The sequence below is a fragment of the Achromobacter veterisilvae genome, assembly GCF_900496975.1.
In the GTDB taxonomy this organism is placed as follows: Bacteria; Pseudomonadota; Gammaproteobacteria; order Burkholderiales; family Burkholderiaceae_B; genus Achromobacter; species Achromobacter veterisilvae.
The window spans coordinates 57,121-114,322 of sequence record NZ_UFQC01000014.1 but is presented as its reverse complement, the minus strand read 5'-3'; the positions used below and the strand labels follow the sequence as shown (position 1 = coordinate 114,322).

Annotated in this window: 47 protein-coding genes and 2 pseudogenes (2 of these 49 running past the window's edge); 23 read left to right on the top strand and 26 right to left on the bottom strand. The window is 62.8% G+C overall.

Features of this window, described 5'->3' with window-relative positions; translation table 11 throughout:
* Positions 1-1,110: the 3' portion of a ParB N-terminal domain-containing protein gene (locus AVE30378_RS32850; RefSeq protein ID WP_129241701.1), read on the top strand. Its footprint begins 291 nt before the window's first position; the window shows 1,110 of its 1,401 coding nt (coding positions 292-1,401); the start codon falls outside the window, past its left edge; the stop codon is at positions 1,108-1,110.
* Here AVE30378_RS32850 and AVE30378_RS15155 read toward each other — a convergent pair.
* The 8 genes from AVE30378_RS15155 to AVE30378_RS15120 form a co-directional block, all read right to left on the bottom strand.
* Positions 1,042-1,965: a DNA adenine methylase gene (locus AVE30378_RS15155; protein WP_129241700.1), complete on the bottom strand. Its 924-nt coding sequence runs from the start codon at positions 1,963-1,965 to the stop codon at positions 1,042-1,044. The two genes, AVE30378_RS32850 and AVE30378_RS15155, sit on opposite strands and share 69 nt — an antisense overlap.
* 195 nt (positions 1,966-2,160) lie before the next feature.
* On the bottom strand, positions 2,161-3,831 hold the full coding sequence (locus AVE30378_RS15150; protein ID WP_129241699.1) for an AAA family ATPase: 1,671 nt from the start codon (positions 3,829-3,831) through the stop codon (positions 2,161-2,163).
* 182 nt (positions 3,832-4,013) lie between these two features.
* Positions 4,014-5,393, bottom strand: a complete 1,380-nt coding sequence (locus tag AVE30378_RS15145) for a tyrosine-type recombinase/integrase (RefSeq protein WP_129241698.1) — start codon at positions 5,391-5,393, stop codon at positions 4,014-4,016.
* 357 nt (positions 5,394-5,750) lie between these two features.
* Complete coding sequence (locus tag AVE30378_RS15140) at positions 5,751-6,050, bottom strand: iron transporter (protein WP_129241697.1); 300 nt, start codon at positions 6,048-6,050, stop codon at positions 5,751-5,753.
* On the bottom strand, positions 6,047-7,669 hold the full coding sequence (locus AVE30378_RS15135; RefSeq protein ID WP_129241696.1) for a PepSY-associated TM helix domain-containing protein: 1,623 nt from the start codon (positions 7,667-7,669) through the stop codon (positions 6,047-6,049). Before AVE30378_RS15135 ends, AVE30378_RS15140 begins: the two co-directional genes overlap by 4 nt.
* A gap of 52 nt (positions 7,670-7,721) precedes the next feature.
* Complete coding sequence (locus tag AVE30378_RS15130) at positions 7,722-10,205, bottom strand: TonB-dependent siderophore receptor (RefSeq protein ID WP_129241695.1); 2,484 nt, start codon at positions 10,203-10,205, stop codon at positions 7,722-7,724.
* A gap of 121 nt (positions 10,206-10,326) precedes the next feature.
* The gene (locus AVE30378_RS15125; RefSeq protein WP_165360195.1) at positions 10,327-11,325 is read right to left on the bottom strand and encodes a FecR domain-containing protein; all 999 of its coding nucleotides are present in this window, start codon (positions 11,323-11,325) and stop codon (positions 10,327-10,329) included.
* The gene (locus AVE30378_RS15120; protein WP_244235061.1) at positions 11,304-11,816 is read right to left on the bottom strand and encodes a sigma-70 family RNA polymerase sigma factor; all 513 of its coding nucleotides are present in this window, start codon (positions 11,814-11,816) and stop codon (positions 11,304-11,306) included. The genes AVE30378_RS15125 and AVE30378_RS15120 overlap by 22 nt, the downstream gene beginning before the upstream one ends.
* Before the next feature lie 283 nt (positions 11,817-12,099).
* On the opposite strand from AVE30378_RS15120, the pseudogene AVE30378_RS15115 reads away from it, so the two are divergent.
* From AVE30378_RS15115 to AVE30378_RS15105, 3 genes and pseudogenes are all read left to right on the top strand, one after another.
* Positions 12,100-12,630: pseudogene (locus tag AVE30378_RS15115) on the top strand (RNA polymerase sigma factor); the annotation flags it as partial.
* Positions 12,627-13,781 (top strand): FecR family protein, encoded by a 1,155-nt coding sequence (locus AVE30378_RS15110; protein ID WP_129241692.1) that lies wholly within the window; start codon positions 12,627-12,629, stop codon positions 13,779-13,781. The pseudogene AVE30378_RS15115 and the gene AVE30378_RS15110, both read left to right, overlap by 4 nt.
* A 105-nt stretch (positions 13,782-13,886) precedes the next feature.
* Positions 13,887-16,274, top strand: a complete 2,388-nt coding sequence (locus AVE30378_RS15105; protein WP_244235060.1) for a TonB-dependent siderophore receptor — start codon at positions 13,887-13,889, stop codon at positions 16,272-16,274.
* A gap of 308 nt (positions 16,275-16,582) precedes the next feature.
* On the opposite strand, the gene AVE30378_RS15095 is transcribed toward AVE30378_RS15105, so the two are convergent.
* From AVE30378_RS15095 to AVE30378_RS15085, 3 genes are all read right to left on the bottom strand, one after another.
* Positions 16,583-17,554, bottom strand: coding sequence for a Bug family tripartite tricarboxylate transporter substrate binding protein (locus AVE30378_RS15095; RefSeq protein ID WP_165360194.1), 972 nt, complete (start codon positions 17,552-17,554; stop codon positions 16,583-16,585).
* A gap of 88 nt (positions 17,555-17,642) precedes the next feature.
* Positions 17,643-18,449, bottom strand: a complete 807-nt coding sequence (locus tag AVE30378_RS15090) for a DNA-binding transcriptional regulator (protein ID WP_129241689.1) — start codon at positions 18,447-18,449, stop codon at positions 17,643-17,645.
* A 19-nt stretch (positions 18,450-18,468) separates the two neighbouring features.
* Complete coding sequence (locus tag AVE30378_RS15085) at positions 18,469-19,644, bottom strand: pyridoxal phosphate-dependent aminotransferase (RefSeq protein WP_129241688.1); 1,176 nt, start codon at positions 19,642-19,644, stop codon at positions 18,469-18,471.
* Positions 19,645-19,893: 249 nt separating this feature from the next.
* Here AVE30378_RS15085 and AVE30378_RS15080 point away from each other — a divergent pair, with 249 nt between their 5' ends.
* From AVE30378_RS15080 to AVE30378_RS15070, 3 genes are all read left to right on the top strand, one after another.
* Entirely contained in the window at positions 19,894-21,984 is a 2,091-nt protein-coding gene (locus AVE30378_RS15080; RefSeq protein ID WP_129241687.1) for a hydantoinase/oxoprolinase family protein, read from the top strand.
* Complete coding sequence (locus AVE30378_RS15075; RefSeq protein WP_129241686.1) at positions 21,981-23,585, top strand: hydantoinase B/oxoprolinase family protein; 1,605 nt, start codon at positions 21,981-21,983, stop codon at positions 23,583-23,585. Before AVE30378_RS15080 ends, AVE30378_RS15075 begins: the two co-directional genes overlap by 4 nt.
* A 63-nt stretch (positions 23,586-23,648) precedes the next feature.
* A complete protein-coding gene (locus tag AVE30378_RS15070; protein WP_129241685.1) occupies positions 23,649-24,497 on the top strand; it encodes an IclR family transcriptional regulator domain-containing protein in 849 nt (282 codons plus the stop codon).
* Between the two features lie 6 nt (positions 24,498-24,503).
* On the opposite strand, the gene AVE30378_RS15065 is transcribed toward AVE30378_RS15070, so the two are convergent.
* Positions 24,504-25,355 carry a cupin domain-containing protein gene (locus AVE30378_RS15065; protein WP_129241684.1) on the bottom strand — a complete coding sequence of 284 codons (852 nt, stop codon included), beginning with the start codon at positions 25,353-25,355 and terminating at the stop codon, positions 24,504-24,506.
* Positions 25,356-25,384: 29 nt separating this feature from the next.
* Positions 25,385-26,125, bottom strand: coding sequence for an HpcH/HpaI aldolase family protein (locus AVE30378_RS15060; RefSeq protein ID WP_129241683.1), 741 nt, complete (start codon positions 26,123-26,125; stop codon positions 25,385-25,387).
* Positions 26,126-26,539: 414 nt separating this feature from the next.
* Between AVE30378_RS15060 and AVE30378_RS15055 the strand changes: the two genes are divergently transcribed.
* The 10 genes from AVE30378_RS15055 to AVE30378_RS15010 all read left to right on the top strand — a co-directional run bounded on the left by AVE30378_RS15055 (position 26,540) and on the right by AVE30378_RS15010 (position 36,806).
* Positions 26,540-27,310, top strand: coding sequence for an enoyl-CoA hydratase/isomerase family protein (locus AVE30378_RS15055; RefSeq protein ID WP_129241682.1), 771 nt, complete (start codon positions 26,540-26,542; stop codon positions 27,308-27,310).
* 36 nt (positions 27,311-27,346) lie between these two features.
* Positions 27,347-28,549: a CaiB/BaiF CoA transferase family protein gene (locus AVE30378_RS15050; RefSeq protein WP_129241681.1), complete on the top strand. Its 1,203-nt coding sequence runs from the start codon at positions 27,347-27,349 to the stop codon at positions 28,547-28,549.
* A 96-nt stretch (positions 28,550-28,645) separates the two neighbouring features.
* Positions 28,646-29,884: an ABC transporter substrate-binding protein gene (locus AVE30378_RS15045; RefSeq protein WP_129241680.1), complete on the top strand. Its 1,239-nt coding sequence runs from the start codon at positions 28,646-28,648 to the stop codon at positions 29,882-29,884.
* A 34-nt stretch (positions 29,885-29,918) separates the two neighbouring features.
* A complete protein-coding gene (locus tag AVE30378_RS15040; protein WP_129241679.1) occupies positions 29,919-30,794 on the top strand; it encodes a branched-chain amino acid ABC transporter permease in 876 nt (291 codons plus the stop codon).
* 4 nt (positions 30,795-30,798) lie between these two features.
* Positions 30,799-31,698, top strand: a complete 900-nt coding sequence (locus tag AVE30378_RS15035; RefSeq protein WP_129241678.1) for a branched-chain amino acid ABC transporter permease — start codon at positions 30,799-30,801, stop codon at positions 31,696-31,698.
* Entirely contained in the window at positions 31,695-32,459 is a 765-nt protein-coding gene (locus AVE30378_RS15030) for an ABC transporter ATP-binding protein (protein WP_129241677.1), read from the top strand. Before AVE30378_RS15035 ends, AVE30378_RS15030 begins: the two co-directional genes overlap by 4 nt.
* Positions 32,456-33,181 (top strand): ABC transporter ATP-binding protein, encoded by a 726-nt coding sequence (locus AVE30378_RS15025; RefSeq protein WP_129241676.1) that lies wholly within the window; start codon positions 32,456-32,458, stop codon positions 33,179-33,181. The genes AVE30378_RS15030 and AVE30378_RS15025 overlap by 4 nt, the downstream gene beginning before the upstream one ends.
* Positions 33,182-33,208: 27 nt before the next feature.
* Complete coding sequence (locus tag AVE30378_RS15020) at positions 33,209-34,555, top strand: amidase (RefSeq protein ID WP_129241675.1); 1,347 nt, start codon at positions 33,209-33,211, stop codon at positions 34,553-34,555.
* A gap of 76 nt (positions 34,556-34,631) precedes the next feature.
* Complete coding sequence (locus tag AVE30378_RS15015; RefSeq protein WP_129241674.1) at positions 34,632-36,026, top strand: NAD(P)/FAD-dependent oxidoreductase; 1,395 nt, start codon at positions 34,632-34,634, stop codon at positions 36,024-36,026.
* 117 nt (positions 36,027-36,143) lie between these two features.
* Positions 36,144-36,806 carry a GntR family transcriptional regulator gene (locus AVE30378_RS15010; protein WP_129241673.1) on the top strand — a complete coding sequence of 221 codons (663 nt, stop codon included), beginning with the start codon at positions 36,144-36,146 and terminating at the stop codon, positions 36,804-36,806.
* A gap of 123 nt (positions 36,807-36,929) precedes the next feature.
* Here AVE30378_RS15010 and AVE30378_RS15005 read toward each other — a convergent pair whose 3' ends face one another.
* From AVE30378_RS15005 to AVE30378_RS14990, 4 genes are all read right to left on the bottom strand, one after another.
* Positions 36,930-37,934 (bottom strand): Bug family tripartite tricarboxylate transporter substrate binding protein, encoded by a 1,005-nt coding sequence (locus AVE30378_RS15005; RefSeq protein WP_129241672.1) that lies wholly within the window; start codon positions 37,932-37,934, stop codon positions 36,930-36,932.
* Between the two features lie 36 nt (positions 37,935-37,970).
* Positions 37,971-39,728: a gamma-glutamyltransferase family protein gene (locus AVE30378_RS15000; protein WP_129241671.1), complete on the bottom strand. Its 1,758-nt coding sequence runs from the start codon at positions 39,726-39,728 to the stop codon at positions 37,971-37,973.
* A 90-nt stretch (positions 39,729-39,818) separates the two neighbouring features.
* Positions 39,819-40,169 carry a cupin domain-containing protein gene (locus AVE30378_RS14995; protein WP_244235057.1) on the bottom strand — a complete coding sequence of 117 codons (351 nt, stop codon included), beginning with the start codon at positions 40,167-40,169 and terminating at the stop codon, positions 39,819-39,821.
* 14 nt (positions 40,170-40,183) lie between these two features.
* A complete protein-coding gene (locus tag AVE30378_RS14990) occupies positions 40,184-41,632 on the bottom strand; it encodes an NAD(P)/FAD-dependent oxidoreductase (protein ID WP_244235056.1) in 1,449 nt (482 codons plus the stop codon).
* A gap of 274 nt (positions 41,633-41,906) precedes the next feature.
* Between AVE30378_RS14990 and AVE30378_RS14985 the strand changes: the two genes are divergently transcribed.
* Positions 41,907-42,746 (top strand): MerR family transcriptional regulator, encoded by an 840-nt coding sequence (locus tag AVE30378_RS14985; protein WP_129241670.1) that lies wholly within the window; start codon positions 41,907-41,909, stop codon positions 42,744-42,746.
* A 202-nt stretch (positions 42,747-42,948) separates the two neighbouring features.
* On the opposite strand, the pseudogene AVE30378_RS14980 reads toward AVE30378_RS14985, so the two are convergent.
* Both AVE30378_RS14980 and AVE30378_RS14975 read right to left on the bottom strand, forming a co-directional pair.
* A pseudogene (locus AVE30378_RS14980) lies at positions 42,949-45,401 on the bottom strand (TonB-dependent siderophore receptor).
* Between the two features lie 130 nt (positions 45,402-45,531).
* Positions 45,532-46,515, bottom strand: coding sequence for a FecR family protein (locus tag AVE30378_RS14975; protein ID WP_129241668.1), 984 nt, complete (start codon positions 46,513-46,515; stop codon positions 45,532-45,534).
* 44 nt (positions 46,516-46,559) lie between these two features.
* On the opposite strand from AVE30378_RS14975, the gene AVE30378_RS14970 reads away from it, so the two are divergent.
* The 3 genes from AVE30378_RS14970 to AVE30378_RS14960 all read left to right on the top strand — a co-directional run bounded on the left by AVE30378_RS14970 (position 46,560) and on the right by AVE30378_RS14960 (position 49,336).
* The gene (locus AVE30378_RS14970) at positions 46,560-47,138 is read left to right on the top strand and encodes a sigma-70 family RNA polymerase sigma factor (RefSeq protein WP_244235055.1); all 579 of its coding nucleotides are present in this window, start codon (positions 46,560-46,562) and stop codon (positions 47,136-47,138) included.
* Between the two features lie 324 nt (positions 47,139-47,462).
* Entirely contained in the window at positions 47,463-48,605 is a 1,143-nt protein-coding gene (locus tag AVE30378_RS14965; RefSeq protein ID WP_129241667.1) for a glycosyltransferase family 4 protein, read from the top strand.
* 11 nt (positions 48,606-48,616) lie between these two features.
* On the top strand, positions 48,617-49,336 hold the full coding sequence (locus AVE30378_RS14960; RefSeq protein ID WP_129241666.1) for a YrbL family protein: 720 nt from the start codon (positions 48,617-48,619) through the stop codon (positions 49,334-49,336).
* Between the two features lie 9 nt (positions 49,337-49,345).
* Here AVE30378_RS14960 and AVE30378_RS14955 read toward each other — a convergent pair whose 3' ends face one another.
* The 7 genes from AVE30378_RS14955 to AVE30378_RS14925 are packed head-to-tail and all read right to left on the bottom strand — an operon-like array spanning position 49,346 to position 54,818.
* Positions 49,346-50,506, bottom strand: a complete 1,161-nt coding sequence (locus AVE30378_RS14955) for an acyl-CoA dehydrogenase family protein (protein WP_129241665.1) — start codon at positions 50,504-50,506, stop codon at positions 49,346-49,348.
* Between the two features lie 16 nt (positions 50,507-50,522).
* A complete protein-coding gene (locus AVE30378_RS14950; protein WP_129241664.1) occupies positions 50,523-50,918 on the bottom strand; it encodes a MaoC family dehydratase in 396 nt (131 codons plus the stop codon).
* Positions 50,919-50,926: 8 nt separating this feature from the next.
* Positions 50,927-51,322: a hypothetical protein gene (locus AVE30378_RS14945; RefSeq protein WP_129241663.1), complete on the bottom strand. Its 396-nt coding sequence runs from the start codon at positions 51,320-51,322 to the stop codon at positions 50,927-50,929.
* Entirely contained in the window at positions 51,319-51,711 is a 393-nt protein-coding gene (locus AVE30378_RS14940) for a Zn-ribbon domain-containing OB-fold protein (protein WP_129241662.1), read from the bottom strand. Before AVE30378_RS14940 ends, AVE30378_RS14945 begins: the two co-directional genes overlap by 4 nt.
* Before the next feature lies 1 nt (position 51,712).
* Positions 51,713-52,867, bottom strand: a complete 1,155-nt coding sequence (locus AVE30378_RS14935) for a thiolase family protein (RefSeq protein ID WP_129241661.1) — start codon at positions 52,865-52,867, stop codon at positions 51,713-51,715.
* The gene (locus AVE30378_RS14930; RefSeq protein ID WP_129241660.1) at positions 52,864-53,673 is read right to left on the bottom strand and encodes an enoyl-CoA hydratase/isomerase family protein; all 810 of its coding nucleotides are present in this window, start codon (positions 53,671-53,673) and stop codon (positions 52,864-52,866) included. Before AVE30378_RS14930 ends, AVE30378_RS14935 begins: the two co-directional genes overlap by 4 nt.
* Complete coding sequence (locus AVE30378_RS14925; protein ID WP_129241659.1) at positions 53,670-54,818, bottom strand: acyl-CoA dehydrogenase family protein; 1,149 nt, start codon at positions 54,816-54,818, stop codon at positions 53,670-53,672. The genes AVE30378_RS14930 and AVE30378_RS14925 overlap by 4 nt, the downstream gene beginning before the upstream one ends.
* Positions 54,819-55,057: 239 nt before the next feature.
* Between AVE30378_RS14925 and AVE30378_RS14920 the strand changes: the two genes are divergently transcribed.
* Both AVE30378_RS14920 and AVE30378_RS14915 read left to right on the top strand, forming a co-directional pair.
* Positions 55,058-56,047 (top strand): tripartite tricarboxylate transporter substrate binding protein, encoded by a 990-nt coding sequence (locus AVE30378_RS14920; RefSeq protein WP_244235054.1) that lies wholly within the window; start codon positions 55,058-55,060, stop codon positions 56,045-56,047.
* Position 56,048: 1 nt separating this feature from the next.
* Positions 56,049-57,202 carry the 5' portion of an acetate--CoA ligase family protein gene (locus AVE30378_RS14915; RefSeq protein WP_244235053.1) on the top strand. Its footprint extends 988 nt past the window's final position, so the window shows 1,154 of its 2,142 coding nt (coding positions 1-1,154); the start codon lies at positions 56,049-56,051; its stop codon lies beyond the right edge, outside the window.

Below are 57,202 nucleotides of genomic sequence, written 5' to 3'. Positions count from 1 at the left end.
GATCTGGTCCCGAAGCTTACCAAGCTCGCGGCAACATACACAGAATTTCCGTCTCATGTTGATCTAACTGTCACTGATAATGAACAGGCGATGATTCGTGAGGTTTTATCACGTCATCAAGGCGAGATGGGGGGAGTTGGCCAGATGGATTGGTCCGCCTACTTGCGGACGTTGTATTTGCTGAATCACGGTCATGCAGCCGAATACAAGCGTGCGGGACAGTACGCTCTTTGGGCAGAAGGTCAAGGTGTATTTGTAGAAGACGAATTTCCGATTTCGACGTTGCAGCGATTTTTCTCTATCGACAATCTTCGGCTGCTCGGCTTCGATATCGATGCAAATGACGAATTGACGCTCAACATGCCATTAGCAACTGTGCGACAGATGGCAACACGGGTTGTTGGTGATTTTGGGCGCGGGAAAAGCGTCAATGACGTTTTCACGCCTGAGCAAGCGAGGCGATACATCGACGAGGTTCGAGCATCTGCTGGGATTTCCCTACCCACATCTTTAGTGCCATCAGGCTCGCCAGCAGCACTAGTCAGTGCGTCCTCATCCTCCCCGTCGTCAGCGATCTCTTCCTCACAGAGTGGGCCTAGCGGATTTCCTTCCCAATCACCTTCGCCAGCAACGACTGCTCAACCTCCGCGAGCAGTGTCTACACCAGTAACGTCCGCTGCTGATAGAAAGAAAATCTTTGGAAGCAAAGCTCCAGGCATTGGAATCCCCACTACGGGTTATCCAAAGGAGCAAACGCTTGTATCGGAACTTCGCGCAATTGACCTCAGCAAGTTCCCTCTTGCTGCAACGATGTTGACACGGGCTTTGATCGAGGTGAGTGACCTTCACTATAGGTCAACAAATACGCTCACTGATCAAGGAGGATTAGCTAAAAATATTAAAAAATCAGCGCAGCACATGCTAACCAATGGGAAGCTCAATGCATCTGAAGAAGATATAGTAAAGCGCCTGTGTAATTCAGGCGGCTCCATGATTGAAATCGAAACTTTGCAAAAGATGGTGCATCGTAGTACTCACAATCTAGACCGCCAGTTCGTGAATACTCTGTGGGACAACATTGGATGCTTTGTGAGAGCGTGTTGGGCGTAAGGTGCGCCCCCGAGTCAACTCAGGACGGGATTGTAAGCTGAGATTTTTGTAGATAAGTAGTTCGGTTGCCTGCGGTCTGGCAGTATGTGTCGAGTATCGAAGAGAGAACTCGACTTGGTCGAATGAATGATACAAGGCGCTGATCTCTTGCGCCTTGTCATAGGTAACTATTACCGGTACTTTGAGCTGAGCTACGCGTCGCGCGATCGCTGCATGATCGTCTGGGCTATAGAAGTTTCGATAAAGCTGTGCGCCCTTCTGAAAATAGGGAGGGTCGAGATAGACCAAGCTTTTCTCTGGCAATTTGGGCTCAATGACATCAAGCAGGTCTAGTGCGTCGAGCCCATATACATCGATTCGCTTAGATAGCTTCCCAATGGCTCGAATGCGTTCGACCAAGTCGTCCTTGTTATATCTTGCACCGAGTTTCCATACGCCGCTTTGGCTTTTTCCCCCAATCACTCCTCCCGCAAGAATTCCTGATCGGTTCGTTCGATTGAGAAAGAATGCAGCAAAGGCGACATCGAGCTGGCAATGTTCTGATGGTGCGGCAAGGATCTCGCGCTGTGCTCTCCATGCTGTCATTGAAACTCGTGTGGATTTAATCTTCGCAATCAATTCATCGGTTTGCTCAGTAACTGCTTTCCAAAATGAGAAAATCACAGGGTCTGCATCATTTATGATAATGCGATCCACATAGCCATGAATTAGGAGAAACAGAGCCGCCCCGCAACCTCCGGCGTATGGTTCGGCATACCAGCCACCGCTGATTTTGTTATGGCGTAATAATTCTGCGATCCATGGGCCAAGTCGGCCTTTCCCGCCAGGGTATCGAAGAGGTGTAAGAAATGACATCAATTAATCCTTTTTGTCATGTGCTCTACCCGTAAAGCTCAAGGCTGGTCAGCCAAAACTTGATCTGCGAATATGGGTGAGAAAGAAAATCCCCATCACCTGAATAACGGCGGACACTGTAGGGAAGTGGCTTCGCATTTTCGGCTCAGCGTTATTCCCAAGCTACCGTGGGAGGCCCAATCATCTTGGATGAAGTCAACTGGCTGCTACCAAAGGAAGGCCGAGTTCAGCATTGATTCTATTGATTCGTTTTAGAAATTCTTCTGCAAAGCAGTTGCGGGTATCCAGGGTCTTTGCGTAATAAGTAACATATTTCTTGAAGTCTGCGCGGTGTTTATCGGCCCATCTTTTGCAGGCTTTTATAGCTACTATTTTATCATTTTCTACATCTGAAATTGTAAGCGACTGAATATCAGCTTCCTTAAATTCATCAAGGAATTTGTCGCGTTCCTTATTGAATTTCTTAAAGAAGGGATCTGCATTGTCGAGGCTGATAATGAAGCTGACAATTCGTCTTTCTAGGGCTAGGGAATTTTTGTCAGGAAATCGCAAAAATAATAATTTATCTCTTATTTTATCTAGCTTTGTGTCAGGGACATCGGCATCGAACAAAACAAAAGATCCCTGCAGTAAAAGAGGGTACTGGATGCAAAGATCGGATAAAGCTGAGTAGCTAGTTCCTGGGCGCATTGAGTCTGGATCGAGTGAGCTGTGAAACTCGACCAGATTTAGAATGTGTTGAGAACCAATTATTCTTTTTGCAAAATGAATTGCAAAATCATCTTCGCAAAAGACTTTTACCTTGCGCGCCTCGGCTATTTTTTGGGGGTCTTCGAGTGTAAGTTCCTTAAATGCTAGTTCGTATGAAGGGTTGTGGATAATAGGTGCATTCTTGCCTTGTGCTTGCGATTTGCTAATAAAATTAATCGCAATTCTTCCGTTTTCTAGGTTTTCGGAATGGCGTAAGTATAAATGCTGTATGAGATGTAAAGAGTGTGTTGATATTACTACTTGCACTCGATATCGTTGAGACCATTTATACAGATAGTCGAATAGACGTAATTGGGCTACAGGGTGGAGGCTGCTCTCGAACTCATCGATGCAGAAAATTCCATTGCCTGCTTCGGATTTTGGATCGTAGGTTCGTTGAAATCCGAGCATGCGGTTGAATATTGCGCCCAGATTGTCTTCGCCTGATGAAATGGCTTGCCAGTCATATTCGGCACTGTCTCCGTCCGGCGCAAAGGTGGTTTTTATTCTCTTTTGATGAATTGGCGCGAAAGTCCCGTATGCGCTACTTGGAAAGATGCGCTCGTAGAAGTCTTTCAGGGCTTTCGTTTCGATATCGCTCAATTGCACCAACGCTGATTTGTCCGGGGCGGCATTGGTGTGTACTAGTGGGAAAAGGCGTTGAAGATTGAGAAACGATGTATTGAATGAAAAATTGCCATCGCCCTTTTCCGCTCCGGAAACCACTACGCGATGCCGGTTCGTGTTATCTGCTACCCAATAAATTGATACGGGCTCTCTAAGGAGCTCTTCGCCTACGCGTAGGATCAAATCGTACTCGTATCTACCATCATCGTGCTTTGGTGAAAGGCGGAAAACGTCTTTTAGCGCCGTCTTGAGAGGCTTGCCAAAAGCGTCCGTACCTTCTCCATCAAAGGGATGTGCAATCAGGCCCATGATGGATGTCTTCATGGTTCCATTTCGTCCCGAGAGGACGGTTACATGGTCGCCCAATTGAACTTTCTGCTCTTCCATAGAGCGAAATTTCTTGATGTCTAGTCCTACGATCGACCGAATTGGGATCAGCTTGTTGTCAGAAAACTCGAGTTCTTTCTTGCTCTTGGTGCCTTGTGTCATCGATCTCCCCTGAGTCCACTTCGCCTTTGGGCGTGAAGTGCCAAATTGTAAATGACCGGAGTATCTAGGACGACTCTTCAGGCGAAGGGGGAGAGAGGAGGTGCTTTGGGTGCCTAATTAGGAAATGCGCTCTATGCGTGTTCCGCATCAGTAGGCGCATACTGGCAAGAGGTTTCGTCCGGCTAGGCTAGAATTTCGTCCAATCTTCCTCCCAACTTTTTCCAAGCCGCGGCCTTTTCTTCCGCATAGTCGTGATGCAGGTAATGGCGTCGTACTTTCGAGCCTGCCATCACATGGTTCTGGCATCGATCAATGATGTCCAGCGAGATTCCCAACTGTTGCATCATGGTTGCCCCAGTGCGGCGCAAGTCGTGTGGTGTCCAATTGCCGGTTGTGCCGCCGGCCAGCACCAGGGAGTTGTTGTGCTTGCGGCGCTGGAGCTTTTTGCGGTCCATGAACATTTCCTGGCGGTCGCCAATCTGCTTGGACACGCTTGATACACACACGTGAGTCTCGTCCAGGTTGCGGGCAGGAAAGCACCAAATCGTATTGCCGGTCAACGCATGCAAGACCTCGAACTGTCGCAGCGTGAAAGGTGACAGTCGGACATGATGGTCCTGTTTCTTGCTGCGTCGCCCTTTAACGTTCTCCTTAGGAATGAACCACGTCCCGGCCTTCAGATCCACATGTTCCCACTTGGACATGAGCAATTCACCTATGCGGCATAGCGTCCCTAGGCTGATCCAGATTGCGAGCTGGCTCTCCTTCTTGAGTGGGCGTTCGTGTTGGTACTTGGTCCCCGCTGCGGCCGCCTCGTACGTGTCGGTCATGCGCACGAAGATGTCGCGCAACTCTCGTATCTCCGCCGGCGAGAGCACGCGAGTGCGCTCTTCCTCGTAGTCCGGCGGAATGATTGAGTCTTCGGAAATCAGATCGGCAGGGTTGCCCTCAATAAGCAAACTGCGCCACGGGCGGCGCTTTTCAGCCCAGGCCAGCATCTGTTTGATTCCCAGCAACATGTGAGCGGCCTTGCTCACGGTGCCGGCGCCGATGACCTTCCGTAGCAGTGCGCGCAAGGAGGATTCGCTGAGATCTTGTAGAGGCGTCCTCCCTACGGTTGGCAGAATGTCCCGATTGAACATTCTGGCCATCTCCTTGTTTCCGTCCTTGCGATTGATGCCGTCCACGATCCAGACGTCAAACAGGTCCTGCACAGTGAGACTCTTGACTCGCTGTTGCTCGGCCTCGGCAAGGGTCGCGTCGATGGCTTTCTGCTTTTCGATGCGGGCTGCTTTTTTTGCAGCAGTGGGGTTGATGCCCTGGCTCACGGTCACGCGGACGCGATCTCGTTCTGCTCGAATCTCGGCTAAGGATTTCTTGGGCCAGGAGCCAAGGCGATGATCGCGCTTGACTCCGTTCAGTTTGAATTCGTACCGGAACAGGACAGTAATGCCCAAGACACCGGAGCGGACGCGGCCAGTTAGTCCGCCGTCTTCGCGCAAGGTGCGGCCATCGTCGCCTGGGGCGAGGGCTTCGAGTTCTTTAACGGTGATCTTGCTCATGCCGCCACGATACCATTTTTTGCCCCACTTTTGCCCCACCAGATCACCCGGCTATTGGTGGCCTAGTTTGGCATGCTCTGGAACATAAATAGCCCTGTAAGCCGCATAGATACGTGGTTGTGGTTGATTTTTTATGCTCCAAGATGATCCAACAAAGTCCATAAATTATTAGTTTTGGGAGCAGAGGGTAGCGAGTTCGAATCCCGCCGCCCCGACCAAGAAAATCAAAGGGTTAGCTTACTTCTGGTGAGCTAACCCTTTTTCTTTGCCTGGCATATGGGACAACATAGGTGAAGGCGATCAAGGGTGGGTCGCGGAGAATTTGCTTAGTACGGGGATGAGGGAGTAGGACATCCTTTAACCTGCCCGCGCCAGCAGGGCCAGGCATAGCAACGATGCGCCCGCCACCGCCTGGGCCAGGCGGATCCAGACCCGCGCATTGCCGCGGATGTTGAACACCCACAGCACCACGCCCACATACACGGCGAAGCTCAGCATGGTGGCGGTCAGCACCGCCTGTGCGCGCGGCATCGGCAGGATCAGTGCCAGCAGCACCGTCAGGAGACTGGTGAAGGCATAGCCGCCGAACACGGCAGCCAGCAGGCGCGAGGCCACGGCCCAGCGCAGCGCGGCCGGGGAAATGTCTTTGTCGCTCAAGGCGCGCTCCTTTGTCTTCGAGATGGCGCGGCCGGTTGTGCGCGCAATTTGTGACTCACCCGGTGTGCGAGGATGGCGAACATGGCGGCCAGACTCGCCATGGTCAGGTCGAATCCGGCGCGGGCCCAGTCTCCGCGCGCCAGCGTGTTCCAGAGATGCTGTTCGGTGGTCAGCGCATTCAGGACGGGCACCAGCGCGTAGGCGGCTGCGCACGCCCACAGCAGCTCGACCCAGGCGCGCCCTGTCGGACGGGCCAGCCCATAGAACGCGCTGCCCAGCCAGACCGCGAACAGGGTGTGCATTTCCCAGCCGGCGCGCGCAGCCAGGTCCATCGGCAGCAGCCGGTTGGCCCAGAAGTAGGCGGCGAGCGCCAGCGGCAGCCCGGCCAGCGTCGCCACGTTCAAACCTTCCACGAGCCTCAGCCCGAACCGTTCGGCGGATTCGCGACCGCTGCCGAGGTGGTGGCGGCGCCGTTTGACGGTCCACATCACCAAGCCCGTGCCGATCATGGCGCAGCCCAGCAGGCCGGACGCGAAATAGAGCCAGCGCCCGACCGGCCCCGCGAACAGCCCCTCGTGCAGATTGATCAGCGCCTTCTGGGTCTGGCCCGGCGCGCCGCCATAGACGGGCTCGGGCGCCAGCGGCGCCCCGCCGTGCGCATCGAAGCGCAACTTGTCCACGCCCCAGAACAAAATGCCGCCGCCCTGCACGCGCGCCAGCGTGACCTCGGCGCCGCCGCCCGCCGGCCGCTCCACGGTGATCGCGCCGACCTGCCCGGCGCCCCAAGCCGCCTCCGCGCGTTGCACCATCGGACCCAGCGGCAAGGCCGATAGCGCGAGCGCCTCGCGAGGCGGCCTGGGCGGCCCCCACAGCTCGGCGTAGTAGGCGTCCTCGCCCGCGTCGCCGCCAAAGACCGCCTTGGCGCCCAACGGCATGTACTCATACATGAAGAACACCAGCCCGCTATAGGTGATCATCAGGAAGAAAGGCAACGCCATGACGCTCACGGCATTGTGCGCGTCGAGCCACGAGCGTTGCCCCTTGCCCGGGCGGAACGTGAAGAAATCGCGAAAGATCTTCTTGTGCGTGATGATGCCGGTCACGATGGCCAGCAGCATCAGCATCGAACAGGCACCCACCAGCCGGATGCCCCAGATCTTGGGCAGGTAGTACAGCTCGTAATGCAACCGGTAGAGCGCCGCCCCGCCACCGGTGGCGCGCGGCGCCGCGGCCGGCGGCAGCTCGGCGCCCGAGGCGGCGTCGAGCCGGGCCCGGCCGCCGGGCGCGCGCCGCATGCCCGGTCCGGGCGTGTCGTCCCAGCGCACCGACAAGCCTTCCCAGGCGCGCGACACCGGCGAGTATTGCGGCATCGAGATGGTCCAGCGCGTGGCCTGCGGCGCATGCGCGAGCAGATGCGCGGACGCGCGGTCGGCCACGGCGGCGGCCTCGCCCGTGGGCAGCGGCGCGGCATAAGGCAGCTCCGGCTGCATCCAGCGCGTGATCTCGTGCTGGAAATAACCGGCCGTGCCCGTGACGAACACGAAGAACAGCACCCAGCCCACCGTCAGCCCGCTCCAGGTGTGCAGCCACGCCGCCACCTGGCGGAATCCATTTTTCATGAACGTGCCTCCGGGGCGCCGCGGCGGCGCTCCAGGCGCGCCGCGGCCCGCATCAGAACTGGCCGCGCAGGGTCAGCATGGCGCTGCGGGGCTCGCCGTAGACGTTCTGTCCGGGCGAGGTGTAGTAGACGCGGTCGAACAGGTTGTCGACGTTCAGGCTGAGCGACCAGCGCGGGTCGATCTGGTAGCGCGCGAAGGCGTTCCAGATGGCGTAGCCGGTCTGCTGGCGCCAGATGTCGCCGCTGTAGTAGCCGGTCTTGCTCTGCGCGGTGACGCCGGCGCCGACGGTGAACTTGTTGAAGTCGCCCGGCAGACGGTAGCTCGCGCCCGCGCGGAAGATATGGCGCGGCGTGATCGAGCTGAATGCTTGGCCTTCGTTGCTGGTCGCCTGCCCGGTACTGTCGCGGTCTTTCAGATACACCTGGTTGTTGTAGGTGTAGCCCAGCCACGCTTGCAGGCCCGGCACGATCTCGCCATTGACCTCGGTCTCGATTCCCTTGCTCTCGACCTTGCCGCCATTGACGTAGCACGGGCCGCCCGACGCCGAACCCGGGCAGCCGGTGGCGTTGTCGGGATCGACCATGGCGCGATCGTTCTGGCGGATATAGAACACCGCCAGCGAGGTGTTCAGGCGGCCATCGAGCAGCTCGCCCTTGATGCCGAGCTCGTAGTTCGAACCGATGGCCGGTTGCAGCGGCGAACCCGAAACGGTCTTGTTGTTGCTCTGCGGCTCGAAGATGTCGGCATAGCTGGCATAGGCCGTCCACTCCCGCGTCACGTCCACCAGCACGCCGGCATAGGGCGTGAATTCACGGGTCTGCTTGAAGGCCGAGCCCGGCGCGAGCTTGTCTTTGTAGTCGTACCAGCTCAGGCGCCCGCCCAGCACCAGCTTCACCGGGTCTGCCACTTGCAGCCGCAACGTGCCGTACACGCCCTGGCTCACGGTGCGTTCGTCGGAGAGGTTGGGCTCCAGGTCTTTCTCGGCCACGCCGACCTGGTGCGGATTGCTCAAATCGAGCGGAATCCGGTTGGCGAAATCATAGACGTTCGCGCTCTTGCCCAGTTCTTCCAGGCGATTCGCGCCCAGCACCACGGTGTGCTTGCGGCCGAACATATCGAACTTGCCGGTGACGTTGGCATCGATGGCCTTGGTCTCCAACTGTTCACGGGGCGTTGCGCTCGCAATCAGATAGGCGCCGGTCAGCGTCTGCGGATCGGCGTTGCCGCGTACCCAGAGCGTGCTGTCGGAGCGCTGCGTCTTCTGGTAGGTGCCCGCCACCTTGAACGTCCAGCGATCGTTGAAGTCGTGGCGCGCCTCGGCAAAGTACTCCTGGGTCTCGGCCTTGTAGTAGGCCCACGAAGGGCCGAACGAGGTACTGCGCTTGAGCTTCAGATCGGAGCCATCGGTAGAACTCGGCAGGCCGCCATACCAGTAGGCGCCGTCCTTGCGGAAGTGCTGATAGCGTCCCCCCAGGGTCAGTTGCGTCTGCGGCGTGATGTCGTATTCGAGCACGCCATAGAAAAACGGCTGCCGCGTCTCGGTCTTGCTGGTGTAGTAGCCCCGGTCTTCGTAGCTCGCCACCGCGCGGGCGCGCAGGCTGCCGTCGGCATTGAGCGGGCCGGTGGCATCGAGCATGGTGCGGTAGTGGTCCCAGGAGCCGGCCTGGGCTTCCACGCCCACATAGGTTTCGGCCAGCGGGCGCTTGCGCACGAAGTTCACGGTGCCGCCCGGCGTGCCGTTGCCGAGCAGCAGGCCGGCCGCGCCGCGCAGCACCTCTACGCGATCGTACATGGCCATGTCGGGCTGGATGCCCATCGCCGAGGTGCCGCCCCAGAAACCCTTGGACACGCCATCGACCTGCATGTTGCGGATCTCGAAACCGCGCGCGACGAACAACTTGTTGCCCGCGCCCAGCGTCTCCAGGCTCAGACCGGTGGTCTGCGACAGCACGTCTTCGAGCGAATTCAGGTTGAAGTCGTCCATGCGCTGGCGCGTGACCACGGTCACCGATTGCGGAATGTCGCGCAACGATTCGGCCGACTTCATGATGCTGGCGCCCGGCGCCGCATACGAATGCGAGCCCTCTGTGCTGAGCCCGCGCGCGGTCACGGTCACCGCGGGCAGGGTCGACACGCCGCCGCCCTGCGCGTCGGGCAGGCGATGCACCACGTAGGCGCCGCCCGGCACCGCCTCCACATACAGGCCCGAGCCCGCGAGCACCCGGGCGAACCCTTCTTCCACCGTGTAGCGGCCGTCGACGTCGGCCGACGACCTGCCCCGCACGAGTTGCGGCGGTACCGTCACGCTGACGCCGGCGGCCGACGCGAAGTTGGCCAGCGCATCGTCCAGCGGACCGGCGGCGATGCGGTAGGCCTGGCGGCCATCGGCCTGCGCCGCAGTCGTCTGCGCGCTGGCCGTGGCGTGCAACGCGCCGCTCGAGCATGCAAGCGCGATCAGCGCGCCTTGAACGGCATGGGCTAGGCGGCCGCGGGGATGAAGGCCGGCGGTGCGGCGCGGGAGTCGACGATGAGCCATGATGCGTGATCTCTTTCCGGTGTCGTGTTGTGAGGGTTCCTGCTAGCCTTCACACGCCAGATCCCGGAAAGGGACACGTTTCGGCAAACAAAGTTGTAACAGCGGCCGCCGGCCGCGGCGCTCAGGCGTCCCGCCCCGCCACGCTCACCCAATAGCGGGTGCGGTAGCGCACCGTCACGGGCAAGGCGCGCGGCAGGCTGTCCAGCACCGCGCCGGTGTCGCTCAGTTGGAATGCGCCCGAAATGCGCAGCGACGCCACTTCGGCGCCGCAGCGGATCACGCCGGGCCGGTAACGCCCGAGCTCGGCGAGAAAAGCGTCCAGGCGCATGTCGCGCGCACGCAGCACGCCCTGGGCCCAGGCGTCCGCCTGACCCTCGAGCGGGCGGGGGCCATCGATGCGCCGCGACGAGAACGCCGCCTGCTGCCCGGCCAGCACCACCAAGGACAGCTCGGGCGCCTGCGCGGGCCGGACCTCCACGGCGCCCTGGATCACGCCCAGCCGGCTGCGATCCGTGTCGGTGTCGCGCACGTCGAAGCGCGTGCCCAGCGCACGCAGCCGGCCGTGCGCACAGGCCACCACGAAGGGCCGGTGACCGGGCATGCCCTCCGGCACCGCGTCGGGCGCGGTTTCGATCAGGATACGCCCGGCACGCAGGTACAGCAGCCGCTCGGCCGGACCATAGGCCACGTCGAACGCGCTGGCCGTATCGAGCCAGACCCGCGTACCGTCGTCCAGCCGCACCAGGCGCGTTTCGCCCGTGCCGCTGCGATGCTCCGCCAGCCACTCGCCCACTGGCGCCGTGCGCCAGGCCAGCCAGCCCGCCGAGGGCGCGATGAGCAAGGCCGCCACGGCCTTGAGCACCGCGCGCCGGTCGACCGAGTTGCCGCGCCCGAGCACCGGCACCGCCAGGGCCGGCGGCAGGTCACCAAACTGTTCCTGCAGGCGCTGCGCGCGCTGCCAGGCGATCTCGTGCGCGGCGTCGGCGCCGCGCCAGCGCTGCAGACGTGCCTGGTCCGCCGCCGACGCCTCGCCCGAGCGCATCAACAGGAACCAGCGCGCGGCCTGCAGGGCCACGGCCTCGCTCACGGCGGCGCCGCTCACGCCATCAGATAGATGCATCGCGCCAGCCCTTCGGCCACATAACGTTTGATGGTGCGCTCGCTCACGGCGAGCCTTGTCGCGATCTCGGCGTAGGCCAGCCCCTCGAGCTGCGCCATCAGGAAGGCGGCGCGGGTGCGCGCCGGCAGTCCGGCCAGCATCGCGTCGATCTGCTGCAGGGATTCGAGAATGATGTACCGCTGTTCTTCCGATGGCGCCTGCGGCTGCGGCATGAGCGCGAGCGCATCGAGGTAGGCCTGCTCGAGCGAGCGGCGCCGGAACAGGTTGCTCACCAGGCGCCTGGCGATCACCGTCAGGTAGGCGCGCGGCTCGTCGAGCTGCCAGGCCGCCTGCTTCTGTGCGATGTGGTCGGGCGCGGCAAGGATGCGCTCGAAGGTGTCCTGCGCCAGGTCGGCGGCATCCGCGCCATTGCCGAGCCGGCGGCGCAGAAAGGTCTGGAGCCAGGAATGATGCTCGCGATAGAGCGTGGCGATGGCGTGATCTTGCGGCACGGCGGACGGATTGCGGCGTCCGCGACAGGACGCATACAGGTCTAAGTGATAATGGATCTTATTATTACTTAAGAGGACGGCTCGCGCAAACCTGCGCCGTCGTCCCACGAACGGCCTCGCCGCGAGGGTTGCGGCCCTAACGACCTGCGCCTCACGGCGCGCCAGGCCTGGTCGCTTCATCCTGGTGTCTGAATCGGTGGAGAGAGGAGGGCGTCGGACCACCGCATTTTGCATTGCCCTTCTGTTTAAGTAATAATTCTTATTTGCATTTCATTGCCGGGCTTTCCATGCCCGGACTGCCTTGGTCGCCCGCTATTACCGAGAACTGCTGAACTTCTGCCTGCGCGCCCTGCGAGACCGCGATGCGGCCGCCGATGTCGTGCAGGAAAGCTATGCACGTTTTCTGGCAGTCGAGCAAAGCCAGGCCGTGGCCGAACCCCGCGCGTTGCTGTTCCAAACCGCGCGCAATGTGATGGTGGATCAGTATCGCCGTGCGCAGGTGCGCGGCAATGAAAGCCTGGACTTGCTCGACGAGGCGGATCTGCCCACGGCCCCGGCCGCCGACGCGCCGGAGTCCGCCGCGGCGTCGGCCCAGGCCGTAGCGGCCTATCTGGCCACCATAGAAGCCTTGCCGCCGCGTTGCCGCGAAGCGTTTATCCTTCATGTTTTCGACGATCTGCCCTATGCGCAGATTGCAGCGCGCATGGGCACCTCGGTAAGCATGATAGAAAAGCACATTGCCCGCGGCAGGCTGGCCTGTCGCGCCTGCGAACGTCAGTTGCAGGGGCAGGCTCTGGTCGGAGGACAGTCATGACGCTGCACAAGCCGGCCGACATGAACGCTGATCAGCCATCACAACAAGATGCTGACGAACGCGAACTCGAGGAGTTTTTGCGCAACGAGGATCCGGCCGCGTTCGAAGCGGCCCTGTGGCTCACGCGCCAGGAAGCCGGTCTGAGCGCCGACGATCAACATCGTTTTGAACAGTGGTTGGCGGCCGATAGCGCTCACGTACAGGCCTACGCCGATCTGGCGCCGGGCCTGGACGCCGTGCGCGCGCTGCCTGACACGGCCCAAGCGCGCTTGCGGGACGGTTTGCCGTCCAGAACCTCTCGCACTGAGCCCGTTTTGCCAGATCAACCTCTGGCAGCAATCGCAGGTGTGCCGCCTTCCATGCCGGGGCGGCGAGCCTGGATGTTGAATGTGGCGCGCTTTGTGCCGGCAGCGGCGGCGGCTGGCGTGGCCGCTGCGGTCGTCGGTGGTCATTGGCTGGCGTGGGATGCGCAGGCAGGGCGGCCGATCCATACGCGGCGCTACTCCACGGCGCGCGGCGAGCTGCGCGAGGTGCGGCTTGATGATGGCAGCACCTTGGCTTTGGATGCAGACACCTCGATCCGGGTGGCGCTGTATCAAGGGCGGCGCGAAGTCAGCGTGCGGCAGGGACAGGTCATGCTTACGGTCGAGCCGGATGCGGCCCGGCCTTTTCATGTGATGGCGGGCGCGCTGCGGGTAACGGTGGTTGGCACACGTTTCTCCGTTCGTCATACCGAAACCGGGCTGGATGCCGGCCGCACCGTGGTCGCGGTCGAGTCGGGGCGGGTACGGGTCGGGTCGCAGCGGCAAGGCCTTGCGGATGCGTCGGTCTTCCTGGGAGCTGGCGACAGCGTCAGCGCCGATGCACAGGGCCGGCTCGATGCCGTGGTCCAGGTGGGAGCCCAAAGCGTAGCCGTCTGGCGCCAGGGGAGGGTCAGTTTCAACGACACCCCGCTGTCGCAGGCATTGGCTGAATTCGAGCGCTACGGACCGACCGGCCTGACGCTGCGCGATCCCGCCGTGGGCGCCTTGCGCATGGGCGGCACCTTCGATCTGCACGCGGCGCAGACCTTTGCACAGGCTTTGCCCCATCTGTTGCCGGTGCGCTTGCGGAGAAGTCCGGACGGCATCGAAATCGTCGGCAATCGCTGATCCGCGGCGCCACGAATTTTTTTCAGAAACAGGGTGTGGGTTTGGGCTGCTGATGCGACTCCACTAGTAATGATTCTTGTTGCTACTGTTCGGAGATTGCATTTCATGCGGCATTCCTACCCCAAGCTGGCGCCCTTGACGCTGACCTTCGCGCTTGCCCTTGGCACACCGGCGCTGACTGCGGCCCAGGCTGGTGATGCCTATGCGAATCGCAGCATCAGCTTTTCGATCGCTGCGCAGCCGCTGGGCCAGGCCCTGAATGAGCTGGCGCGCCAGGCGGGTCTGCAACTGCTGTTTGCGCCGGCCTTGGTCGCCGGAAAAAACGCGCCGGCTGTTTCTGGCAGCCTGACGCCGCGCCAAGCCGCCGATCGGCTGCTCATAGGCAGCGGTCTGCATGCCGTTCCGGAAGGGGGCGCCATCGTGGTCAAACCTTCCTCCCCCGATGCGCAAACGCTGGCGCCGGTCACGGTGTCGGGCGTTTTGCAGACGGCCACCGGGCCGCTGGACGGCTATGTCGCCACCGTCAGCGCCACGGCCACCAAAACCGACACGCCGCTGATCGAAACGCCGCAGTCCATTTCCATTGTCGGCGCGCAGGAAATCGAAGTCATCAAAGCGCAGGATCTGAACGAAGCGCTGGGCTATGTGGCAGGTGTGGGGCGCAAGTCCGGACAGACTCGCTTGAGTGATGAGTTGCTGGTACGCGGCTTTGAGGTCAGCGCCTATACCGGCAGCATGTATCGCGATGGCAGCAAATACTCGGTCAACGTCTACAACGGCCAGCAAGAACCCTATGGCCTGGAGCGTGTGGAATTGCTCAAAGGCGCGTCCTCGGTGCTCTATGGCGCCAGCGGACCCGGTGGCATCGTCAACACGGTGACCAAACGCCCCACCACCGAAACACTGCGTGAATTGAACCTGGAATACGGGTCGTTTGATCGCAAGCAGATGTCCGGCGACTTTGGCGGTGCCCTGACCGACGATGGCGTCTGGTCGTATCGCGCCACTTTTCTCGCCCGCGACAGCAAGACGGCGACGGACTATATCGATGACGATCGCCGCTTTCTGGCCGGTGGACTGAGTTGGCGGCCCAGCGCACGGACGTCTTTGACGCTGCTGGCTGATTATCAAAAAGACGAAACCGCCGAAAACCTGGGCCTGCCCGCCAAAGGCACGGTCTATAGCACGCGGTACGGCCGGATTCCGCTCAGCCGCTACACCGGCACCCCGGGTTATGACAGCTATGAGGCCGAACGCTACACCGCGGGCTGGCTATTCGAGCATGCCTTCAACGATACGGTGACCCTGCGCAATAACGTGCGCTACTACGATTTTCGCAGCACCTTCCCGGAGACGCTGACCTATAACCTGGGGAGCGACGAGCGGACCTCCACGACGCGCTACGCCTTGGACCGCAGCGATGATTCGCAAGCCGTGGTGGCGGACACCTCTTTGCAGTTCAAGCTGGGTGAGGGCATGTTCAAACACACTGCCATCGTTGGTGTGGACTACACACGCATGAAGCATCAGACGGCGCGTGACCAGCGGCGCGCCCAGCCTCTCGATTATTTCGATCCCGACTATTCCTTCCCGGTTGGCGACGTCTATCGCACTCAGGGCAAGAGCACGGACCGTAATCGCCGGCTGGGTTTCTATGCCCAGGACCAACTGAAAATCGCCGACAGACTCGTGGTGTTGTTGGGCGGTCGCTACGATGAGGTGGTCTACAACAGCCACGACAACGTCGGCGTCAGCCAGCCGGTCGACGACGAGAAAAGTCGAGCGTTTACCGGACGGGGTGGTCTGGTCTATCTGTTTGACAACGGCCTGGCGCCGTTCCTGAGCTATAGCGAATCGTTTGAGCCGGAGAGCGGAACTGACCGCACGGGCGGCCGCTTCAAGCCGGTGACTGGCGAACAATATGAAGCCGGCCTGCGCTACCAGCCGCCGGGATCGGACTTCATGTTGTCGGCCGCGGTCTACCAGCTCAAACGCAAGAACGTCTCCGTCAGTGACCCGGTGGACCCCAGCTACAACATCCAGGTCGGCGAAGTGCGTTCGCGCGGCTTCGAACTGGAGGCGCGCGGCCGGATCGGGCGCAACACCAATGTGATTGCCGCCTATGCCTATACCGATGCCAGAACGACCAAGGCCAGCCCGCTGGCCCCTGAAGAAGAAGGCAAGCGCGTCGGGCAGGTGCCTTATCACCAGTTTTCGCTGTGGACGGATTACCGCTTTGGCGACTTCGGCCTGGCGGGGCTGAAGGTGGGCGCGGGACTGCGCTTCGTCGACACTACGCACTTCCTTTATGGCACAGGAAAGGTGCCGGCCTACACCCTGTATGACGCGATGGTGAGCTATAGCACCGGCCCCTGGCGCTTCGCACTCAATGCCAGCAATCTGACGGACAAGCGTTATGTCGCGGTGTGCCAGTCTGCCTGCTTCTATGGCGAACCGCGTCGCATCATCGGCTCGGTCTCCTATCGCTGGTAAGCGGCGGCATCAAGCATCGGGCCTGCCGGATGGGATTGAAGCTGGCGTCGTAGTCCGCGATGGCGCGCGGGCTGCGGCTCATGGCCTTGGCCTGCGCGGGGGGGTGCCTGACACGAATACAAACCCGTTCGAGCGCACTGCAGGAGACAGGGGCGCGAGAGGGGGGCGGGCACTGTAGGCGTAAGCACTTTCCGCAGACGGGAATCGTGATGCCATCGGCGCGATTACGGTCGTCGGAGCCTTGTGGGTGCCGGGCCTGGGCGAAAAGCTCGCCGCTCCCCCTTCGCAACTCCGCCAGACTTGTGGTGTCAATTCTGGCCTTTCAAGCCTGCTTCGTTGATCAGGCCACCCCACCGCTTGCGTTCCTGTGCAAGCAATTCGGCCAATTCCGCAGGGCTGGAACCCTTGGCCGCGGCACCCAGTTCGGCAATCTTCGATTCGACTTCCTTGTCGGCCAAGGCCTCGTTCAGCGCCGTGTTCATCTGGGCGATCACGTCGGCAGGCGTCTTCGCGGGCGCCATCAGCATGTACCAGGTGTGCACCTCAAGGTCGATCCCCGATTCCTTGAAAGTCGGCACCGAAGAGAGCACGGGAAGCCGCGCTGAAGACGTCGTTGCAATGCCTTTTAGTTGACCCGTTTTGATCTGCTGCACCACGGCAATCGGACTGACGATGACGACGTCCAGGTGGCCTGCCATCGTGTCGGTCACGGCGGGAGCCCCTCCTTTATAGGGAACGGCCTGCAGGCTTCCACTTATCTTTCGATTCAGAAGTTCTCCGGCGAGGTGGCCCGTCGACCCCACACCGGAAGTGCCAAAAGAGACCGTGCCCTTCTTCGCGGAATCGATGAATTGCTGCACATCGTCCGCGGGGAAGTCCTTGCGCGCGGCAAAGACGAGCGCCTCGCCGGCGATCAGGCCCACCGGAGCCAGATCCTTTTCCGGGCTGTACTGAAGCTTGGGGTATAAAAACTCGGCATTGACCTGATCGCCGGATACGCCCAGAAGGAAGGTGTACCCATCCCCCGCAGACCGCGCGACGTAAGAGGATCCGATCGTCCCGCCGGCTCCCGGCCGATTTTCGACGACGACCGTGGTGTGCAGCCGCCTGCCGAGATCCTGACTCAGAATCCGCGCTAAGGTGTCCGTGCTGCCGCCAGCAGCCCAAGGCACGATCAATGTGACGGGGCGTTCTGGCCAGGTGCCAGCCGCGGCAGTGGCCATGGTCATCGAAGAACAGGACAGCCCCAATGCCAGGGCCGCGAATACTTTCCGGAACATGTTTTCCCCTTGATATACGTTTATGCCTGCACATCGCATGGCGTGGCTCAGAATCTAGCTGATAGGGTGAGCCGCGCCTACATCGCCGTCACGACTTTCCGCTGTCCGAAATTTCGATGGCCGCCGAGCCGCGCTTGCCGAGATTGTCCGAGATCTCGCGCGAAACGTCCCGCAGGGGTTCGAGGTATCGCCGAACGGCGTCTTGCGCCTGCAAGGCCGACGAGATCCATGTCATGCCGATTGCGGCGGCAACCCTGCCGCCGTCATAGACCGGCACCGCGAGCGTCGAGGAGACCGGGCGAATGCCTGGCGCCCTGAGGGAATAACCCAGGGCGGCGATCTGATCGAGCTCCGTGGTGAATGTCGCCCCGTCTTTGGCGGGCGCATCCTCCGGGTCGGTGGACCCCTCCAGGATTTTCAGGATCGTCGCGCGATCTTGCGGACTGCAGGCCGCAAGATAGACGCGGCCGAGCGCGCGGCTCGCCAGGCTCAAGCGCATGTTTATCGTGGACTGATGCAGCGACAAAGGGGAGTGGGGGATGGTGCTGTAACGCACCACCATTGCGTCATGATCGAATACCGCCAGAGCGGCTGGCCATCGATGTTCCTCGGTGAACGCATCCAGGGGGGCCGCCCCGGCGTCGACCAGGCGGGGCGTTCCGTGATAGCCCGAGCAAAGCGAAGCGACCTCCGAAGCCAGCATGTACGCGCCATATTGCGGAGCGTGGCGGACGATGTTGCGCGATGCCAGCGTCTGCATCAGGCGCACGATGGTCGGTTTTGGCATTCCGGTTGCCTGGTAGAGCCAATGGATGGAGCAGACCGGCTGGCGGTTCATCGCCTGTAGCAGCTCGATGACCCGAATGGCGGCATTGACAGGCTGAACGGATGCCATGGCTGGTCCCTCCCCCGGCTCAACGTGAGAACGCGGACAAAATACGCGTGCACGCCGCCTGCAGGTCGGCGTCGTGCGTCGCGATAGAAATGCGGAACCAGCCCGGCGACCCGAATGCTTCGCCAGCAATCACCGCGACCCCATGATCCAGCAGGAAGTCATCCACAGGCCGCCCGCCCAGCACTTCGGTGTCGCGGACCCGGACAAATACATAGAATGCACCGCTGGGCCGGACCACATCGAGCGCCGGCGACGCCGCCAGCAGGCCGCAGACCAGGTCGCGGCGCTGCTCATAGGTGGCGGCCCGCTGCGCCAGGAGCGCCGGATCCATCTGCAAGGCAGCCTGCGCCGCGGCCTGACTGACCGCGCTGGCCCCTCCGGTCACATGGGACTGCAACTTGGTCATGGCCGCGATGAGCGCGCGCGGCCCTCCCGCATACCCGATTCTCCAGCCGGTCATGCCGAATGCCTTGGATACGCCGTTCACCACGAGCGTGCGCTCGCGCATCTCGGGCGTGATCGCTCCGAAGGAAATGAACGCCGAGCCATCGAACCGGATGTGCTCATAAATTTCGTCGGACATCACCAGAATGTCCGGGTAACGCTCCAGCACTTTTGCAAGCGCGGCGTATTGCTCCCGGCTCGCGATCGCTCCGCTGGGGTTGTTGGGGTAGTTCAACATGAGCCATCGCGTCCGAGGCGTGATCGCCGCTTCAAGCTGCGCCGCCGTGGGCACGAGACCATGCTCCGGGCTGGCTTCGATGAAAACCGGGGTGGCGCCGGCCATCCGGGCGATGCTCGGGTAAGACACCCAATACGGGGCGACGATGATGACTTCGTCGCCTGGATTCAGCGTCGCGATCAGCGCGTCGTAAATCACCTGCTTGGCGCCGGTTCCTACCAGGATCTCCGTGCTCGGATCATAGGCGAGGGCGTTTTCCTGCTGGAACTTCCGCGCGATCGCCTGGCGTAGCCCTGTCGTTCCAGACACGGGCGTGTACTTTGTCTGCCCCTCGCGCGCCGCGGAAAACGCCGCTTCGATCACTTCCGGCGGCGTGGCGAAATCGGGCTCGCCTACCGTCACGGCAACGATGTCGCGACCGGCGGCCTTCAAATCGCGGGCCCGTTGTGCGGCAGCAATGCTTTGCGACGCGGGCACCCCCGCAAGCAGATGGGATTGAATGGTGTGAACCATGGTCTTTCATCGTTCCTAGAGTTGGTTTACGCAAAATTATCATAAAAACGAACAAATGGGCGATTTTTGTACTTTCCGATTTCAAGTTACTGATTCAAGTTATTGATAAATATAAAAAAATAGTCAAAACTTGGACCGAATCCAGGTTGGATAATCACTCTTTATAGCTGGAAAAAACCGATATTCTTCGCCTAGAATCGCCAAGAGAAATTTTGAATTGAACATTTGTTCGTTTTTTTGGAGAAGACCATGGGTCACTATTCGCTAGGGGTCGACATCGGCGGCACCTTCACCGATATCGTCTTGTTGGACGTGCAGTCCGGCGACCACTTCAGCCATAAAGAGCTGACGACGCCAGACCAGCCGGAACTGGGCGTCCTGCGAGGCGTCCGGATTCTGCTCAAGCGGTGCGCCGTGCAGCCGCAGCAAGTCGTGCGAGTAGTCCACGCCACCACGTTGTTCACGAATGCCCTCATCGAGCGGCGCGGCGCCGTCACGGGCATGATCACGACCGAAGGTTTTCGCGACGTGCTGGAAATCGGCCGCGAGCGCCGCTATGACCTGTACGACAATTTCCTCGAGCTCATAGAACCCCTCGTGCCGCGGGAACTCCGGCTGGAAGTCGCCGAGCGCACGGAGCCCGACGGATCCATATCCCGTCCCCTGGACCGCGACCAACTCCTGGCGGCCGGGCAAAAGCTGAAGACGCTCGGCGTGGAATCCATCGCTGTCGCGTTCCTGCACTCCTATCGCAACCCGGAGCATGAAACCGCCGCGGTCCAGATGCTCCAAGCGCAACTGCCCGGCATCGCCATCTCGAGTTCCGCCGCCGTCGTCGCCGAAATCCGGGAATACGAGCGGTTCTCCACCACGGTCGCCAACGCCTACGTCAAACCGCTGGCCGATCGCTACATCTCGTCCCTGGAGGACAGTCTTCGCCAAGAGGGCATCACGGCCCCGCTTTTCCTCATGCAGTCGAATGGCGGACTCGTGCATACCAAAGAAGCGAAGCGCCTGCCGGTCCAGTTGCTCGAATCCGGGCCCGCCGCCGGCGCCTTGGTTGCCGCGCAATTCGGCCGGGATGTCTCCGAAACGAAAATCCTGGCGTTCGACATGGGCGGCACCACCGCGAAGCTCAGCGTGATCGAGGACGGCGAGCCGCTGGTGGCCTACACATTCGAAGCCGCCCGCCAGAAGAGATTCCGCACGGGCAGCGGTCTGCCCATCAAGATTTCCACGATCGAACTGATCGAAATCGGCGCGGGCGGCGGCAGCATTGCCCACGTGGATCATCTGGGTCTGCTCAAAGTCGGCCCGCGCAGTGCCGGTTCGCAGCCTGGCCCGGCGTGCTATCAGAAAGGCGGCGAGCATCCGACGGTGACCGACGCGAACTTGTGCCTGGGCTACCTGAATCCGGACACGTTTGCCGGCGGCACGATGAAGATCAGCGAAGCCGCCGCCAAACAGGCCCTCGACACCGTTGCCAAGACACTCGACATGGATACGGCGTCGTGCGTCCCCGGCGTCACCGACGTCGTGAACGAGAACATGGCCGCCGCCGCCCGCGTCCATATCGCCGAGCGCGGGGGGGATGCCCGCGAGTATTCGTTGCTCGTCACGGGGGGCGGAGGCCCGCTGCACGGCTACAGCGTTGCCAAGAAGCTGCGCCTTCGCCGCATGCTGTGCCCGCCGTCGGCGGGCGTGGCTTCCGCCTTGGGCCTGCTGATCGCGCCGCCCAAGGTCACCCGCGTGACGACATTCTCGAACCGTCTCAGCCAGATCAAGATCGACGCGCTCGAGCACGCCTACCAGGAGCTGGAAGCATCGGCCGTGCAGACCCTCAAGGAAAGCGGCGCATCGAGCACGGCGCTCGTCACCCGTCGGTACGCGGATCTGCGATTCGTCGGCCAAGGCTTCGAATTGGTTACCGAGCTGCCCGCGGGCCCCTACGGCGACTCGACCCCCGACCGGGTCCGGGAACTGTTCGCGGACGAGTACAAGCGCGTTTTCGCGATCACTCCCCCCGTCAATGACGTCGAGATCGTGAACGTGAGAATCGACGTATCGGGCGCGGCCGACACCAAGCTCGGAAAACAGCGGGACGAGGCCGCGACCGAATCCAGGGTGCCGGTACGCCGGAAGGCGTATTGCCCCGACCTGGCCAAAACGGTCGACATGCCCGTGCATCAGCGCGCCAATCTGGTTGCCGGCGCGACGGTCGCGGGCCCCGCCATCGTGGAAGAGTCCGTGTCCACCCTGATCGTCGGCAGCCATGGCAGCTTTGAACTACTTGAGAACGGCATCATCGCCGTGGAACTGAATACCGGAGACCGTGCATGAAATTCGATCCCATCACCCTCGAGATTCTGTGGCAGCGCTTGGTATCCGCCGCGGACGAAGCCGGCGCGGCCCTGTTGCGCTCTTCTTTTTCAACCATCGTCCGCGAATCCTATGACTTCGCGTGCATCGTCACCGACACGAAAGGCAGGTCGATTGCCCAGGCCTCGGAGAGCATCCCCTCCTTCATCGGCACGCTTCCCAGGACTGTCAAGCATTTCCTGGCGCACTTTCCGGTCGAGACCTTGAAGGCTGGCGACATCCTCATCACCAACGACCCCTGGATGGGGACGGGCCACCTGCCCGACCTCTCCCTGGCAAAACCCATGTTCGCCGAGGGGCGCTTCATCGGCATGGTGGCCACCACCGCGCACGCCCCCGACATGGGCGGCAAGACCGGCTCCGCCGACGTCCGCGACATCTTCGAGGAAGGCCTGCAAGTCCCGATGATGAAACTGATGGATGCGGGCGTCGCCAACGAAACCCTCATCGCCATGATCCGCAAGAACACGCGGGTCCCGGACCAGGTAATCGGAGACCTCTGGGCCCAGATCGCCGCTCTGCAACTGCTCGAACAGCGCTCGGTCGAGTTGGCGCGAGAGAACCGGTTCGAGACGCTCGACGAACTGGCCGACGAGATCATCGGCCGCACGGAACGGGCGATGCGCGATGCGATCGCGAAGTTCCCTGACGGGCAGTACGAGTATTCGCTCCAGGCCGATGGCCTGAACGAACCGCTGACGCTGAAGGTCGCGATCGACGTCGACGGCGAGCGCATCAAGGTCGACTATGCGGGCTCTTCCAATCAGGTCGACCGCGGCATCAACGTCGCCCTCTGCTACACCGCCTCGCAAACGGCGTACGCGCTGAAATGCCTGTTGTCGCCGGACCTGCCCAACAATGAAGGGGCGCTGCTGCCCATCGAAGTCACGGCGCCTGAAGGCTCGATCCTCAACCATACCTATCCGCAATCGGGACAGAGCCGCACGCTGGTGGGCCACTTCCTGCCGTTCCTGATTTTCGGCGCATTCGAGACCGCGGCGCCGCACCTCATCATGTCGGGGGCCGGCTCTCCGCTGTGGAGCATGCAGGTCACCGGCCAGGACGACGGCGGACGCACCTTCGTGAACAAGATTTTCTTCAACGGCGGCGTCGGCGCTCTGCACAATCGGGACGGCTATGCATGCCTGAGCTGGCCGAGCAACGTGTCGAACGTGCCCATCGAGATGACCGAGCAGCAGTCGCCGCTGCGCTACGAATTCAAACGCCTGCGCGGCGGATCCGGCGGCGACGGCGAATACCGGGGTGGCTTGGGCCAGGAGGTCCAACTGCGGCACGCCGGCGAGCGTCCCGTCGTCATCGGCTTCCATGCCGAACGCACCCAAACGCCGGCGCCCGGCGTCTGCGGCGGCCAGCACGGCAGTACCGGCGTGCTGCATATCAACGGACGCGCGCTCACCCCCGCGGAGCAGAAACGGCAACACCGCGTTGCGCCGGGCGACGTGGTCTATCTCGCGACGCCGGGCGGAGGGGGATTTGGAGACCCCGAAAAACGGGATCCGGAACACCGGCGCAAGGATGAAGTGATAGGATATCTGGCCTGATCAGGCCGCCTGGAACCGCGTCGGCCCGCGCCGACGCGGTTTTCCTCATTGCGCACTCAATACATGACTCAAGAGCAGAATAAAACGATAGCGGCCGCCCGGCGGCCTCGCTCAAAGAAAAAGCGCGACGAGATTCTGGCGCGCACGGAAGACGACCAGGTCGGCGTCCAGGCTTTTGAGCGCGGACTGGACGTGATCCGCGCATTCGCCTCTGAACAGCGGCCTCTCACCCTGTCCGAGATCGCCGAGATCACGAAGCAACCGCGAGCCTCCACCCGCCGTCTGCTGGGGTCCCTGTTGCGGCTCAAATATGCCGCGACGGACGGCCAGACATTCCGGTTGATGCCGCCAGTCATGGAGCTCGGGTACGCCTACCTGTCGTCCAGTCAATTCTGGGACCGCGTGCAGCCGTACATGCAGGAAGTCATGTCGGAGTTGAACGAAAGTTCATCCGTCGGCGTACTGGACCTGCCCGACGTCGTGTACGTGGCTCGCGCACAAGCGCGGCGGATCGTGCAGAACATGGCCATTGGCGTCGGAAGCCGGGTGCCGGCCGCGGTCTCGGCGATGGGGCGCCTGCTGCTCGCCTACGAGCCTCGCCACGTGGTGGAAGCGTATCTGCGGGAGCGGCCGCTTCAGGCGTTTACGGAAAAGACCATCGTCGACCGCGATGCCTTCTACGCCGCCCTGGACAAAGGGCGCGAGCAGGGCTGGATATTGGTGGACGAAGAGCTGGAGATCGGCTTGCGTTCATTGGCCGTCCCCTTGCGGGACCGGTCGGGGAAGGTCATCGCGGCAATGAATGTCGGCGCCGTCTCCGCCCGCGCATCCGCGGACCAAATGATCTCGAAATTCCTGCCGGTGCTCCGGGAAGCGGCCAACAAGGCGAATCACGCCTTGTCCTTTGGCTGATTCCGCTCAAGGCGTGGCAACGCCGGCAGGCAAGGGGTAGTCTTCCGCGTTGCACACCATCCCCGGCCGGTTCGAGAAGTCCAGCCGCGGGGGAGCGAAAATATCCAACAGCCAGGCCTCCCCCTCGTTGATGTTCCTGCTTGTATGGATGACCTGCGGCGGAATGACCAGCATCGAAGGACTGCCGACTTCGCGGTGTTCATCCTCGCGCCACTCGCCCAGATCCTTGCCCCACGGATAGCGCAGATGATGTTTCCAGGTGCCCAGCAGCGCGAAGGACCCTTGTTCGAAATCCGTATGCGAATGGGGACTGAGCTTGGTCGTGTCGCGCGGCGCCGACCGCGGCAACATGATATTGAGCATCAGGTTGCAACTGCGGAAGATGCGCATATTGCTGTCGGGGCGGACATGGGCGGCGACGTCATAGGTTCGCAGCCGATAACCGTCGGCCGGTTCTGGCCATGCCGTCAGCGGCGCGACGTTGGGCGCGCTCGTTGAGTAGACGTCCGCGTTGGCCGCCCGGGCCGCCAGATCGGCCGCGCGCGACGAGAACAGCAGGAAAAGGGTGCTCGGCTCCGTCAGGATCAGTTCGCTGGGTCCCGGCGGCACAATCGCCAATCGTCCCGTCGCCAGCGCCGCCGACGAATCCGCGGCCTCGATCGACCCCGCGCCACTGACCACGAACACCATGTATTCGTCGGTTTGCCTCGCGTCCCGGGCCAGGCGCGCGCCCGGCTGGGCTTGCACGTAACAGGCGACGAAGTTGGCGCCGCGGGCGATCCATTCCTTGAGCAAGGGCTCGTCGGCTTGCGGCGCGATAGCGGCAAAGTCTTCCAACGAGGGGGTTCCAAAAGTCATTGCAGTCTCCGTGGTGAAGGGCTTCGGTTTCACGCGCGCACGAGAGCGCGGGCAGCCTGTTTGAGGAGGGACTGATCTGATCCATGCAGGAACCAGGTCGCCCCGAGATCGCTGTAGCGCTTTCTTTCCTCCAGGCTGCTGGCGACCACGCCAATGCGTTTTCCCTGTGACACGCCAGCGGCGATAGCGCGCTCCGTGGCTTTCAAGACATCAGGATGTTGACTGTCCGCAAGCCCCATGGATAACGCCAGGTCTGCCCGGCCCACGAAGATTCCGTCCACCCCTTGCGTGGCGGCAATCGCCCGGGTGTTGTCGACCGCCTCTATGCTCTCGATCTGGCACATGATCTGCACGCTCTCGGCGTCTGCGACGGCTGCCAGCATGCCCTTTTCCCCATAACCGGATGACCGCGATCCCCCGCTGTAGCCGCGTACTCCGGCTTTGTAGCGGCAGCGGGCCACCACATTTCTCGCATCTTCCGGCGTATCGACATGGGGCACGAGAACGCCCGCCGCCCCGAGATCCAGCGAGCGCAGAAGCGTCGAGGGCTGGAAGTCCGGGACTCGGACAAAAAGAGGCAGGCCGGCCGCCTTGCCGGCGATCAGCATCGCGTCCAGCGTCCCGAAATCGAACGGCGCGTGTTCCGCGTCCAGCACGGCGAAATCCAGCCCCGCCACGGCGAGGATCTCAACGATATGCGCGCTTGGCGTCTTGATGAATGTGCCGACTTCGACACTTGACTGGCCGTCGCCCCCGCGTGAAGTTGTCATGGGTAGTCCCTGTTGCCGCTGTTGATCGCTGGATGATGAGCCGGGTGGAAGTGGCGGGCAAGCTCGACGCCGAAGCTTTTCGTCAGCCGAAACGTTGCTTCGCCCCGCGGTCAGATACGCACAGGGGCAAGCCGTGGAGATGGCAAACCTTGCATCTAGCGTTATTCCCGCAAGCCTTCGGCGCCGAACCGATCGGCCGGATGAAGGCCGGTCACGTTCAGGCCGCGCGGTGGCCAAACACACGACATCAATTCAATTACCCCTGGCCTCTCTTAAATTGCATGAAATGATGTATATTGAATTTAAGATAAGATTGAATATAGAATTGCAGACAATAAATACAACAATTTTGACCAGAACGAGGCCAGGGGGTCGGCAGCCGCCGTCCGGGCCATATGTGGAAGGAGATCGGTCATGGCCATCAAGGTCAGCCAGCCAGACGAAGACGGCGTCGTGACGCTGCTGATGGATCGCCCGGAAAAGCGCAATGCGTTCACCTGGGACATGTATGAAGCCTTCGGCGCCGCCTGCGACGGGTTGCAGGGCAATGACGCGGTGCGTTGCGTCGTCCTGCGGGGGGCGGGCGGCGATTTTTGCTCCGGCAGCGATATCGGCGGATTCGACGAGAGCCGGGCCGGGGCAGAGCAGGCCAAGGTCTATGCGGATTTCACCGTGGCCATGTTCGACAGGCTCAAGAATCTGCGCCACCCGACCGTGGCCTGCATTGAAGGCGTATGCGTGGGCGGCGGACTCGAGATCGCCGCGCTATGCGACTTGCGGATCGCCCAGCAAGATGCACGCTTCGGCATCCCGGTCAACCGGATCGGGTTGACCCTGGACCACTGCGAACTGGCTGACCTGGCTGCGGTCGTGGGGCATGGCGGGGCGCTTGAAATCCTGCTTGAAGGACGTGTGTTCGGCGCGCAGGAAGCGCTGGCGAAAGGTCTGCTGTCCCGAGTCGTCGACGATGCCTGGTCCGATGCCTGCGACACTGCGCGCCGCATCGCGCGGCTGGCGCCGCTGTCGAACCGCTGGCACAAGAAATTCATCCGTCAATTGCAGTCAGGGCGGGAACTGACGCAGGCCGAGCGCGACGAGGCCTATGCGTGCTTCGACACCGAAGACTACCGCGTGGGCTCGCAGGCGTTTCTCGACAAACAGCGTCCTCGGTTCGTGGGCCGCTGAGGCTCCGATTTTCCATCCGCTTATCTGGATACAACAATGACTAGTGAAGCCGTAGCGCCCCTGGCGGGCCTGAAGATACTCGATCTGTCCCAGATCATGGCCGGCCCGTACTGCACCATGGTGCTCGCGGACCTGGGCGCGGAAGTGATCAAGGTAGAGAAGCCGGCGGGTGGCGACGATTCGCGCCAGATGGGACCGTACGTGCATGGCGAATCGACCTGCTTCGCGCAGATCAACCGCAACAAGCGCGGTATCGCGCTCGACCTGAAAGACTCCGAGGCGCGCGACGTCGTTCATGAGCTGGCGAAGTGGGCGGACGTGGTGGTCGAGAACTATCGGGTGGGCGTAACCGCCCGGCTCGGCGTCGACTATGCCACGCTAAGCGCGCTCAACCCCAAGCTGATCTACTGCTCGATATCGGGCTTCGGCCAGACCGGCCCCTATGCCCGCAATGGCGGGTTCGACCTGGTGGCCCAGGGTCTGAGCGGCATCATGAGCATGACCGGCGAACCCGACGGGCGGCCGTTGAAATCCGGTATCGCGGTGTACGACGTCGGCGCCGGAATCACGGCGGCCTACGCCATTCTGGCCGCCTATGTGCACCAGTTGAAGACCGGCCACGGCCAACACATCGATATCGGTCTCGCCGAATGCGGCCTGCCTTGGTTCGTCTGGGAGGCGGCCGCCTACTTTGCCAATGGAACGGTGCCCCAGGCGACAGGCAGCCGGCATCGCGTCGACGCGCCATACCAGGCGATCAAGACGGGCGACGGCTACATGGTGCTGGGCTGCGCCAACCAGCGCACCTGGGAAACGCTCTGCAAAGAAGTGCTGGGCCGCCCTGAATTGACGGAAGACCCGCGCTTTCTGACCAATTCCGACAGACTGCGGAACGTCGAATTGCTCGAACCGATGTTGGAAGAGTCGTTCTCGACGGCGGGAACGCAGGAATGGATCCGGCGCTGCAATGCGGCGGGCGTGCCGTGCGGCCCGATCAACAATTTCAAGCAGGCCATGGAAGACCCGCACTACCGGGAGCGCGGCATGGTCGCCAGCGTCGACCACCCCGTCATCGGCAGGATGGACGTCATCGGAATTCCAACGAAGTTCTCCCGAACGCCGGGCGCATTACGCAAAGCCGCGCCGTTGTTCGGGCAAGACACCGATGCCGTACTGCGCGACGTGGGGCTTTCCGACGCAAGGATCGAGGCGCTCAAAGCTCGAGGAGCGGCTTTCTGACAAGTATTTCCGCATGACCCGGCCGATCGCGCACGCTGCTGGCCAAGACTGTGAAGTCTGTGAAGACAGTTAACGATAAACCTCATCGGAGGAGACATGAAAAACGTAATCAATGCTTCGCGCCGGCAGTTTGCCCAATCCATGGCGGCGTTGGCGGCGCTGGGCCTGAGCGGCCCGGTTTTTGCGCAATCCCGTCCCGCGCCGTTCAAGGTGGGCTCACTGAATTCCATTACCGGCGCGGGCGGCACCTACGGGCCCGGTATGCTCGAGGCCATCAAGATCGGCATCGCCGAGGTGAACGCGGCGGGCGGAGCCGCCGGTCGTGAACTCAAGCTCTATGCCGAAGACGATCAGACGCGGCCGGACGCCGCGGTGTTGGCCGCGCGCAAGCTGGTCGACATCGTGAAAGTCGATGCCATGATCGGGATCTGGTCGTCGGCCGTGCAACTGGCCACGCTGCCCATTACCAACGCCGCGGGCATTCTTTCTTTCAATACCTGCGGAGCGCCGGAAATCCGCACGGAAGACAAGCTCGACCTGGTGTTCCAGTTCTATGCGTCGAACGCCATCATCGGCGCGGCGTTCGCGGCCATCGGCCAGAGCAAGGGTTTCAAGCGCGCCGCCGTACTCGGCTACAACAACGCGACCATGTGGGCCCAGGCCAAGCATTTCATGACCGCCTGGGAAAAAATGGGCAACCAGGTCGTCAGCTCGGCGATCTACGAGCCCAATCAGGCCAGCTATCGCACCGAGGTGGAAAAGGCCTTGGCGGCCAAGCCCGACGTCATCATCCTCAGTTCGTACACGCCCGATGCGACCATCCTGCTCAAGGAGTGGTACCAGACCGGCTACGACTGCAAGTTCATCATGCCCGGCTATTCGGCGACCCCCACGCTGGTCAAGGCCCTGGGGCCGGACGTGATGCGCAACATCATTTCCACTGCGAACGTGCCGGCCGGCGACAACGCCGCCTACAAGTCGTTCGTCGAGAAATTCAAGGCGGCCACCAAGAATCCGCCGGAAATGTTCGCTGCCGCCGCCTACGACATGGTCATCGCCCTGGCGCTCGCGATCGAGGCCGCGGGGGCCGACGTCAAGCCTCAGGATCTTTCGCGAATGGTACGCGCCGTCACCAACCCGCCTGGACAGAAGGTCAGTTCGTTCGTCCAGGGCCGCGATCTGCTCCGCCAGAAGGTCAAGATCGATTTCGACGGCGCCTCCTCCTCGCTGGATTTCGACGCGCACGGCGACACCGTGCCGGATTTCGGCATTTACGAGTTCGACGGCAAGGAATTCGCCTTGACGAACGTCATTTCCGGCGCATCGCTGTTGTGATCGCGGGCCGGTGCATTTCTAGGATGAATACCGTATGAGTTCGGTGCTCTTGATCAATGCACTCATCAGCGGCATGGTTGTCGGGCTATTGCTGGCGTTGCCGGCCCTGGCCATCACGCTGGTGTTCGGCATTGCCCGATTCCCCAACGCCGCCGCGGGCGACTACATGACTTTCGGCGCGTACGCGATGGTGGCCGCCCAGGCGTTGTCGGGCGGCTCCCTCGCGGCCAGCGCGATTTTCGCGACCCTGGCCACGGGTCTGCTCTCCTTGTTTTTCTACTTCTGGGTCTTCAGGAAGCTGGAAGAGCGCTCGCTGGTATCGCGCCTGATCGCTTCCATCGGCATTGCCTTTGCCGTGCGGGCGAGTATCACGCTGTTTGCCGGGCATGGGCAATACACCATCCAGGCTCCACTGCAACGGGCCTGGAATTTCGACGGAATCCGCATCTTGCCCCTGGATGCCTACATCGTCCTGGCCGCGTTGGGCGCCCTGGCCTTCATGTTCGCGCTGCTTTATCTGTCGCCGGTAGGCCGGCGCATGAGGGCGGTATCGGATAACCCCCAACTCGCGGCCGCCGGCGGCATCGACGTGCGCCGGGTCATGGCGATTCTCTGGGGCATCGTCGGCGTGTTTTCAGGGCTGGGAGGGGTGCTGCTGGGAATCAAGGCCACGGTATTGCCGGAACTCGGGTGGGAGCTGCTGCTGCCCATGTTCGCGGCGGTCATTCTCGGGGGCGTGGGGAGCCCGGTCGGGGCGCTGCTCGGAATGGTCATTTTCGGCATTGCCCAGGAAGTCGCGACGCTTTATGTCGGTTCGGCCTACAAGATCGTGATCGCGTTCGCCGTGCTGCTGGTCGTTCTGCTGTTCAGGCCCCAAGGGATTATGGGCCGCATCCAGGCGGTGAGGTGAAACGATGGAAGCCTATCTGATCGCGATATTCATCACGGTGTTGATCTATATGCTGCTGGCGGGCGGCCTGGCCCTCCAGTACGGCTTCACGGGCCTGATCAACTTCGGCCATGTCGGCTTTTACGCCATCGGCGCCTATACGTCCGCCCTGCTGGCGTTGCAGGGAGTGCCGCTCGCGGTGTGTTTTCTCGCGGCCGCCCTGGTCAGTTGCTTGAGCGCCTATCCGCTGGGCGTCATCGCGCTGCGGCTGCGCGGGGATTACCTGGCCATCGTCACCCTGGGGTTCTCCGAAGCCGTTCGCATGGTCATCCAGAAGGAAGAGTGGCTGACGCGCGGCGTGCATGGCATACCGGGCATTCCCAGGTTGTTCGGCGGGTATGGCTCCGGTCTGACGGTGGACGTTCTGATCCTGGCCGCTCTGCTGGCCACGAATATCCTGGTGTTCCTCGGTATCCGAAAGATCATCCGCAGCCCGTTCGGCCGCACGATCAAGGCCATACGCGACAACGAAGTCGCCGTCATGGCCCTGGGCAAAAACCCTGCCTTGTTCAAGACGCGCTCGCTCATGATAGGCGCGGCGCTGGCAGGCCTGGCGGGCGCGTTCACGGCGCACTACCTGACCTTTATTTCACCCGAGCAATTCGTGCCGCTGATCACGTTCTATGTGTGGATCGCGATCATCGTCGGCGGCGTCGGCAGCTTGAAGGGCGTGGTGGCGGGCACGGTCATCCTGATGGTCTTTCTGGAAGGATCGCGCTTCGCCCGGGAATTCCTGTTCCTTGACATATCCGAGGTCCAAATGGCGAGCCTGCGTTTCCTTATCATCGGCCTGGGCCTGGTCTGCTGCGTGCTGTACCGTCCCAACGGCTTGTTCGGCGGAGCGCCGGCGGGAGGGCGCCAATGACGCCCCAGCTTTCTGTCCAGAATATCCGCGCCGGCTTCGGCGGGCTGCTGGCCCTCGACGACGTCTCGATCACGGTGCGAAAAGGCGAGCGCGTAGGCCTGATCGGCACCAACGGCGCGGGCAAGAGCACGCTGTTCTCGGTGATCAGCGGCTATGTGCCGGCGCAAAGCGGCCAGGTGTGTTTCGAAGACGTGAATATCACCGGGATGGGAGTGCAGCGCCGGGTCAACCTGGGACTTGCGCGCACCTTCCAGGTGCCGCGCGAGTTCGATCAGCTCAGCGTGCTCGACAACATGATGGCCGCGGCGCCGGGCCAGCGGGGCGAACGCCTGGGATCGCTGTTTTTTTCGCCGGGCAGCGTTCGGCGCCAGGAGGCAGAGATCGAAGCTCGGGCCCGGGATCTGCTGGGTTTTCTCAACCTGGCCAAAGTGGCCGAGGTGCCGGCAGGCGCGTTATCGGGCGGGCAGAAGAAACTGCTGGAGCTTGGCCGGCTGCTGATGATCAAGCCCGGCTTCATCATGCTCGACGAGCCGTTCGCCGGCGTCAATCCGGTGCTGGTGGACGAATTGTCTCGTCGCATCGTCGACTTGAACGATCAAGGCATCACGGTATTGATCATCGAGCACAACCTGCAGGCCCTGTCCGATCTGGTGCCTCGCATGTACATCATGGACCGGGGCAAAGTGCTGAACGAAGGCACGCCGGATCGCGTCTTGTCGGACGAACGGGTCCGCGAAGCCTACATGGGCGGTGCCGTATGAAGAAAATACTGACGTTGGAAAACGTCTGCGCGGGCTATGGCGATGTGCCGATCGTCAACGGCATCGACATGTTCGTGGCGGAAAAAGAGATCGTCACCATCGCCGGCACGAACGGGGCGGGCAAGTCGACCTTGATCAAGGCGGTCATGGGCCTGCTTCCCAAACTGACGGGCCGCATCGAGCTCAACGGCGCTAGTTTGCAGGATCAGCCGGTGCGGCGCAGGGTGTTCCAGGGCATCGGCTATGTGCCGCAGGTCAATAACGTGTTCGGCACGCTGACCGTCATGGAAAACCTGCAAGTCGTCGAAGCGGTCGACGATCGAAAGGCCATGATCGACCGGATGCTCAGCCTGTTTCCGGTACTGGCCGAGCGACGCAGAACCCAGGCTGAAAACCTGTCGGGAGGCGAGCGCCAGCAGCTCGCTTTCGCCCGGGCCCTGATGTCAAAGCCCAGCCTCATGCTGCTCGACGAGCCTTCGGCTGCCTTGTCGCCGGCGCTGACGGAACAGGTTTTCGACGAAGTGAAAAAGCTGCCGCGGCTCGGCGTGGCGGTATTGATGGTAGAGCAGCGGGCCCGCCAGGCGCTCGAGTTCAGCGACCGGGGCTACATCCTCGATTCCGGCCGCATCGTGTTGGCGGATGCCGCGCAATCTCTTTTGCAGAATCAAGAAATGGCCGACCTCTACATCGGTCGGTCCGGCGCCAGGTCGGGCCGTTCTTGATTGTTTTTTTCCTAAGGAGTAGTTTCGATGGTAGCGGATCGTAATGATGTTCAGGCAGCGGGCCGTCGGCCCGCTCCGTCTCGCATTGCCGCGTTGACGGTCGAACAAGGCTTGCGCGAGCTCGACGCGGGCAAGCTCAGCAGTGAACAATGGACCCAGGCCTGCCTGGAGCGCATCGCGCTGCGCAACCCCGTGGTCAAGGCGTGGGTGTACGTCAACGGCGAAAAGGCGCTGGAACGCGCTCGCCAGGTCGACCGGGAAGGGCGCCGCCAGCGCCTGGACGGCGTGCCGTTGGGCTTGAAGGACATCATCGACACGGCCGACATGCCCACAGAACTGGGCGACCCGGAAATTTATCCGGGCCGCCAACCCGCCGCTGACGCGGCCGTGACCCGGCTGATGCACGACCTGGGGTTCGTGCTGCTCGGCAAGAACACGGTCTCGCGGCATTCGATCATGCTGCCCGGCCCCGCGCGCAACCCGCATGACCCGTCGCGCACGCCGGGTGCCTCGTCGGCCGGTTCGGCCGCGGCGGTTGCCGATTTCCAGACGCCGATCTCGCTGGGCACCCAGACCGGGGGCTCGATCGTCCGGCCGTCGACATTCTGCGGCGCCGTCGGCTTCAAGCCGACCATCGATACCTTGCCGTATGCCGGGCTGCGGCGCTATTCGCGCCCGCTGGATACGCTGGGGGCAATCGCCCGTTCGGTCGGCGACTTGTCGATCCTGTTCGGCGAAGCGCTGGGCGATCCGCGGTTCGACAGCGCCTTGCCCGTGCGCCGGGATTTCACCGTGGGGGTGTGGCGGCCGCTGGGGTGGGACGACGCCGAGCCCTGCGTCCGCGAGGCCTTCGACGATGCCATCGCGCGCCTGCAGCAAGCCGGTGTCCGGGTCAAGGTCCTGGATATGCCGAAGATCTTTACGCAGATCGCCGACGACCACGACATCATCATGGCGTACGACCTGGCGCGCTCGTTCAAGGAAATCCGGCGCGATCACCACGATAAGTGCGACCCGGCGCTGCTCGAATACCTGGACAAGGGCGAGCGCGATACCGCCGAGGATTATGCGCGCACGCTCGACCTGGCCGATGCTTGCAGGCGCGCCTTCATGGACGTGGCCCGCGATGTCGATGTGCTGGCCACGCCCGCCACGCTGGGAGAAGCGCCGGACGTCAGCGATACCGGCAGCAACATCTTCATCCGGATCTGGACGCTGCTGCACAACCCCTCGCTGACCTTGCCGATTTCGCGGGGCCCGCGCGGCCTGCCGGTCGGCCTGCAACTGGTGGGCTTCCAGAAGGAAGACGCGCGATTCCTGTACTGGGCGCGTTGCGTCGAAAGCATCCTGGGTACCCGGGTTCATGATGTCTAAGGCATGTGCCGGGCATTGAGCCAGCCAATCCGCCCGGCGGGCGGATTGGAGTTCGTTCTTTCCATGAGAAGTCGCTATGAGTAGTCTGTGGTGGGATCAGGCAAGAGGCAAGGAGCCCGCGTCGTCCCCTCTTCGGGGGGCGGTGCGCGCCGATGTCTGCATTGTCGGCGGGGGTTACACCGGCTTGTGGACCGCGCTGCAATTACGCGAACGGGCGCCGGATCTGGATATCGTCCTACTCGAGGCGCGCGAGTGCGGCTCGGGCGCCAGCGGCCGCAACGGCGGTTTCATGCTCAGTTGGGCGGCGAAGTTCGAAACCTTGCTCAAGGTCTGCGGCAAGGACGAGGCCCTGCGTCTGCTGGCCGAGTCCGAGCGCATCGCGTCCGATGTGGCCGATTACCTGCAGCGCCACGAAGTCGACGCGCATTTGCGCCAGGACGGCTGGCTCTGGACGGCGAGCAATACGGCGCAGATCGGTTCCTGGGCACCCTGCGTCGAGCTGCTGGCGCGCCACGGCCAGGAGCCGTTCGTCGAGTTGCCTGTCGAGGACGTTCAACGCATGTCCGGCTCCGCGCGGCACCTGGCCGGGGTATACGCGCGCACGTCGGCGACGGTGCATCCCGGCAGGTACGTGCGGGGACTGCGTCGCATCGCCCTGGCTAAAGGAGTGCGCATCTTCGAGCATTCGCCCATGCGGGCCCTGCGCGCGCGCGCAGGGCCGACGGTGTTGACAGAGCACGGCGAGCTGCGGGCTGCCAAGGTCGTGCTGGCAATGAATGCCTGGAGCACCCACTTTCGCGAACTGAATAACGGGGTCGTCGTGGTGGGCAGCGATCTGGTCGCGACGCCGTCTTGCCCCGAGATGCTGGAGAAGATCGGTTTGACCAGCGGCGCGGCCATATCCGATTCCAGACTGTTCACCAATTATTATCGGAACACCGTGGACGGGGCGATGGTTTTCGGCAGGGGAGGCGGAGACTTCGCTTTCAATGGCAGGATCGGCGATCTGTACGAAGGCGCTTCGCGCTTTGCCCGTGAAGTGTCGGAGATTCTTTACCGGTTTTATCCGGAACTGGCCCGCGTCGGCACTGTGCGTAGCTGGTCGGGGCCGATCGACCGCAGCCTCGACGGGCTGCCGTGTTTCGGTCACCTGGGCGGGCATCCGGATATCGTGTACGGATACGGTTATTCGGGCAACGGCGTCGGCCCGACTTATTTGGGCGGAAAATTCCTGGCCTCGATGGTGCTGGAAAGCGACGACGCATGGCGCCGTTCGCCGCTGGCGCGCGGCGTGCGCGGACGGTTTCCGCCCGAGCCGTTCCGCTATATCGGCTCGCGCATGGTCAAGGCGGCGCTGGTACGCAAGGAAGCTGCCGAAGACCGGGGACGCGCGCCCGCGCGGCTGGATACGATGCTGGCCGGCCTGGCCCCGGGCGGACTGGTGCCCGTAGGCACGAAGAAGGAGCCTTAGCTTAATAAAATTGTATTTTTTATCGTGTACTTGATCGTATAAGTCATTGGCTATAATGATGCGCCGCTTCTACGCCGTGCGCCAAAAGCGCCATCGCATTTTTCCTTACCGACATTTATGACTCGAGCCAGACGCCCGGCCAGTACATTCCAGGCCGTAATCCTCAACTTGCGAGAGAAGATTTCCCTGCAATCCATTCTGCCTGGCGCCCGTCTGACGGAAGACGAGCTCGTCGACAACTACGACATCCCCCGCGCCACGGCGCGTGAAGTGCTGGCGGTTCTCGAAGAGCGCGGCCTGGTGGTCCGGATTCCAAACAAAGGGGCTGTCGTCGCCCATGTCGACATGCAGTCCATCTATCACTATTACGATGTCCGCGAAGCGCTCGACGGCATGATGGTGCGGCTTGCCGCAAGCAATACCCGCCCCGAAGATTGGGCCGACCTGGTCGAGCAATTCGGCGAACCCTTCCAGACAGCCCTGGAGACGGGGGATGTCGATCAGTTGATCGCGCTGATCGAAACCTTCCGCGAGCGGCTGCAAAAGGCGGCCAACAACCCCATCTTGGCCGATCATGCGGAACGCGTTCACGAGCGCATCCGCATCGTCAGGCGGCGCGTCGCCCTGCTGCCCGGCCGCGCTGAAACCGTGGTGGCCGACTATCGCGCCGTCCTGGCGGCGCTGGAGCGTTCGGATGCCGTCGACGCCGAACGGCTCATGGGCATATTGAATCGCAACAATCGCGAAGCCATCAAAAAGTACGAACGCTACGTCGTATAGCGGCCCGCCCCGTCGCCGGGGCGGCCGGGGCTGGTCGAATGACGACAGCCAAGCTGTCGTCTTGCAAGTCGCGGGCGATCATTGCGCCATCCGGGTGTTATCGGTTCCAGCCCGGCTCAACGCTCAATCAAGCGTCGCGCCGGAATCCTTGACGACTTTCGTCCACTTCGAAATTTCCTTGGAGACATGGTTTCCGAAGTCGGACGGCGACGCGCTGGCTACCGGCCGCACGCCAATCGTTTCGAACTGATGAGCGACTTCCGGCATTTTCAGTGTCGATTCGATGTTGTCGTACAGCTTGGCGACGATGTCGTCCGGAGTCTTGGCGGGAACTACGATTCCGTGCCATGCGACAGCCTCATACCCGGGAAGGGTCTGCGATACCGTGGGCACGCCTTCCAACTGAGAGGATGGCTGCGCGGACGTAACCGCGAGCGCCTTGACGGCATTGGCGCGAATTTGAGGCAGGGCGGACGAGCTATTGTCGAACATGACCTGGATTTGTCCGCCTCTCAGATCGGTCATCGCCGGCGAGCTGCCCTTGTACGGCACATGGATAAGATCGACTTTAGCCATCGACTTGAACAGTTCCGCCGCCAGGTGCGTCGATGTCCCGACGCCGGCCGAACCATAGGCCAAGGCTCCCGGTTGCGATCGAGCAAGGTCGATCAGTTCCTGCACATTGTTGACATTCAATTTGTTGCTGACGATCAGGACGTTGGGCAGCTCGGCAAGTTGAGAGACGGGCTGGAAGTCCGTCGCGAATTTGAACTGCAGGTTGCGATACAGCGACTCGTTTATCGCATTCGCGGTGGTGGCGAATAGCAGCGTATAGCCGTCCGCGGGGGCATCCGCGACGAATTGCGTGCCGATGTTGCCGCCTGCGCCGGGCTTGTTTTCGACAATGACCGGCTGGCCGATCTTCTTCGCAAGCTGCGATGCCACGATGCGGGCGACGGCGTCGGTCGCGCCGCCGGCCGTGTAAGGGACGACCAGCCTTATCGGCCTCGTCGGATAGTCCTGCTTGCTATATGCGCTCGTCGTAAAGGCGAGCGCGATTGCCGTCGCGCCGAGCAGCATGGCACGACGTGCGGAATTGTGAGGTTTGCCGGATTTGGGGATACCCATTGTCTTCTCTCTATTAGTTCAAATTGATTTGGTCGTTCACCAGCCGATCGCATAGGCGGCTGCCCGACGCGGGTCCGCGCCGGCATGCAGGTTTCCATCCTGGAGGTTCGCGAAGACTGTGCACACGCCGCCGGCGCGCCAGATCCAATCCGGCCAGCGTTGGATGTCGTGTCCCAAATCCCGAAGGGCGGCCTCGGTGTTCTCGGCGATGCGGCCCTCGAGGCTCAGGCGGCCCGGGTAGTACGCATGGGGCGCAAAGGAATCCGGATGGCTATAGGAAATGAATCGCGGCTGTTCGATGGCCGTCTGCGGGTCCATGCCGAAGACGGCGATGTTGAGAAGCACCTGCAACATCGCCTGCACCTGGCTGTCGCCGCCCGGGCTGCCGAATGGCAGGACAAATTCGCCGTCCTTGATCGCCAAAGCCGGATTCGGCGTCAACCGGGGACGTTTGCCCGGCTCGACGCTCGCCGCGTGGCCAATAATGCCTCTCGATTGCGAACCGCGCGACGACGGGCAAAGCCCCGTGCCCGGTATCACGATCGTGTCTGTCGAGACGTCGCTCGGCGTTGCGGAGAACGCATTGCCGAAGGAGTCGACTACCGCCACATACGACGTATCCAGAGGAGCATCGATTTCAGGCGCAAGCTTCGCCGCCTTGACGGGTTCCCCTTCGTAGCCCGGGATGACGCCGTGCGGCGGCATCTCCGGCCAGGCCCGATCCGGTCGGATCATTTTTTTCCGCTCTTCGGCATAGGCGTGGGAGAGCAGGGCTTTGGCGGGAACGTCGATGAAATCGGGATCCGAGTAATACCGTTCGCGGTCGGCGAACGTCAACTTCAAAGCCTCGGCGACATGGTGGATGTAGGCGGGGGTGTTATGGCCCAGCGACTTGAGGTCGGTGCCTTCCAGAATATTGAGCGCCTGCAGCAGAGCAGGCCCCTGGCACCAGAATCCGCATGAATAGACGTCGATTCCGTTGAATCGGGTGTGCTGGGGCTCTTCGATGCGGGGTTTGTAGTCGGCAAGATCGCGCGCCGTCAAAAGGCCGCCATTTTCCTCATGGAACTTGACTATGGCGCGCGCGATATCTCCCTTGTAGAAAGCGTCATGGGCAGCCTGGAGCTTTTGTTCGCGCGAGCCCGCCATCGCCGTCTCCTGGTCTGCCATGTACTGCAGGCTCTTTGCGAGGTCGGACTGGACGAACACGTCGCCTACCTTGGGAGGCTTGCCGTTGGGCAGATAAATCGCGGCATTCGAAGGCCAGCGCGCGAACTTGTGCTTGGCTTCCTCCATCCGGTCGGCAAGGAACGGATACATGACAAAGCCGTCGCGCGCGAAGCGGATCGCATACTGCGCGACTTCCGCGAAACTCTTCGTGCCGTATTCGCGCAGCGCAAGGATCCAGGCCGCGGGGGCAGCCGGAACGACGGTGCGCAGCAATCCTTCCGGGATAACTCCGCCGTGGTTTTCGGCGAACAGCTTGCTGGTCGCCGCTTTCGGCCAACCGCCCAGACCGTCGATAGTGATGGTTTTACGGCGGTCGGCCAGATAAATCGCCATGGGAGCGACACCGGCGATGTTGACCTGGTCGCTATGTACGACGCCGAGCACCAGTCCGGCGGCCACGCCTGCGTCGACGGCGTTTCCGCCTGCCTCCAGGATCTGGAATGCGGCATGCGAGGCCAGATAGTGGCCGCTGGACACGACGTGCTTTCGGGCGGAAATGACCGGGCGATGGGCGTGATAGGTTGTTTCGACAGCGGCTGAGGCGCTAAATGAATCGACCGACATAATGATCTCTAAAGTCAAGAACACGCAGATTTGCCTCGCCCTACCAAGGCGGACGGGCAAGCATGCGAATAGCGGGGAGGGCTTCCCGTGTTAATCGAGCACGATAAAAGTCTTGCGGATTGCCTGGAGCACGTTCCAGGTGCCGAAGCAGTCGGCAGGAAAGTACACCGCGTCTCCGGCGTTGATCTCGACGGGTTCGCCGCCATCGGGCGTGAATGTGCAGCGGCCTTCCAGGAAATGGCTGAACTCGCGTTTCGTGATCTGACGGCGGAACGATCCTTCCGTGCATTCCCAGATTCCCGAGCTTGCTCCCTGGTCTTCGGGAATCGGGGCCGCGGCGGAGCGCGCGCTTGGACGTTGCCGTCCGGGCATCTCAGGCATTGCCTCGAACGCAGGCATGGCGGCGATGGTTGCGGTGTTGATCACGACGGGCTTTTTCATTACGGCTCCATTTATCAGGATTTATCTTCCAATCCGGAGGGCGCCAGGCTGGCCAGACGTACATCCAACCAGGCGGGCTTCACTCCTTGAGCTTCCGACCGCTCCTTGCGGAGCACTGCATTGCGCACTACGTTCCCGCCGATGAAACGGATGAGATCGGGGGGGAAAGTCCGGCAGTTTCGATTTACCAATGCGCATGAAGACCATTCGTCATGGACCCCAAGCGCGAGGCTGGAGAGGATCTTTCCGCCGATGTAGCTGGGTGCTACGCCGTTCCCGCTCCAGCCCACGCCATAGCAGATGTGGTCCGCCGCCTTCAAGCGGCCGAACACGGGCAGGCTGTCGAAAGTACGATCGACCGGGCCGCTCCATTTGTCCGCGATGGCGACGTTCGACAGCTCCGGATAGGCGCGGCGAAAATCGGCCTCCGTGAGTTCGAGTGCCTTGGGATCCCGGCTGAAGGTGTTGCCGATCCGGCGGCCGGCCTCAATCGCCCCGGTACCCTTGCCGTACACAATGCGTCCGTCCCTTGTGGTTCGGTAATAGCCGACCATGAGTTGCGAGTCGGTGATCGCTTCTCCGCCAGTCCAACCGATCTGTTTCAGCCTGTCGGGGATGGGTTCGGTCACCACGATTGCGCTGCTTACCGGCGTAATCAGACGCGCCAACTCCGGAATTGCGACAGCCCAAGCGTTGTTTGCGATCACAACGGTCGAGGCGGATAGTTCCCCTTCCGCCGTGACCAGCACCGCAGGCGGGCCTACCTGCAGGGAATCGACGCGCGTCCTCTCAAAGATCTGGATGCCCTTGGACAGAGCTACCCGCCGCAGCCCGGCTACCAGCGCGGCGGGCTGGACGGTCGCATTGCTGGGTTCGATGACACCCGCCAAGTGAAAGCGCGAGCCGGATCTTTGAGCGACCTCCCGGGGAGTCAGGCTTTTGAATGGAGTACGCCCAAGGCGTTGGCACATTGCCAGCGTCCCGGCCCAGGCTTCCTGCTGTGCCTCGTTGGTAGCTGTCCACATCCAGCCGCGCTGCGTGAAGTGCGCGTCAACGCCATGTTCGGCGCAGAATTTTCCCAGCGCGGAAACAGCGCCCTCCGATTCGACAGCCAGCCTCAGCGCCTCGCTACGGTCCGAAATTCCTAGCAGCGTCCCGATTTTCGGCCACCAAGACATCGCGAAGCCGCCGTTTCTGCCGGAGGCGCCGCCTCCGCATACGTCCTGTTCGAGCACCGCCACCGCCGCAGTGGGCGCGGCTTCCTTGATGGCGAGCGCAGTCCACAACCCGACGAAGCCGCCTCCGACAATTGCGACGTCCGCGCGCTGGCGGCCGGTCAACCGCGTCCTTGGAGAGCGGCCAAGCCCGGCCTCGTTGAACCAGTGGCTTCTCGCGAGCGACGGCATGGCCACCGCCGAGCCGAGTTGAATGCTTCGGATGCGCATGTTGGAAGTCGGAATCATTAAAAAACTACATATTTTCTGTCTACAGAAATAATATAGTTATTTTTTAATTCCGCCCTATGGGTGTTTACCCGGGGCAAGTTCATTGGCTCTAAGGGCGCCGAGCCGTGTTTTGCCGAATTTCGGATGCGCCAAGACGCTGGCCGAGCCGGCCATCAGGCGAGCCAAGGCCCCTCGGCAATCTGGCATAAGCCCGTGTAAACTACATCTTTTCTGTAGAATCTTGCGTCGGGGGCGCTCTCAGCGCGAACGCGCGCAAGAGCAAACATCAGTGATGACGACAGCTAATTTTCGGATCGGTGACATTGCGCGACTGACCGGTATCAGCATCTCAACACTGAGGCTCTGGGAACAACATGGCTTGATCACCCCGGAACGGACAGAAAAAGGCCAGCGCGTCTATACCGATGCGCAACTGCAGAAAGTTCATACTATTCAAAGGCTGAGGCGGGTCGAAGGCCTGAACATGACCGCCATCAAGCGAGTCATCGCCTCGCAGTTTCCGTCCCCCCCGCAGGCATCTTCTGACGACGCCTCCATCCCCGGCAGCTACACCCCTGACGTGACTCCCTTGGGAGCTCGCTTTCGAGCGGCGCGCGTAAGCGGCGGGATGTCGTTGAAACAGGCGGCGGATGCATCCGGCTTGCCTATTTCGTTCATTTCGACGTTTGAGCGAACGAATCGAGGGGCAACCGTCGCGAGCCTCCAGAAGCTGGCGGCCAGCTATGGCACCACGGTGACCGAGCTGTCGACGAGCGGCTCGCGGTCAACGGCCATAGCGGCCGAAGTCGTGAGACGCGGCGAGGAAATCGTCGCGCCGCAATTCGAGCCCGGCATCAGGATTTTGCAGCTCGCGAACCAATTGCAGGCATTGGACTGTCAACGGTGGATTCTCGCGCCCGGCGTCCGCAGCGAGGGAGCCTACTCGCATGCCGGCGAGGAGTTCATCCACGTTCTGAAAGGCGAGCTCATCATCACCGTGGACAATGATGCCGCTGTCCGGTTGCATGTCGGAGACAGTATTTCCTTTGACAGCCGCAAACCCCACATGTGGGTAGCCAATGGGGAAGGCGAGACGGAGCTTCTTTGGGTGAACACGCCGAAGAGCTATTGAATCCGCGTGGGAAGCGAGGCGCGCCTGGCGCGCCGGGGGCGGTTCAACGCAAGAAAGAAGGCAAGATCAGGACGCCCTTCGTCCTTGGTGCAATCATTGACCTGCGCCATTGCCTTGACCTGTTCGGCCCTGATGGAATGGTGCAGGCCAGGCAGTGCATCACGCCCCGCGCCGCACAGGTCGACCAATGGGTCGAGAACTCCTACCACTTATACGTCACCCGGCCCAGCACGGTGCGGCTCTCTCCGTAGAAGCAGGCATAGGTGCAGGACGCCACGTAGTCCTTGTCGAACAGGTTGCGCACCGTGATGTCGGCGGTCCAGCCCTTGAAGGAAGGATTGCGCGCGCCGAAGTCGTAGCGCAGGGCCGCGTCGAACACGGTGTAATCGCCGACTTTGGCGGTATTGGCGCTGTTGACGGTGGACCCCATATAGCGCACGCCGGCGCCGACATTCAGCCCCGCGAGCGCGCCCGCCTGCACCGTGTAATCGGACCAGAGCGAGGCCATGTTGCGGGGCCCGGCCTCGGGCGTGTTCCCCTGGGTATTGGAATTGCTCTTGGTGATCTCGGCGTCGGTGTAGGTGTAGGCCGCGATCAGGTTCCAGCCCGACGCCACGTTGGCCGTGGCGGACAATTCAAAGCCGCGCGAGCGCACTTCGCCTTCTTGCACGCTGTAGATCGGGTTGGCGAGGTCGGTCGTCGGGACGTTGGTGCGCGTCAGCTCGAAAATGGATGCCGTCACGAACGAGTTCGAGCCTTTGGGCTGGTACTTGACGCCCGCCTCCCACTGTTTGCCCTTGGTCGGGTCGAACGGCGCGGTGCCGCGGGCCGGCGAGGTGGTTCCGGCCTGCGGCTGGAACGAGGTGGAATAGCTGATGTAAGGCGCCAGGCCGTTGTCCGCGAGATAGAGCAGGCCGGCGCGCCACGTGAACGCGTTGTCTCCGGTGCGCGTATCGGCGCCCGTGAGCTTGTTCAGCGTCTTGCCGTCCGCGTCGTCGTAGCGGCCGCTCAGCACCATCACGAGCTTGTCGTCGAATTTGATCTGGTCCTGCAGGTACAGGCCGACTTGGCTGCGCTTCTCGTTGGTGTAGGTATCGGGCCGCGCCGGCAGCACCACGCTGGAGCCGTACACGGGATCGAAGAAGTCGATCGGCGCGAGGTTGTTGTAGCCGGCGTACTGCTTGCGGGTGAGCGAGGTCTCCGTGTAGTCGAGGCCGAACAGTACGTTGTGCTTGAAGCGGCCGGATTGCCAATTGGCCTCGAATTGGTTGTCGACGCTTACGCCGTGGGCGTCGTCGTCGCGCCGGTAGGCGCCGCGCTCGGCCGTCGAGAAATTGCTGCCGGCCACCCAGCTCCACCAGTACGCATGATTCGCGCGGTTGCGCGATTGGGCGTAGTTCAGGTTCTGCCTGAACTGCCAGGTGTCGTTGAAACGATGCGCGAACTGATAGCCCACATTGCCCATCTCCTGGTCCCATTTGCTCCAGTCGGGTTCGCCGGTGAAGCGGTCCCGCGAGATGCGGCCGTTCGGGTTGTACTTGACGGTGCCTTCCACCGGGTAGCCGGCGTTGTTGACGGTTTTGTTCTTCATATAGCTCGCCAGCAGCGTCAGCGAGGTATCCGGACTGATGCGCCAAGTGAGCGCGGGCGCGAAGTAGTAGCGGTCGTCCGGGATATGATCGATCATCGTGTCGGCGTTGCGCACCAGCCCGGTCAGGCGGTAGGTCAGCCGGCCGTCGTTGTCGATGCTGCCGCCGAAGTCGCCGGCGAGCTGCCTGTTGTCGTGGGAACCTCCGCTCAGTTGCAGTTCGTGCAAGGGCGTTTCGGTCGGACGCTTGGACACGACGTTGACGATGCCGCCCGGCGAGGCCTGGCCGTAGAGCACCGATGCCGGGCCTTTCACGACTTCGATGCGCTCGAGCGCATAGGGTTCGGACATCACGCTGTAGTGAGGCAGGGGCATTTTCAGCCCGTCGCGGAACATGACGCCCGGATTGGTGCGCACGTCGAAGCCGCGGATGATGAAGGGATCGTCGGTGCGATTGAAGCCTTCCTGTACGACGATGCCGGGCGTGTAGCGCACGGCGTCGCCCAGGGTCTGCGGGTTCTGTTCGCGGATCTGCGCGGACGTGACCACCGAAATCGACTGCGGCACCTCGATCAAGGGGGTGTCGGTCTTGGTGCCCGCGGTCGTCGCCGAAGCCACGTAAGTCTCGGAGTCCGGCAGGGCGCCGATCACGTTTACCGCCGGCAGCGTGGAGGTTTGCGGCACGGCCGTGAGCGTGACGTTGTTGTTCTGGATCGAGTAGCGGATGTTGCGGCCGTTCAGCAGGCGCTCCAGCGCCTCGGTGGGCTCCATCCGGCCGCGCACGGCCTGGCTGCGCAGGCCTTCGATCAGGTCCTGGCTGTACAAGACTTGCAGATTGGCCTGCCGGCCAAGCTCGTGCAGCGCCTGGGCGAGGTTCTGGGAGGGAATGTTGATGTCGACCGGGGCGGCCTGTACCGAGGCGCTTAGCGAGGCGAGCGCACCCAGCAGCGCAAGGATCAAACGGCGGGGGTGGAACGGGGAATGCTGGCCGCGGAGGGCGGCGTTCGATCTGGCTCGCATGAGGGCTGTCTAACCGAAAAAGGATTGAGAGTAATTACGACTGACAATCATTAAGACGGCCTTGCGGCGCGAACTAGGAACGCAGAGTTGAAACTAAATGAAACCACCCGCGGGCGAGCCGCCGCGGGGCCGGTCCGGCGTCGTTCCGGGAGCCGGCCAGCGATGGGCCGCCGCCGTTTATCGAGGAGGATTGGGCACCAGCGCCAAGCTGCCATCGGCCTTGCGCAAGGTACGGACAGGAAGAATGTCCGGCAACGCCCGGATCAGTTCCGCCACGTTGCGCACATCGTAAGTGCCGCCCAGGCGCAGGCCCGCGACGGCGGGATCCACCGTCGTGTAGCGCGCGTCGGCGGGCAAGTAGCGATTGATCTGCATGATGGCGTCGCGCAGCGTGGCGTTGTCCAGCACCAGCTTGCCATGGCGCCAGGCCGCCGAGTCGGCGCCGCTCACGGCCCGGGTGACGGGATCGCCGCGGGTGGTGTAGCGCGCCTGGGTCAGCGGTTGAAGGCTCACCTTTTTGCCGGTTTCGCCGGCGCGCAGATCCACGCTGCCTTCGACCAGGGTGACGATGACGGTGTCGCCCGATTTCCAGACATTGAACGCGGTGCCGGTGACGGTGACCGTGCCGGAGCCCGCTTCGACCACGAAGGGATGGGCGGCATCGTGCGAGACCCGGAAATACGCTTCGCCATCGCTCAGGCGCACGCGCCGCGTGTCGCGGTAGTTGCGGTACACCATGGACGTGTCGATATTCAGGTCGACCTCGCTGCCGTCGTCGAGCGTGACAGTCGCCATCTGCGCGCCGCTGCCGTAGCGGTGGTAGGAACTGGGCAGCAGGGCGAACCACCAGCCCGCGCCCCAGCAGGCCATGCCCAGCGCGCAGGCGCCGAGGGCCCATCGGGCGGCGGCGTGCGAACGGCTCGGCCGCACCCGTGGCGCGGCCGCGGTTTCCTCGGCCGGCAGGTCCCGGGCCATCATCCAGAGATCGCGCACCGCCTCGTATTCGCGGGCATGGCGCGGGTCCGCCTCGAGCCAGGCTTGCAGCGCCGCGCGGTCCTGTTCGGAACAGGATTCGTCATGGATGCGCACGCACCATTCCACGGCCTGCTCGGTCAGGACGTCATCCTGCTTGCCGGAGGAAATCGTGGGAGGGACGGCCATGGCTGTTAATATAAATGAGATTTGTTACACTTCAGGCGCCGTGCATGGCTCTCAAGGAAAGCACGGTTCCAGGCGGCATTATGCAGGATCCCGCCTTTTGCGCCTCAGTCGGGATCACACGGGGGAAGGCCCGGATGGAGCAGTACTACAAAGATCTGTTGCGATTCCTTGGGCGCAAACTTGGCAATTCACACGATGCCGCCGACGTTGCCCAGGAGGCCTACGTGCGCGTGCTCGATCGCAACGGAGACTGCGCCATCGCCCAGCCGCGGGCATTTCTTTTCCGTGCCGCGCTCAATCTCTGCACCGACCTGCACCGCAACCGGCACCGTGCCCAGGCCGTGCCGCTGGATGCCGAAGCCGAGGCCGTCATGTGCGAGGCGCCGCTGCAGGATGAGCGGTTTTATCGCCGTCAGCAGTTGGCGCGCCTGGAGCGCGCCCTGCGGGAACTGCCGCCCGCTTGCCGCCAAGCGTTCCTGATGCGGCAGGTCGAAGGCATGTCCCACGGCGAAATCGCCAAGAGCCTCGATATCTCCGTCGACATGGTGAACAAGCACCTCACGCGCGCGTTGCGCCATTGCCGCACCCGCATGCGCGCCTGGGAACACGACGCCGGCGCTTGAATTTTCCGGCCTGCCGCCGCTCCGGATGCGAAGCCTCCTCGCGCCGTCCGAGGCCGGGATCCTGGCGCGAAACCGTCGCGTCCACGCAACGAATAGCCCCAAAATTGGATCGCCATGACGGTGGAAAAGACATTTCCAGATTCCGCGCTTATAGGCAATAGCGGTTCGTAGCCGGCGGAATCACCGGGTTTTCCCGGAAATCCGATCGATTTGCGCGCGGCGTATTGCTTGCGCTATCGCCGCCCCGCATATAAATTTGTTTGATCGATCAAGCAAGCAATAGCGCGGTCTTTTCCATGCGGAAAGCGCCGCGCCACCCATCCTATGCCTTCCGAAACATCCGGGCTCTTGCGCATTGCGCATGCCGAGGCGGCTCTCGGCTTTGCCGGCCAAGAACGCAGAATCCTCAAAGAAATGCAGGCCATGCGAGAACGCGGCCACCATGTGGAACTGATATGCAGGCCAGAAGCAAAGCTCGTCCAGGCCGCGACCGAAGCCGGTATTCCGGTGCGTACGCTGCCCATGGGGGGATTGCTGAATTTGCTGCGCGGCGCGCCCAAGGTTTGCCGCATATTGCGAGAGGGCCATTTCGATGTCCTCAATACGCATAGCCGCATCGACACCCTGCTGGCCGGATTGGGCGCGCGCATGGCGGGCACGCCGCTGATCGTGCGCACCCGCCACTTGACCAACCGGGTCAATTCCATGCTGGCATACACCTGGGTGCCGCACCGGGTCACCACTGTCAGCAACCATGTCCGGGAATACCTGATCGAGCGGGGCGTGCCGGCCGACCGCGTGGAAACGATCTATTCCCCCATCACTCTGCCGCCGCCGGGTCTCCGGTCGGCGCTGCGCGAAGAACTGAACCTGCCGCCCGAGGCCGTGGTGGTCTGCTGTGTGGCCATCCTGAGGGCAACCAAGGGGCACCGCGAACTCATCGAAGCCTTGCGGCCCCTGATGAAGGACCGGCCCCAGGTGCATCTGGTCCTGGTGGGCAGCGGGTCGCCCATGTTCGAACAGTTGCAGTCCATGATCGAAGAAATCGGCCTGGCCGACCGCATCCACATGCTGGGATTTCGTCATGACGTGCCCAACATCCTGGCCGGCAGCGATATTTTCGCCCTGGCGACCCAGAAAGAGGCGTCGGGCACCGTCTATGTCGAGGCCGCCGCCGCGGGCCTGCCCGTCATCGGCGTCGACGTGGGCGGCGTGAGCGAAATGGTGAAGAACGGGGAGACGGGCATATTGGTGCCGGCGGGCGAGGTCACGGGGCTCCGGGCCGCGCTGGCCAATCTGCTGGACGATGACGGCCTGCGGGCGCGCATGGGCGCGGCGGGTAGGCGCATGGTGTATGCCGAGGGCAAGTTCTCGTTGGCTGGCCTGGCGGAACGCACGGAGCAGGTCTACCGCACCTGGCTCGCGCAGCTCGGCTTCCACGGCCCGGCCGCGCCGGGCTCGCATTAGACGCCAGCCACATGTTCAAAGTATCCGTACGGCATGGCGTGGCCGAGCCCCCTCCCAGCGCGCTTGGGTTGAAGGTCCTTTCCCAAGTGCCCTCCCTTCCGGGGGCCAGCGCGCCGTTCGAAATCCTGGACCTGAGGCAGGTCACCATCGCGGCGGCGGGCAGCGAGCGCGACGTATATCTGCACCCTACCGACGGGTCTCTGCTCATCAAGATCATCAACCGGGCGCGCATCGACGAGGTTGGCCGCAAGCGTCCCTGGCACAAGCGTTTCCAGCGCGAGGACGCGCATCGCGTCTTCATCGCGGAAATCGTCGAGTACATCGCCACGACCGTGCGCCAAAGGGCGGACCAGGGCAATACGCTGATGGCGCGCATCGCCGGCGTGGTCTTGACCTCGCAGGGCCTGGGACTGGTGGTGGAGCGCATCGTGGATGTGCGCGGAGACCTCGCGCCCACGCTCAGGCAGGTGGTGGCCCAGCAGGGTTTCGGACCGGAGCTTCGCATTCTGGTGCACGAATTCTTCATGGGGCTGATCGATGCGCACGTGATCTTCAACGACGTCAGCGCCAGCAACATCGTCCTGGGCTTCAATGCCGACGGACGGAAGGGGCTCTATCTGGTGGACGGCTTCGGATCCAAGCAATTGCTGCCGCTTTATGCCTGGAGCAAGGTGCTCAATGGCAGGCGCCTGCTGCGCAAGTACCAGGAAATGGCGCGCAAGCTGTCATAGCGTCCGGCGCTATCCGCGCCTGCCTGGGTGTATTCCCATTGTCTTCGCGATGACTTCCAGCATGATTTCGTTGGCGCCGCCGCCGATGGCGGTCTGCCGGAGGTCGCGATAGGCGCGAGAGATCCAGTTTTCCGTCATGACTCCCTGGCCTCCCCAGAACTGGAGGCATTCGTTCGGGATCTTCATGGATAGCTTGCCCGCGTAGTACTTGGCCATCGAGGCGAACTGCGCGATGTCCTGGCCGTCCAGGTATTGTTCTATGGCGCGATACAGCAGCGAGCGCAAAGCCTGGATTTCAGTCTGCATTTCGGCCAGCTTGTGGTAGACCACCTGGTTCGACAGCACCGTGCCGCCGAACACTTGCCGCTGGCCCGCATAGTCGATGGTTTCCTCGATGGCCCGCTCCATCGACCGCATGCCGCGCGCCGCGACGAACATGCGCTCTTCCTGGAACTGCTCCATCTGGTAGATGAACCCCATGTTCTCTTCGCCGATGCGGTTGCTTGCCGGCACCCGCACGTCGTCGAAGAACAGTTCCGCCGTGTCGGAAGCGCGCAGCACCAGTTTGTCCAGCTTGCGCGAAACGCTGACGCCGGGGGATTTCAGGGGCACGATGATGAGGGACTTGTTCCGGTGCGGCCCGCCTTCCTGCGAGGTGTTGCACAGCAGGCAGATCCAGTCGCCCTGGACGCCGTTGGTAATCCACATCTTCGAGCCATTGATGATGTAGTCGCCGCCGTCGCGGCGCGCCCAGGTCTTGATTTGGGAAACGTCCGAACCCGCGGAGGCTTCGCTGACGCCGATGCAGCCCACCAGGTCTCCCGCGATGGTCGGCGCCAGGTATTCGCGCTTGAGCGCATCGCTGCCGTGATGCGCGAGGGCGGGGGTGCACATGGTGCTTTGCACGCCGATGGCGGAGGTCAGTCCGCTGGAACGGACCTCTCCCAGGGTTTCCGCAAAGACCATTTCGTAGCTGAAGTCCAGCTCCATGCCCCCGTACTCGGCGGGTTTGCCTATGCCCAGCAGGCCGGCGGATCCGAAGGCCTTCATGACGCGATGGGCGGGAAACATCTGTTCCGCCTCCCATTCGTCCAGATACGGATCGAGGTGTTCGGCGATGATGCGCCGGGTGGTCCGCTCCAGTTCGCGATGCTCATGGGTGAAGTGCACGACTTTCCTCCGTGGATTAATTGGCCGCCGGGGCCGGGCGGGCGCCGGCCAGCGCGACCTGGCCGGCGATCAGCGTGGCGCCGGCGGCGTCCTTGACCCAGACGCCGAATCGTCCGGGGGAGCCGGCGAGGCTTTCGCCGCCGGCGATGATGGCGCCGCCGGCATGCAGCGGCTTCAGGAACCGGATGTCCAGATCGAACCGATCGAGGGCCGCGGGGCCGAACGTGCGCGCCAGCGATTGCCAGATAAGGTTCACCGACAGGGTGCCGTGGGCAATCGTGCCGCCCATCGGCGTCGCGGCGGCGAATGTCGGATCGACGTGCAGGGGATTGAAATCGTCGGTCAGTTCGGCGTAGAGGTCGATGTCCGCCTGGCTGACTGTCATGGAGACGGTTTCCAGGGTTCGTGGCATGGCGGTCATCAGGCGGCCCATATCAGATTCATCTTTCCGGTATAGAGCGCCCGGCCGCCGGCGCCTTTGCCGCTGACCTCCAATTGAAGATAACGGCGGTCGCGCCGCATTTCCTTGTCCAGGCAGCGCACGCGGGACCGGACCACCTCGCCGGCCAGCGGCAGGTTCTGGACGGCGAGCTCCTGGCGCGCATGGATGTTGCCGGGCGGCCGAGGCGTCACGATGTTCAGGTAGGCCCGCATCATCAAGGCGACGGCGAGGCCGGCCTGGCGGGCCGGCGCGTCTTGCGCCTGCGCGCCGAACAGGCGATCCCAGAGGGCAAGCAGGTTCGCGTCCAGCGGTTCTTCCCAATCGCCGAGGACGGCGCCGGGCGTAAAGCGTTCATAGGTGTACAGATCGCTCATGGCGTCTCCGGTTCTGCGATGGGGACCGCTTGGTCGCCGCGCGGCTCGAACCCGATCCGCACCCGCTGGCCGATGGCCAGCGGCGCGCCGCGCGCATTGACCATCAACCGGAAGCCTTCGTCCAGGTCGACCAGGGCGATGACATAGGGGGTGTCGGCTTTGAAGGCGGCGGTGGGGGCGCGATGCACGGTGGTGTGGCTGAGCACGGTGCCCTGGCCGGCGGAGTCGCGCCAGGACAGCCGCAGGCCATGGCAATTCGCGCAGGCGCCACGGGGAATGCGTTGGACCGCGCCGCAGTCCTCGCAGGCCTGATAACGCAGGATGCGGTTCCGGCAGCCGTCCCAGAAAGGGCGGGTGTCGGCAGTGGGGCGAATAGGAGGCTTTTCCATGTCAGGCGGCTCCCAGGACGAGTGAGCAATGGGCGGAGAGAATGCCGCCGTCGCCGTGCACGAAGGCCAGCTTCGCGCCGTCGACCTGCCGCAGGTCCGCCTGGCCGCGAAGCTGGTGCACGGCTTCGACCGCATGGAACATGCCGCCTGCCGCGCCCGAGTGGCCGTACGACAGCAGGCCGCCGTGGGTGTTGCACGGCAGCGCGCCGTCCAGGCCGAGCTGGCCCTCCAGGGCCGCGGGCCCGGCTTCGCCGCGCGCGAAGAAGCCGATGGATTCGAGTTCGGCCAGCAGCGTGATGGTGAACGAGTCGTAGATGAGCGCGACATCGATATCGGCCGGCCTCAAGCCGGCGGCCGAGAACGCCCGCTGCGACGATGCCTTGCAGCCGAAATCGACGAGGCTGGGCGCGGCGACGATGTGTTCGTGCGTATGGCCCTGGCCCGCGCCCAGGATCTCGACGGCGCGTCGCTGGCCATCGTGGCCGGCCGGCCGGCGGCTGACCACCAGCGCGGCGCCGCCATCGGAGACCAGGCAGCAATCCAGCAGGCGCAGCGGCGAACTGATTTCACGGGATTTCAGCACGTCGTCGATGGAGATCGGTTCGCGCTTGTGCGCCTTGGGATGGCGGCCGGCGTGGCGGCGGTGTTCCACCGCGATGGCGGCCAGGTGTTCCGGGCTGACGCCGAACTCGTGCATGTAGCGCTGGGCGACGAGCGCGTAGGATGCCGGCACGCTGATACCGAAGGGGCGCTCGAATTGCGGATGGCCGACCTCGGCCAGGGCCGCCACCGCGCCGTCTCTGGACAGCCCGGTCAGGCGGTTGTCGCCCGCCACGACCAGCACGTGGTTGCATTGGCCGCTGGCCACGAGCGCGGCCGCCTGCATGATCATGATGCAGGCGCTGGCGCCGCCGGCCTGGATGGCGGCGCAGAAATTCGGGCTCAGGCCGGTGTACTCGCAGAAGACGGAACCCAGCATCAGGTGGGGTTCCGTAAAGGAATAGGCGCACAGCACGCCGTCGATATGGCCGGGCTCCAACCCCGCGTCGCGGATGGCGCCGAACGCCGCTTCGGCGTGCAGGCCCATGCAACTGGAGCCGGGCAGTTCGCCGACGCGCGTGTCGCAGGCGCCGGTGATATACGCGTTCATGCTCATGCCGCGCCGTCCTTTCCGGACTTGGCGGGCCAGGCGAATGCAAGCGGCTGTTTGTCGAGGAAGCGCGCCACGGCGTCGTCGTGGTAGGCGGTGTGCAGGGCCAGCGCCTGCGCGTGGGATTCGAGTTCGGCCAGCGTGTTCTGGTCGAGGTTGAAGGAGCGGTTGAGAATGTTCTTGGACATGCCCAGCGCTTCGGTCGAGGCGGAATGGAAACGGGCCGCCAGTTCCAGCGCCTGGTCCAGCAGGGTTTGCCTCGGCACGATCCGGTACAGGATGCCCAGCGACAGTGCCTCGTCGGCATCGACCTCGCGCGCGGAAAACACCAGCTCCTTGGCGCGTTGCAGGCCGACGATGCGCGGCAACAGGAAGAAGCCGCCCAGGTCGGGCACCAGGCCGATGCGTCCGAATACGGCGCAAAAGCGCGCGGCCGGCGTGCCGAGAATGAAATCGCAGGCCAGCGCGAGATTGAAGCCGGCGCCGAAGGCGGGGCCGTCGACGGCGGCGATCACGGGCTTTTCCAGGTTGACCAGTTCGTGAAACCAGGTGTGCAGCCGGCGTATGCGGTCGCGGTCCTTGTAGATAGGCCGCTTGGCCTCGGACAGCGATTTCAGGTCGCCGCCAGCGCAGAACACCCCCTGCGCGCCGGTGACGACCACCGCCTTCACGGCGTCGTCGTCGCGCGCCTCGAACACGGCTTCGGCCAGGCTCTGCCGTACCTCGAGGTCGAATGCATTGCGCCGCTCGGGGCGGTTGAGGGTGATGATGAGCGTCGCGCCGCGGCGCTCGCGCAATACGAAATCGGTCATGGCTTGAATCCCAGGCTGTTGGCGATGATGTTCTTCTGGATCTCGCTGGTGCCTTCGCCGATGACGTAGACCAGGGCATCGCGGTGGATCCGTCCCACGGGGTACTCGCGCATGATGCCGGCGCCGCCGAAGATGCGGATGGCCTGCTCGCTGACCGATACGGCGGTCTCGCTGGCGATCAGCTTCACGCGCGCGGCGGTGGCGGCGTCCAGGGTTCCCTGGTCCACGCGCCACGCGCCGTAATAGACCAGCCAGCGAGCCGCCTCGATCTGTGCCGACATCTCGGCCAGCTTGTGGCCGATCGCCTGGTATTGGCCGATGCGTTTGCCGGCGACCAGCCGGTCGTTGGCGAAGGCGGTGGCGGCATCGAAGGCGGCGCGCGCCATGCCCAGGGCGTTGGCCGCCACGCCCACGCGGTTTTCGCTGAGCGATTCCAGGATCAGGGGATAGGTGCCTTCCATTTCGCCCAGCAGGCAATCGTCGGGCACGAAAGCGTTGTCGATATGGATCAGCGCGGTTTCCGAGGCGCGTATCCCTTCTTTCTTGAGTTTGGAAATGTCGAAGCCCGGATTGGGGAGTTCGACGATGAACAGGCTGATCGATCCCGGGCTCAGTTCGGGCCGGGTGCGCGCCGCCACCAGCAGGAAGTCGGCGAACGGCGCATTGGTGATGTACAGCTTGCTGCCATGCAGGCGCCAGCCGCCGTCGACGCGTTCGGCGCGGGTTTTCATGGCGCGCACGTTCGAACCGCCGTCGGGCTCGCTCAGGCCGAAACCGGCCACTTTCCGGCCGGCCAGCGCGGGCGCGAGGAAGCGCTCCTTCTGCGTTGCGGTGCCGGCCTTCCAGATCGGCCAGATGCCCAGGTGGGTGTGGGCCGACCAGGTCGAGGCGAAGGCCTGGGACAGGTAGCTCAGTTCTTCCCGCACGATGCAATCGCTGATCTTGTCGAGCCCGCTGCCGCCGTCGGCTTCGGGATAGCGCACCCCCAGCAGCCCCAAATCCCCCCAGCGTTCGAAAACGTGCCTGGGGAAGGTTTCCTGCTCTTCCGCATCGAAAACCAGCGGGGCGAGTTCTTCCTGGCAGAGCCGCCGCACGGTGTCCCGCACCGCTTCGTGCTCATTGGAAAAGGCAAAGCTCAAGCTCACGGATATGCTCCTTTTGTCTCCGCCGTCGGTGGCGCCCGGCCTGGGATGGACGGAAGGCGGCTATGTTTTTGAATATTCTATATAGAGAATTAAATTCTCGTTAAAAAATATCATAGCCATGCTTTTGCACAGCGTCAATTGCAGGACTCGTCCTTTTTTCCTTGACAAGCCCAATGGCCAATTCTAGACTTTATTCTCTATAAAGATAATTATTCGCCATAGAGAATATCGGAGACAACATGAAAATCGTAATCCGCCGGCTTCATCCATCATTGCGGGCGGCCTGCGCGGCCGCCGTCGTTCTTGCCGCGCCGGCTCCGGCGTTGGCCGACACCGTTTATCCCTCCAAGCCGATCGAGATCATCGTGGCCTCTTCGGCCGGCGGGATCCTGGACACCATCGCGCGCACCGCGGCGCATGGAATCGAACGCCTGGGCCAGCCCGCCGTGGTCAAGAATCTGCCGGGCGGCGGCGGCACCATAGGCACCCAGGCCGTGGCGCGCGCGCCGGGCGACGGCTATACGCTGGGGGCGGTCGCCACCAGCCATGCGATCAATCCCAGCATGTACGCCAAGCTGCTCTATGACACCGCGCACGGTTTCTCAAATGTGACGCAGATGGTGGAACTGACCAATTTCCTGGTCGCCAATCCATCGGTGCCGGCATCCAATCTCAAGGAGCTCATCGCGCTGGCAAAGGCCAAGCCGGGGACCCTGACCTACGGGTCGGCGGGAGTCGGGCAGTCCAACCATTTGTCCGGGGAATTGCTGCAGCAGGACGCCGGCATCAAGCTCGTGCACGTGCCCTACCGGGGCAGCGCCCAGGCGTTGACCGATTTGCTGGGCGGTTCGCTGTCCGTGATGTTCATCGACGCGCTTTCGGCGGAGCCCTACGTCAAGGCGGGAAAGCTGAAGCTGATCGCGGTCACCGGCCTGACGCGTTCGCCGGCCTACCCGGACTATCCCACGTTGAACGAATCGGGCCTGCCGGGCTTCAATGGCAACACGTGGCTGGGGCTGGTGGCGCCGGCCGGCGTGTCCAAGGGCATCGTGGATAAATTACAGGCCGCGGTGCGCGCGGAGTTCGAGGACCCCGCGGTGCGCAAGCGGCTGCTGGGCCAGGGCGTCATCCCGGTGGCCTCGGCCCCGCAGGAGTTCAGTGCATTCCTGGACGGCGAAATCCAACGCTGGGCCCAGGTCATCAAAACCGCGGGCATCCAGGCGAATTGAAATGAGGGAAGAAGCGATGACCTCGGAGCCCGCCGAGCGCGGAGCATCGGCGCAACGGGATGGGGCCGCGCGCGCGGCGGCGGTGCTGGAAGCGCGCAGCGTCGCCATCGTCGGCGCGTCGGCCGACCCCGGCAAGATTGCCGGCCGTCCCTTGGCCTACATGCTGTCCCGCGGGTTCGCGGGCAAACTGTTCCCCGTCAATCCGACGCGTGACCAGGTGCAGGGGCTCAAGAGCTATCCCTCGCTGTCCGCGATCGGCGAGCCCGTGGACCTGGCCATCGTCGGCACGCCGGCGGCGATGGTCGAGGAGGTGGTCCGCGAAGGCGCGGCGGCCGGCGTCAAGGCGTTCGTCGTGTTTTCCTCGGGCTTTTCCGAATCGGGAGAGGAGGGCGCCGCGCTTCAACGCAGGCTGGGCGAATTGGCCCGCAGCCAGGGCGTCACCATCCTCGGCCCCAATTGCCTGGGCGTGGCGAATAGCGCCACCGGCCTGATCGCTTCCTTTACGACCGCCCTGGAGGAAACGCCGATCGAGCGGGGAGGCTTCGCCTTTGTCAGCCAGAGCGGCGCCCTGGGGGCGTACTGGATGGACATTTGCCTGCGCTCGGGGCTCGGGTTCAGCAAATGGATCACGACCGGCAACGAATGCGACATGGATGCCGCCGCTGCCATCGCCTACCTGGCCGACGACGCGGACACGCGCGTCATCGGCCTGTACGTCGAGGACATCCGGGATTCGGCGGCATTCCGCCGGGCGCTGCTGCGCGCGGCGGCGGCCGGCAAGCCGGTCATCGCCATCAAGGCCGGCCGCTCGCGGGCGGGCGCGGCGGCGGCCGCCTCGCATACCGGCGCGCTGGCCGGCGACGACGTGCTGTACGACGCCTGCCTGCGCCAGCACGGCGCGCTGCGCGTGGATTCTCTGGGCCAGATGATGGACGTGGCCCGGCTATTCCTGTTCGACAGCGTGCCGCGGGGCAAGCGGCTGGCGGTCATGTCGGTATCCGGCGGCGCGGGGGTGCTGATCGCCGATGAGGCCGAACGCTGGGGGTTGGAACTGCCCGCGCTCGCGCCGCAAACGGCCGATGCGCTGGCGCCGGTGCTGCCTTCGTTCGTCAAGGCGGCCAATCCGCTGGATCTCACGGGCAACGTCGTACAGGA

What these genes read in the sequence shown, in the direction of transcription:
- AVE30378_RS15060 (WP_129241683.1), bottom strand. Translation starts at nt 26,125, where the DNA reads ATGACAACTTCACGCGGGGGCGACGGCCAGTCAAGTGTCGAAGTCGGC.
- AVE30378_RS15020 (WP_129241675.1), top strand. Translation starts at nt 33,209, where the DNA reads ATGGTAGCGGATCGTAATGATGTTCAGGCAGCGGGCCGTCGGCCCGCT.
- AVE30378_RS15125 (WP_165360195.1), bottom strand. Translation starts at nt 11,325, where the DNA reads ATGCATCTATCTGATGGCGTGAGCGGCGCCGCCGTGAGCGAGGCCGTG.
- AVE30378_RS15010 (WP_129241673.1), top strand. Translation starts at nt 36,144, where the DNA reads ATGACTCGAGCCAGACGCCCGGCCAGTACATTCCAGGCCGTAATCCTC.
- AVE30378_RS15150 (WP_129241699.1), bottom strand. Translation starts at nt 3,831, where the DNA reads ATGACACAAGGCACCAAGAGCAAGAAAGAACTCGAGTTTTCTGACAAC.
- AVE30378_RS15025 (WP_129241676.1), top strand. Translation starts at nt 32,456, where the DNA reads ATGAAGAAAATACTGACGTTGGAAAACGTCTGCGCGGGCTATGGCGAT.
- AVE30378_RS15085 (WP_129241688.1), bottom strand. Translation starts at nt 19,644, where the DNA reads ATGGTTCACACCATTCAATCCCATCTGCTTGCGGGGGTGCCCGCGTCG.
- AVE30378_RS15075 (WP_129241686.1), top strand. Translation starts at nt 21,981, where the DNA reads ATGAAATTCGATCCCATCACCCTCGAGATTCTGTGGCAGCGCTTGGTA.
- AVE30378_RS14920 (WP_244235054.1), top strand. Translation starts at nt 55,058, where the DNA reads ATGAAAATCGTAATCCGCCGGCTTCATCCATCATTGCGGGCGGCCTGC.
- AVE30378_RS15070 (WP_129241685.1), top strand. Translation starts at nt 23,649, where the DNA reads ATGACTCAAGAGCAGAATAAAACGATAGCGGCCGCCCGGCGGCCTCGC.
- AVE30378_RS15030 (WP_129241677.1), top strand. Translation starts at nt 31,695, where the DNA reads ATGACGCCCCAGCTTTCTGTCCAGAATATCCGCGCCGGCTTCGGCGGG.
- AVE30378_RS15135 (WP_129241696.1), bottom strand. Translation starts at nt 7,669, where the DNA reads ATGAAAAATGGATTCCGCCAGGTGGCGGCGTGGCTGCACACCTGGAGC.
- AVE30378_RS14960 (WP_129241666.1), top strand. Translation starts at nt 48,617, where the DNA reads ATGTTCAAAGTATCCGTACGGCATGGCGTGGCCGAGCCCCCTCCCAGC.
- AVE30378_RS14930 (WP_129241660.1), bottom strand. Translation starts at nt 53,673, where the DNA reads ATGACCGATTTCGTATTGCGCGAGCGCCGCGGCGCGACGCTCATCATC.
- AVE30378_RS14970 (WP_244235055.1), top strand. Translation starts at nt 46,560, where the DNA reads ATGGCTCTCAAGGAAAGCACGGTTCCAGGCGGCATTATGCAGGATCCC.
- AVE30378_RS14965 (WP_129241667.1), top strand. Translation starts at nt 47,463, where the DNA reads ATGCCTTCCGAAACATCCGGGCTCTTGCGCATTGCGCATGCCGAGGCG.
- AVE30378_RS15000 (WP_129241671.1), bottom strand. Translation starts at nt 39,728, where the DNA reads ATGTCGGTCGATTCATTTAGCGCCTCAGCCGCTGTCGAAACAACCTAT.
- AVE30378_RS14950 (WP_129241664.1), bottom strand. Translation starts at nt 50,918, where the DNA reads ATGCCACGAACCCTGGAAACCGTCTCCATGACAGTCAGCCAGGCGGAC.
- AVE30378_RS15005 (WP_129241672.1), bottom strand. Translation starts at nt 37,934, where the DNA reads ATGGGTATCCCCAAATCCGGCAAACCTCACAATTCCGCACGTCGTGCC.
- AVE30378_RS14995 (WP_244235057.1), bottom strand. Translation starts at nt 40,169, where the DNA reads ATGAAAAAGCCCGTCGTGATCAACACCGCAACCATCGCCGCCATGCCT.
- AVE30378_RS14990 (WP_244235056.1), bottom strand. Translation starts at nt 41,632, where the DNA reads ATGATTCCGACTTCCAACATGCGCATCCGAAGCATTCAACTCGGCTCG.
- AVE30378_RS14945 (WP_129241663.1), bottom strand. Translation starts at nt 51,322, where the DNA reads ATGAGCGATCTGTACACCTATGAACGCTTTACGCCCGGCGCCGTCCTC.
- AVE30378_RS15145 (WP_129241698.1), bottom strand. Translation starts at nt 5,393, where the DNA reads ATGAGCAAGATCACCGTTAAAGAACTCGAAGCCCTCGCCCCAGGCGAC.
- AVE30378_RS15105 (WP_244235060.1), top strand. Translation starts at nt 13,887, where the DNA reads ATGCGGCATTCCTACCCCAAGCTGGCGCCCTTGACGCTGACCTTCGCG.
- AVE30378_RS15095 (WP_165360194.1), bottom strand. Translation starts at nt 17,554, where the DNA reads ATGTTCCGGAAAGTATTCGCGGCCCTGGCATTGGGGCTGTCCTGTTCT.
- AVE30378_RS15015 (WP_129241674.1), top strand. Translation starts at nt 34,632, where the DNA reads ATGAGTAGTCTGTGGTGGGATCAGGCAAGAGGCAAGGAGCCCGCGTCG.
- AVE30378_RS15065 (WP_129241684.1), bottom strand. Translation starts at nt 25,355, where the DNA reads ATGACTTTTGGAACCCCCTCGTTGGAAGACTTTGCCGCTATCGCGCCG.
- AVE30378_RS14975 (WP_129241668.1), bottom strand. Translation starts at nt 46,515, where the DNA reads ATGGCCGTCCCTCCCACGATTTCCTCCGGCAAGCAGGATGACGTCCTG.
- AVE30378_RS14935 (WP_129241661.1), bottom strand. Translation starts at nt 52,867, where the DNA reads ATGAGCATGAACGCGTATATCACCGGCGCCTGCGACACGCGCGTCGGC.
- AVE30378_RS15110 (WP_129241692.1), top strand. Translation starts at nt 12,627, where the DNA reads ATGACGCTGCACAAGCCGGCCGACATGAACGCTGATCAGCCATCACAA.
- AVE30378_RS14985 (WP_129241670.1), top strand. Translation starts at nt 41,907, where the DNA reads ATGACGACAGCTAATTTTCGGATCGGTGACATTGCGCGACTGACCGGT.
- AVE30378_RS15045 (WP_129241680.1), top strand. Translation starts at nt 28,646, where the DNA reads ATGAAAAACGTAATCAATGCTTCGCGCCGGCAGTTTGCCCAATCCATG.
- AVE30378_RS15050 (WP_129241681.1), top strand. Translation starts at nt 27,347, where the DNA reads ATGACTAGTGAAGCCGTAGCGCCCCTGGCGGGCCTGAAGATACTCGAT.
- AVE30378_RS15090 (WP_129241689.1), bottom strand. Translation starts at nt 18,449, where the DNA reads ATGGCATCCGTTCAGCCTGTCAATGCCGCCATTCGGGTCATCGAGCTG.
- AVE30378_RS15080 (WP_129241687.1), top strand. Translation starts at nt 19,894, where the DNA reads ATGGGTCACTATTCGCTAGGGGTCGACATCGGCGGCACCTTCACCGAT.
- AVE30378_RS15130 (WP_129241695.1), bottom strand. Translation starts at nt 10,205, where the DNA reads ATGGCTCATCGTCGACTCCCGCGCCGCACCGCCGGCCTTCATCCCCGC.
- AVE30378_RS14940 (WP_129241662.1), bottom strand. Translation starts at nt 51,711, where the DNA reads ATGGAAAAGCCTCCTATTCGCCCCACTGCCGACACCCGCCCTTTCTGG.
- AVE30378_RS15040 (WP_129241679.1), top strand. Translation starts at nt 29,919, where the DNA reads ATGAGTTCGGTGCTCTTGATCAATGCACTCATCAGCGGCATGGTTGTC.
- AVE30378_RS15155 (WP_129241700.1), bottom strand. Translation starts at nt 1,965, where the DNA reads ATGTCATTTCTTACACCTCTTCGATACCCTGGCGGGAAAGGCCGACTT.
- AVE30378_RS15035 (WP_129241678.1), top strand. Translation starts at nt 30,799, where the DNA reads ATGGAAGCCTATCTGATCGCGATATTCATCACGGTGTTGATCTATATG.
- AVE30378_RS15055 (WP_129241682.1), top strand. Translation starts at nt 26,540, where the DNA reads ATGGCCATCAAGGTCAGCCAGCCAGACGAAGACGGCGTCGTGACGCTG.